51 protein-coding genes and 1 pseudogene (2 of these 52 only partly in view) are annotated in these 56,348 nt (G+C 63.6%); 20 read left to right on the top strand and 32 right to left on the bottom strand.

The genetic code is table 11. The annotated features are described in order from the left end of the window. The 3 genes in view from BM275_RS15780 to BM275_RS15770 are tightly spaced (at most 46 nt apart) and all read right to left on the bottom strand, a layout consistent with a single transcriptional unit that may run on beyond the window. On the bottom strand, positions 1–1,969 hold the 5' portion of the coding sequence (locus BM275_RS15780) for a sensor histidine kinase (RefSeq protein ID WP_014819366.1). The gene continues 47 nt to the left of window position 1, outside the view; the window shows 1,969 of its 2,016 coding nt (coding positions 1–1,969); it begins with the start codon at positions 1,967–1,969; its stop codon lies beyond the left edge, outside the window. A 46-nt stretch (positions 1,970–2,015) separates the two neighbouring features. Then, positions 2,016–2,927: a putative 2-dehydropantoate 2-reductase gene (locus BM275_RS15775; RefSeq protein ID WP_090522252.1), complete on the bottom strand. Its 912-nt coding sequence runs from the start codon at positions 2,925–2,927 to the stop codon at positions 2,016–2,018. A 2-nt stretch (positions 2,928–2,929) separates the two neighbouring features. Then, positions 2,930–3,895: a response regulator gene (locus BM275_RS15770; RefSeq protein WP_003299848.1), complete on the bottom strand. Its 966-nt coding sequence runs from the start codon at positions 3,893–3,895 to the stop codon at positions 2,930–2,932. A 157-nt stretch (positions 3,896–4,052) separates the two neighbouring features. Here BM275_RS15770 and BM275_RS15765 point away from each other — a divergent pair, with 157 nt between their 5' ends. Together BM275_RS15765 and BM275_RS15760 are read left to right on the top strand one after the other, a co-directional pair. Continuing rightward, positions 4,053–4,532, top strand: a complete 480-nt coding sequence (locus BM275_RS15765; RefSeq protein ID WP_003299849.1) for a YajQ family cyclic di-GMP-binding protein — start codon at positions 4,053–4,055, stop codon at positions 4,530–4,532. 89 nt (positions 4,533–4,621) lie between these two features. Then, positions 4,622–5,446 (top strand): mechanosensitive ion channel family protein, encoded by an 825-nt coding sequence (locus tag BM275_RS15760; protein WP_041013118.1) that lies wholly within the window; start codon positions 4,622–4,624, stop codon positions 5,444–5,446. A gap of 60 nt (positions 5,447–5,506) precedes the next feature. Here BM275_RS15760 and BM275_RS15755 read toward each other — a convergent pair whose 3' ends face one another. Then, entirely contained in the window at positions 5,507–7,207 is a 1,701-nt protein-coding gene (locus BM275_RS15755; protein WP_090522251.1) for an AmpG family muropeptide MFS transporter, read from the bottom strand. A gap of 39 nt (positions 7,208–7,246) precedes the next feature. Beyond that, entirely contained in the window at positions 7,247–7,606 is a 360-nt protein-coding gene (locus BM275_RS15750; RefSeq protein ID WP_090522250.1) for an MGMT family protein, read from the bottom strand. A gap of 136 nt (positions 7,607–7,742) precedes the next feature. Between BM275_RS15750 and BM275_RS15745 the strand changes: the two genes are divergently transcribed. After that, positions 7,743–8,747 (top strand): DUF481 domain-containing protein, encoded by a 1,005-nt coding sequence (locus tag BM275_RS15745; protein WP_090522249.1) that lies wholly within the window; start codon positions 7,743–7,745, stop codon positions 8,745–8,747. Between the two features lie 76 nt (positions 8,748–8,823). Here the strand turns inward: BM275_RS15745 and BM275_RS15740 are convergent, their stop codons facing one another. Further along, on the bottom strand, positions 8,824–9,582 hold the full coding sequence (locus BM275_RS15740; protein ID WP_090522248.1) for an SDR family oxidoreductase: 759 nt from the start codon (positions 9,580–9,582) through the stop codon (positions 8,824–8,826). Positions 9,583–9,682: 100 nt separating this feature from the next. Between BM275_RS15740 and BM275_RS15735 the strand changes: the two genes are divergently transcribed. The 5 genes from BM275_RS15735 (at position 9,683) to BM275_RS15715 (ending at position 13,608) form a co-directional block, all read left to right on the top strand. Further along, complete coding sequence (locus BM275_RS15735) at positions 9,683–10,390, top strand: HugZ family pyridoxamine 5'-phosphate oxidase (RefSeq protein WP_090522247.1); 708 nt, start codon at positions 9,683–9,685, stop codon at positions 10,388–10,390. Positions 10,391–10,520: 130 nt separating this feature from the next. Continuing rightward, positions 10,521–10,979: an FxsA family protein gene (locus BM275_RS15730; RefSeq protein ID WP_014819374.1), complete on the top strand. Its 459-nt coding sequence runs from the start codon at positions 10,521–10,523 to the stop codon at positions 10,977–10,979. Positions 10,980–11,226: 247 nt separating this feature from the next. Continuing rightward, positions 11,227–11,520, top strand: a complete 294-nt coding sequence (locus tag BM275_RS15725; protein ID WP_003294630.1) for a co-chaperone GroES — start codon at positions 11,227–11,229, stop codon at positions 11,518–11,520. A 49-nt stretch (positions 11,521–11,569) separates the two neighbouring features. Further along, the gene (gene groL, locus BM275_RS15720) at positions 11,570–13,219 is read left to right on the top strand and encodes a chaperonin GroEL (RefSeq protein WP_003299861.1); all 1,650 of its coding nucleotides are present in this window, start codon (positions 11,570–11,572) and stop codon (positions 13,217–13,219) included. Positions 13,220–13,386: 167 nt separating this feature from the next. Further along, entirely contained in the window at positions 13,387–13,608 is a 222-nt protein-coding gene (locus tag BM275_RS15715; protein ID WP_090522246.1) for a hypothetical protein, read from the top strand. 32 nt (positions 13,609–13,640) lie between these two features. Here the strand turns inward: BM275_RS15715 and BM275_RS15710 are convergent, their stop codons facing one another. From BM275_RS15710 to BM275_RS15680, 7 genes are all read right to left on the bottom strand, one after another. Then, a complete protein-coding gene (locus BM275_RS15710; protein WP_090522245.1) occupies positions 13,641–16,697 on the bottom strand; it encodes a multidrug efflux RND transporter permease subunit in 3,057 nt (1,018 codons plus the stop codon). 68 nt (positions 16,698–16,765) lie between these two features. Further along, positions 16,766–17,902: an efflux RND transporter periplasmic adaptor subunit gene (locus tag BM275_RS15705; RefSeq protein ID WP_090522244.1), complete on the bottom strand. Its 1,137-nt coding sequence runs from the start codon at positions 17,900–17,902 to the stop codon at positions 16,766–16,768. Positions 17,903–18,124: 222 nt separating this feature from the next. Continuing rightward, complete coding sequence (locus BM275_RS15700; protein WP_090522243.1) at positions 18,125–19,747, bottom strand: methyl-accepting chemotaxis protein; 1,623 nt, start codon at positions 19,745–19,747, stop codon at positions 18,125–18,127. Positions 19,748–19,832: 85 nt separating this feature from the next. Next, positions 19,833–20,927: a DUF1513 domain-containing protein gene (locus BM275_RS15695; RefSeq protein ID WP_090522241.1), complete on the bottom strand. Its 1,095-nt coding sequence runs from the start codon at positions 20,925–20,927 to the stop codon at positions 19,833–19,835. 2 nt (positions 20,928–20,929) lie between these two features. After that, positions 20,930–22,006, bottom strand: coding sequence for an imelysin family protein (locus tag BM275_RS15690; protein ID WP_090522309.1), 1,077 nt, complete (start codon positions 22,004–22,006; stop codon positions 20,930–20,932). Between the two features lie 69 nt (positions 22,007–22,075). After that, positions 22,076–23,494: a di-heme oxidoreductase family protein gene (locus BM275_RS15685; RefSeq protein WP_090522239.1), complete on the bottom strand. Its 1,419-nt coding sequence runs from the start codon at positions 23,492–23,494 to the stop codon at positions 22,076–22,078. Positions 23,495–23,663: 169 nt separating this feature from the next. Continuing rightward, positions 23,664–24,998 carry an imelysin family protein gene (locus BM275_RS15680; RefSeq protein ID WP_090522237.1) on the bottom strand — a complete coding sequence of 445 codons (1,335 nt, stop codon included), beginning with the start codon at positions 24,996–24,998 and terminating at the stop codon, positions 23,664–23,666. Positions 24,999–25,170: 172 nt separating this feature from the next. Between BM275_RS15680 and BM275_RS15675 the strand changes: the two genes are divergently transcribed. Together BM275_RS15675 and BM275_RS15670 are read left to right on the top strand one after the other, a co-directional pair. Beyond that, positions 25,171–25,743, top strand: a complete 573-nt coding sequence (locus BM275_RS15675; protein ID WP_090522235.1) for a LemA family protein — start codon at positions 25,171–25,173, stop codon at positions 25,741–25,743. A 1-nt stretch (position 25,744) separates the two neighbouring features. Further along, positions 25,745–26,638, top strand: coding sequence for a GIDE domain-containing protein (locus tag BM275_RS15670; protein WP_014819383.1), 894 nt, complete (start codon positions 25,745–25,747; stop codon positions 26,636–26,638). Positions 26,639–26,648: 10 nt separating this feature from the next. Here the strand turns inward: BM275_RS15670 and BM275_RS15665 are convergent, their stop codons facing one another. From BM275_RS15665 to BM275_RS15650, 4 genes are all read right to left on the bottom strand, one after another. After that, entirely contained in the window at positions 26,649–27,332 is a 684-nt protein-coding gene (locus BM275_RS15665; protein ID WP_090522233.1) for a spermidine synthase, read from the bottom strand. Positions 27,333–27,463: 131 nt separating this feature from the next. Then, positions 27,464–29,524: a putative bifunctional diguanylate cyclase/phosphodiesterase gene (locus tag BM275_RS15660; protein WP_090522231.1), complete on the bottom strand. Its 2,061-nt coding sequence runs from the start codon at positions 29,522–29,524 to the stop codon at positions 27,464–27,466. Positions 29,525–29,809: 285 nt separating this feature from the next. Beyond that, complete coding sequence (locus tag BM275_RS15655) at positions 29,810–30,391, bottom strand: superoxide dismutase (protein WP_003294652.1); 582 nt, start codon at positions 30,389–30,391, stop codon at positions 29,810–29,812. 395 nt (positions 30,392–30,786) lie between these two features. Beyond that, complete coding sequence (locus BM275_RS15650; RefSeq protein ID WP_090522230.1) at positions 30,787–31,395, bottom strand: LysE/ArgO family amino acid transporter; 609 nt, start codon at positions 31,393–31,395, stop codon at positions 30,787–30,789. 90 nt (positions 31,396–31,485) lie between these two features. Here BM275_RS15650 and BM275_RS15645 point away from each other — a divergent pair, with 90 nt between their 5' ends. Next, the gene (locus BM275_RS15645) at positions 31,486–32,376 is read left to right on the top strand and encodes a LysR family transcriptional regulator ArgP (RefSeq protein ID WP_014819388.1); all 891 of its coding nucleotides are present in this window, start codon (positions 31,486–31,488) and stop codon (positions 32,374–32,376) included. Between the two features lie 4 nt (positions 32,377–32,380). On the opposite strand, the gene BM275_RS15640 is transcribed toward BM275_RS15645, so the two are convergent. Next, positions 32,381–32,647: a hypothetical protein gene (locus tag BM275_RS15640; RefSeq protein ID WP_041013134.1), complete on the bottom strand. Its 267-nt coding sequence runs from the start codon at positions 32,645–32,647 to the stop codon at positions 32,381–32,383. 359 nt (positions 32,648–33,006) lie between these two features. On the opposite strand from BM275_RS15640, the gene BM275_RS15635 reads away from it, so the two are divergent. Beyond that, positions 33,007–33,912, top strand: coding sequence for a hypothetical protein (locus tag BM275_RS15635; protein WP_023444114.1), 906 nt, complete (start codon positions 33,007–33,009; stop codon positions 33,910–33,912). 55 nt (positions 33,913–33,967) lie between these two features. Here the strand turns inward: BM275_RS15635 and BM275_RS15630 are convergent. Next, positions 33,968–35,889 (bottom strand): annotated as a pseudogene (locus tag BM275_RS15630) (autotransporter domain-containing protein). 342 nt (positions 35,890–36,231) lie between these two features. Between BM275_RS15630 and BM275_RS15625 the strand changes: the two are divergent. Next, positions 36,232–37,428 carry a GGDEF domain-containing protein gene (locus tag BM275_RS15625; RefSeq protein ID WP_090522228.1) on the top strand — a complete coding sequence of 399 codons (1,197 nt, stop codon included), beginning with the start codon at positions 36,232–36,234 and terminating at the stop codon, positions 37,426–37,428. A gap of 15 nt (positions 37,429–37,443) precedes the next feature. On the opposite strand, the gene pncB is transcribed toward BM275_RS15625, so the two are convergent. From pncB to hmpA, 4 genes are all read right to left on the bottom strand, one after another. Further along, positions 37,444–38,646, bottom strand: coding sequence for a nicotinate phosphoribosyltransferase (pncB, locus tag BM275_RS15620; protein ID WP_090522226.1), 1,203 nt, complete (start codon positions 38,644–38,646; stop codon positions 37,444–37,446). A gap of 289 nt (positions 38,647–38,935) precedes the next feature. Beyond that, positions 38,936–39,106, bottom strand: coding sequence for a con-10 family general stress protein (locus BM275_RS15615; protein ID WP_003299895.1), 171 nt, complete (start codon positions 39,104–39,106; stop codon positions 38,936–38,938). A gap of 234 nt (positions 39,107–39,340) precedes the next feature. Further along, on the bottom strand, positions 39,341–39,574 hold the full coding sequence (locus BM275_RS15610) for a hypothetical protein (RefSeq protein WP_090522224.1): 234 nt from the start codon (positions 39,572–39,574) through the stop codon (positions 39,341–39,343). A 51-nt stretch (positions 39,575–39,625) separates the two neighbouring features. Further along, positions 39,626–40,804, bottom strand: coding sequence for an NO-inducible flavohemoprotein (gene hmpA / locus BM275_RS15605; protein WP_090522222.1), 1,179 nt, complete (start codon positions 40,802–40,804; stop codon positions 39,626–39,628). Between the two features lie 273 nt (positions 40,805–41,077). Here hmpA and BM275_RS15600 point away from each other — a divergent pair, with 273 nt between their 5' ends. After that, a complete protein-coding gene (locus BM275_RS15600; protein ID WP_090522220.1) occupies positions 41,078–41,302 on the top strand; it encodes a DUF2188 domain-containing protein in 225 nt (74 codons plus the stop codon). A 34-nt stretch (positions 41,303–41,336) separates the two neighbouring features. On the opposite strand, the gene pyk is transcribed toward BM275_RS15600, so the two are convergent. The 5 genes from pyk to gcl all read right to left on the bottom strand — a co-directional run bounded on the left by pyk (position 41,337) and on the right by gcl (position 48,086). Beyond that, positions 41,337–42,752 carry a pyruvate kinase gene (pyk, locus tag BM275_RS15595; RefSeq protein ID WP_090522218.1) on the bottom strand — a complete coding sequence of 472 codons (1,416 nt, stop codon included), beginning with the start codon at positions 42,750–42,752 and terminating at the stop codon, positions 41,337–41,339. Between the two features lie 32 nt (positions 42,753–42,784). Beyond that, positions 42,785–44,056 (bottom strand): glycerate kinase type-2 family protein, encoded by a 1,272-nt coding sequence (locus tag BM275_RS15590; protein ID WP_090522214.1) that lies wholly within the window; start codon positions 44,054–44,056, stop codon positions 42,785–42,787. Positions 44,057–44,382: 326 nt separating this feature from the next. Then, on the bottom strand, positions 44,383–45,273 hold the full coding sequence (locus tag BM275_RS15585; RefSeq protein ID WP_090522212.1) for a 2-hydroxy-3-oxopropionate reductase: 891 nt from the start codon (positions 45,271–45,273) through the stop codon (positions 44,383–44,385). Between the two features lie 32 nt (positions 45,274–45,305). Then, positions 45,306–46,088: a hydroxypyruvate isomerase gene (gene hyi, locus BM275_RS15580; RefSeq protein WP_090522210.1), complete on the bottom strand. Its 783-nt coding sequence runs from the start codon at positions 46,086–46,088 to the stop codon at positions 45,306–45,308. 216 nt (positions 46,089–46,304) lie between these two features. Further along, entirely contained in the window at positions 46,305–48,086 is a 1,782-nt protein-coding gene (gcl, locus tag BM275_RS15575) for a glyoxylate carboligase (protein WP_090522207.1), read from the bottom strand. Positions 48,087–48,195: 109 nt separating this feature from the next. On the opposite strand from gcl, the gene BM275_RS15570 reads away from it, so the two are divergent. Continuing rightward, the gene (locus BM275_RS15570; RefSeq protein WP_090522205.1) at positions 48,196–49,104 is read left to right on the top strand and encodes a LysR family transcriptional regulator; all 909 of its coding nucleotides are present in this window, start codon (positions 48,196–48,198) and stop codon (positions 49,102–49,104) included. A 5-nt stretch (positions 49,105–49,109) separates the two neighbouring features. Here the strand turns inward: BM275_RS15570 and uraH are convergent, their stop codons facing one another. Together uraH and BM275_RS15560 are read right to left on the bottom strand one after the other, a co-directional pair. Further along, positions 49,110–49,520 carry a hydroxyisourate hydrolase gene (gene uraH / locus BM275_RS15565; RefSeq protein WP_090522203.1) on the bottom strand — a complete coding sequence of 137 codons (411 nt, stop codon included), beginning with the start codon at positions 49,518–49,520 and terminating at the stop codon, positions 49,110–49,112. A gap of 16 nt (positions 49,521–49,536) precedes the next feature. After that, positions 49,537–50,040 carry a GlcG/HbpS family heme-binding protein gene (locus tag BM275_RS15560; protein ID WP_090522201.1) on the bottom strand — a complete coding sequence of 168 codons (504 nt, stop codon included), beginning with the start codon at positions 50,038–50,040 and terminating at the stop codon, positions 49,537–49,539. Between the two features lie 285 nt (positions 50,041–50,325). Between BM275_RS15560 and BM275_RS15555 the strand changes: the two genes are divergently transcribed. The 5 genes from BM275_RS15555 (at position 50,326) to BM275_RS15535 (ending at position 55,352) form a co-directional block, all read left to right on the top strand. Further along, the gene (locus BM275_RS15555) at positions 50,326–51,000 is read left to right on the top strand and encodes a heavy metal response regulator transcription factor (RefSeq protein WP_090522199.1); all 675 of its coding nucleotides are present in this window, start codon (positions 50,326–50,328) and stop codon (positions 50,998–51,000) included. After that, positions 50,997–52,355: a heavy metal sensor histidine kinase gene (locus tag BM275_RS15550; protein ID WP_090522197.1), complete on the top strand. Its 1,359-nt coding sequence runs from the start codon at positions 50,997–50,999 to the stop codon at positions 52,353–52,355. Before BM275_RS15555 ends, BM275_RS15550 begins: the two co-directional genes overlap by 4 nt. Positions 52,356–52,438: 83 nt before the next feature. Continuing rightward, positions 52,439–53,284 (top strand): exodeoxyribonuclease III, encoded by an 846-nt coding sequence (gene xth / locus BM275_RS15545; RefSeq protein ID WP_090522195.1) that lies wholly within the window; start codon positions 52,439–52,441, stop codon positions 53,282–53,284. A gap of 208 nt (positions 53,285–53,492) precedes the next feature. Next, on the top strand, positions 53,493–54,761 hold the full coding sequence (locus tag BM275_RS15540; RefSeq protein WP_090522193.1) for a sensor domain-containing phosphodiesterase: 1,269 nt from the start codon (positions 53,493–53,495) through the stop codon (positions 54,759–54,761). 138 nt (positions 54,762–54,899) lie between these two features. Further along, positions 54,900–55,352 carry a PA2169 family four-helix-bundle protein gene (locus BM275_RS15535; RefSeq protein WP_014819409.1) on the top strand — a complete coding sequence of 151 codons (453 nt, stop codon included), beginning with the start codon at positions 54,900–54,902 and terminating at the stop codon, positions 55,350–55,352. Positions 55,353–55,417: 65 nt separating this feature from the next. On the opposite strand, the gene BM275_RS15530 is transcribed toward BM275_RS15535, so the two are convergent. Both BM275_RS15530 and BM275_RS15525 read right to left on the bottom strand, forming a co-directional pair. Then, the gene (locus tag BM275_RS15530) at positions 55,418–56,041 is read right to left on the bottom strand and encodes a TetR/AcrR family transcriptional regulator (protein WP_090522190.1); all 624 of its coding nucleotides are present in this window, start codon (positions 56,039–56,041) and stop codon (positions 55,418–55,420) included. Positions 56,042–56,166: 125 nt separating this feature from the next. Beyond that, positions 56,167–56,348, bottom strand: the final stretch of a protein-coding gene (locus BM275_RS15525) for an outer membrane protein OmpK (protein ID WP_090522188.1). It continues 643 nt past the right edge of the window; 182 of the gene's 825 nt are visible here — the last part of the coding sequence; its start codon lies beyond the right edge, outside the window; its stop codon occupies positions 56,167–56,169.

Genomic DNA, 56,348 nt, shown 5'->3' with positions numbered 1-56,348 from the left:
TGAATGTGGTGCCGTGGCCTGCGTGGCACTGCACCTCCATCTGCCCTTGATGGTTGTTGGTGATGATGAAATACGAGACGGAAAGACCCAGCCCGGTTCCCTGGCCGACTTCCTTGGTGGTGAAGAATGGCTCGAAGATGCGCTTGCGCACATTCTCCGGGATGCCACCACCGTTGTCCTCGACGTGGATTTCCGCCCACGGCGGATTCAGGCGCGTGCGCAGGATGATCTGTCCCGGCTCGTCGCTCTGATGGGTATGAATGGCCTGAGCGGCGTTCTTCAGCAGGTTGAGCAAGACCTGCTCCAGCTCGTTACCTATGCACGGTACGCGGTCTATCCGCGGGTCGAAGTCACGGACGATATCGATGGCCTTGAAATCGAAACCGTCGATCAGTGCGAAGTCGTTGCCGGCGATCTCCAGTGCCTGATCGATCAGAACGGGCAACTGGCAGTCCGCCAGCTGACGGTTGCTCATGCGGCTGAAGCTGAGCATGTGACTGACGATCTTCGCCGCTCGCGAGCCGGCCTGCTGGATACCATCGAGCAGCTGCGGCACTTCGCGGCGCTGCAGGTACTGGTTGACCGCTTCCAGGCGCACGCCGGTTTCCTCTGCGGCCTCGCGATTGCGCTCGAGCTCGGGCGAGATCCGGCGGCGGATGTTCTGTGCGTTGTGCAGGATGGCGCCGAGAGGATTGTTGATCTCGTGGGCCATGCCGGCCGCGAGGCTGCCCACCGAGAGCATTTTCTCCGACTGCACCATCATTTCTTCCATGTTGATGCGCTGGGTGATGTCGTCGATGCGGATCACCACACCGCGGCCACCTGCGCCGGTCAGCGGGTAGCAGGTCAGCGCATAGTGGTGCGGCTCGTCGTTGCGCATCCAGGTGACCCGCTCGATCTTCGCCACCACGTGCTGTTCCGAAGTGCGCCGGATCTGCGCGAGAAACGGCTTGAGCGGCTCGAAAGCGACGAACACCGGCTGGTTGAGGGCGTCATCCAGCGGCGTTCCGGAGAGGGCGCTGGCTTCGTGGTTCCATTGGGTGACGTAGAGCTGTTCGTCGAGTGCGATCAGCGCCGAGGGCATCGAATCGATGATGCTGTTGAGGTACTTCTGAAAGCCGGTCAGCTTCTGCTCGATCTTGCTGCGCACCTGCACTTCCAGCTCTAGCTTGCGGTTGGAGTGGCGGGTTTCCTCGGCCAGGCCCTGGGCATGATCGAATGCCTCCTGGGCATCGTCACGGGCGCGCTTGAGCTGCTGCTCGCGGGCCTCCATGCGCGACAGCATGGTGTTGAAGGCATCGGCCAACCGGCCGATCTCGTCCTGGTTGCCGGGCTTGGCGCGCAGGGAATAGTCCTCCTCGCGGGTGACCTGGCGTGACAATGCTTCGAGTTCGCGAATCGGGCGGGTGATGAGTTGACGGATCTGCCGGGCGACCAACACCCAGAGCAGCAGGCTGGCGACGAGAATGGCCAGGCTGGCGGTCAGCGTACCGGTGTAGAAGGCGCCGGGCAGCTCGCTGCTGGCGACCATCAGCAGATGCCCGGCACTACCATCGGCTTGCGGCAGCCTGACCAGCAGGTTGGCGCGAATCTCGCTGGCACGCCAATGCTCGACATCGCTGAGCTGTTCGGGCAGACGCAATCGGTCGCCTTGCTGGAGTTGCGCGAGGCTGTTGCCGTCGCGGTCGTAGATCATCGCGGCTCGCAGCGGCGCATAGCCGTCCAGGCGTTTGAGCAGCTTGCTGGCGGCTTCTGGCGAAGACAGCGCCCGCGCGCTCAGTTCTTCGGTAGCGAACAGCTCGCCGAGGGTGTGCATGGCCTGCGGCGCAACGCTCTGCCGTGAAATCCAGTAGGCCGCGCTGATGAACGTCAGGTTGGAAACCAGCAGAACGGCGGCAAGCAGGACGAGCAGGGCCAGCAGCAGTTTGCGACCGACCGGAAGGTTTTCGAGGCGCTGACGCAGGATCATTGGCGGGACACGGCATAGCAGAGAGTTTCTGCAGGGTAGCCGCGGCTCAGTCCGTGGGCAATCCGCGCTGGCTCAGGTGTTCACGCAGGTGGCGGTGCAGCTCGTGCAGCCGGGGTAGCGCGAGCCCCAGCGAGTCGGCGCTGCGGCAGGCATGGCCGAGCAGGTAGGCGATCTCGGTGCGCCGGCCCAGTCGAACGTCCTGATACATCGATGAATAGTTGGCCGCGGTGGCGTCGATCACCCGCAGTACCTCGCCTTGCAGATCGCTGGCCGCGGCTGGCTGACCGCTGGCTTCGAGCAGTTCGACGAGTTCTTGGCAAAGCCCGGAGAGCTGCTCGCGATGCTGCAGCAGCTCGCCATTACGGCAATCGTGGAGCACCGTCAGCGGATTGATCGCGCAGTTCAGCGCCAGCTTGCGCCAGAGCCGCGCCAGCATGTCGCTGGACCAGGTTTGCGGGATGCCCGCTCTGTTCAGTTCGTCCAGCCAGGCCGGTGCACTGCCGCCGTTCGAGTCGCCCAGCCAGTTCTGCCCACGGCCGGCGAACACCACATGGAAATCGTCTTCTCGATAGGCTCCTTCGGTACTCGACACGAAGATGCAACGCGCCTGCGGCCAGCGTTCGGCGATCGCCTGCTGGCTGCCGAGGCCGTTCTGCAGCAGGAGTATTTCGCAGCCAGAGGAGAGGCGGGACGCCACCTGAGCGACCGCGCCTTCGGCGTCGTAGGCCTTGCATGCAACCAGCAGGCGCTGGATTGGCGTGCTCGCATCAGGCAGTTCTGCCGGGATGGCGTAGAGCCGAGATAGATCTTCGGCAGTCAGCGTGAGTCCTCCGGCGCGCTGGTAATCGGCGAGGCGCTGGGCAGAGCGCAGGATTATCCGTACTGTTGCGTCCGCTCCAGCCAGGCGGGCCGCCCAGAGGCTGCCGAGTGCGCCTGCGCCGAGGACGTGCCAGCTCACCCTCAGGCCGACTGCTTCAGGCGCAACGGCACGATGCGGCCGGTGCTGTAGGCGCTCGGCAGCAGGGCGGCCGCGCGCTCGATGATGGTTTCAGGCGCGATGGGCAGCGCATCGGTGTCGAGGCTGATCAGACTGATGCCCGCCTTGATGGATACGAAACCCTCGCTGGTCTTCAGCGCCCTGAGGTTCAGGCCTTCATGCAGGCGCTTGAAGCTGCTTGGCGAGCACCCCTTGAGATCGTTGACCAGGGCCAGCAGGCCGAACTGGCTTTCATTGATTCGGCAAACCACATCCAGCGGGCGGACGAGCTGCTGCAGACGCGCGCCGATGGCGCTGAGGATTTCCGCGTAGACCGCATCGCCATAGCGCTCGCGCAGCGCATCGGCGTCGGGCAGGCCGATCTGCAGGTAGTACAGCGCCGTGCCGCGGTTCTCCATCTGGCGCAGGCTGGCCGCCAGGCGCTGGTGCATGTAGCGGGCGTTGCCGAGATGGGTCTGCGGGTCCTGTAGGCTCTGCCCTTCGAGGCTCGCGACATTCTCTGCGAGCTGGTGATTCTCCTGCTTGAGCCGTTGCAGCGAGCCGCACAGACGGTCGGCGGCGAAGATGCGCGGCAACAGCTGCTCGTTCATCGCCGACTTGCTGATGAAGTCGTCAACGCCGTGGTCGAACGCCTGCCCCAGAGCGTTCTCGCTGTCACGGCCGGTGAGCAGGATGATGTAGCTGTAGTGCCCGCTCTGGGCGTCGCGCTGGCGAATCTGGCCGGTCAGCTCCAGGCCGTCCATTTCCGGCATCAGCCAGTCCGCCAGCAGGACATGCGCGGGGCGTTGCGAATGCTGCACCAGTGCGTCGGCGGCGCTGCTGGCGAAGCGGATGTCCTGGTAGCCAGCTTTGCTCAGCGCGCGACCGATCATGACGCTGGAGAATTTGGCGTCATCGACGACGAGAATGCTCAGGAGAGGGTTGGGCATGGCAAGCTCAATCAATTGAAGGGGGACGTCCTGTCACTCCTTGCCGTAGGGCGGGCGCTGACACGTCGAATCGTTATAATGACCGCGCTTTCTTAACCGTCAAGACATACGCGCTCGGCTCATGCGGCCGGTCGCGCTATACAGTGGAGGAATCCCCATGCCCTCGTTCGACGTGGTGTCCGAACTGGACAAGCACGAAGTCACCAACGCGGTCGATAACGCGATCAAGGAACTGGATCGTCGTTACGATCTGCGCGGCAAAGGCAGCTTCGAGCATAAGGATCTGACCGTGCAGCTGACGGCGGACGCCGAGTTCCAATTGGAGCAGATGCTCGAGATCCTCAAGTTGAGCCTGGTCAAACGCAAGATCGATATCCAGTGCCTGGAGATCAAGGACGCCTACGCTTCCGGCAAGAGCACCAAGCAGGAAGTGGTGCTGCGCGAGGGCATCGACAAGGAGCTGGCGAAGAAGATCGTCGCCTACATCAAGGATGCCAAGCTCAAGGTGCAGGCCGCCATCCAGGGTGAGCAGGTACGCGTCACCGGCAAGAAGCGCGACGACCTGCAGGAAGCCATCGCCCTGCTGCGTGGCCACGAATTTGGCATGCCGCTGCAGTTCAACAACTTCCGCGACTGATCCTCCCTCCGCGCCTCGGCGCGTGCATTCATCCCCCGCTTTTCGTCGGTGCTCGCGCTGCGGGCACCGATTTTCACAAGGAGTAATCCATGGACCTGAGCGTCGACTACCTGGTCGATCTTTCCGAATCCTGGCTGCCTGTGGTGCTGCAATACGGTGCCCAGGTGACCCTGGCGATATTGACCCTGCTGTTCGGCTGGTGGTTGATCAACACCCTGACCGGGAAGGTCGCCAGCCTGCTGCAGCGTCGTCATGTGGATCCGACCCTGCACGGTTTCATCGGCAGCCTCGCCAGCATCGTGCTCAAGGTGCTGCTGCTGGTCAGCGTGGCCTCAATGATCGGCGTGGAGACCACCTCGTTCATCGCCGTGATCGGTGCCGCCGGCCTGGCCATCGGTCTGGCGTTGCAGGGCAGCCTGGCGAACTTCGCTGGCGGCGTGCTGATTCTGCTGTTCCGTCCGATTCGGGTCGGCGAGTGGATCGAAGCCCAGGGCGTAGCGGGCACAGTGCATTCCATCCAGATCTTCCATACGGTGCTCAAGTCTGCCGACAACAAGACCATCGTGGTGCCCAACGGCAGTCTGTCCAATGGTCATATCACCAACTACTCCCGCGAACCGCGGCGTCGTGCCGATATCAACGTCGGCATCGATTACGGCGCAGACATCAAGCTGGCGCGGCAGATACTGCTGGAAATCGCGCAGGACGAGCGCGTGTTGCGCGACCCCGAGCCGGTGGTATTCGTCACTGGGCTGGGGGACAGTTCGGTCAATCTGTCGTTGCGGGTCTGGGTCGCGACCGGTGATTTCTGGCCGGTGACCTTCGGTTTCACCGAACTGGTGAAGGAGCGTTTCGACGAGGCGGGCATCGGCATTCCGTTTCCGCAGCGCGTGGTGCACCTGGTTCAGAGCTGAGGTCTTGCCTGAACGAAGCGAAGCCGGCACTTGCCGGCTTCGTCGTTTCTGCTTGTCGCCTCAGGAATGTTCGGAGGCTGTTTCGTGCGGCGTGTCGTCCGGCTGCTGGCGGGTTCTGCGCCACTGCCAGACGATCAGAATCAGCGTCGGCACGCCGAGCAACGCGGTGACCAGGAAGAAGTCGCTGTAGCCGAGGTGTTCCACCATGACCCCGGAGTAGCCACCCAGCAGACGGGGCAGTAACAGCATGAGCGAACTCAGCAGGGCGTATTGGGTGGCCGAGAACTTCAGGTTGGTCAGGCTGGACAGATAGGCGACGAAGGCGGTGGAGGCGAGGCCGCCGCTGAAGTTGTCGCAGGAGATGGTGACGATCAACATGTTCAGATTCGCGCCCATCTCGACTAGCAGCATGAACATCAGGTTGGTCGCTGCCGAGGCGACTCCGCCGATGAACAGGATCGGCAGGATGCTGAAACGCACGATAAGCAAGCCGCCGAAGGCCGCGCCGAGCAGCGTCATCACCAGACCGAACAGCTTGCTGACGCTGGCGATCTCGTCCTTGGAAAAACCCTGATCGATGTAGAACACGTTGGCCATCACGCCCATCACCGTATCCGACATTCGGTAGGTGGCGATCAGCCCCAACAGCAGCAGCGCCTGCCAGCGGTAGCGCAGGATGAAGTCGGTGATCGGCGTCAGCACCGGCCCCATCAGGATGCGCCCAGGTGCCGACAGGCAGCCCCAGCAGATCAGCAGGTACATGGTGCCGCGCGGCCAGTAACCGCCCCAGTAGGACTGGAACATGCCGGTGGTGGATACCATCAGGATGATCAGCACGATCACCGATACCGCCTGGTGGGCGAAGTCGAAGCGCGCCGGTCGCTGGCGTTGCTTGGCTTGGCTGAAGATATGCCGTACCGGCATGAACAGCGCCCGGCCCATCGGCGAAATGCTGCCGAGGATGAATAGTGCATACAGCGTCGCTCGCGGCCAGGCCTGGGCGATCAGTGCGTTGATCATCGCCGGTATCGAGATCAGCAGCACCAGCAGCAGGCCGACTGCAGCGAGCTGGTGATTGAAGCTGTAGCGCGAGGGCTCGTTGGGAAGCGGCGCAGCGGCGTCCGGCTCGCGGATCACCAGGCTGGTGATCAACCCCGGAAGGATCAACAGGGCGAAGGCCAGATAGGTCGTGGTCCAGGCTGCCTGGTTGTAGTCGAGGCTGCTCGAGCCCAGCCATTCGGCGAGGAAGAGCGCGCCGGCGCTGGCGAGCAGCATGGCGATGCGATAGCCGGTCATGTAACTGGCTGCCAGGGTCGCCTGCAACTTGTCCTCGGCGATCTCCAGGCGATACGCATCGATGGCGATGTCCTGGGTAGCCGACGAAAACGCCACGACCACCGCCAGCGCGATGAGCATCGTGAGGTTGTATTGCGGGTTGCACAGGGCCATGCCAACCAGGCCGATGGCGATCAGCGCCTGCGACAGCACCAGCCAGGAGCGTCTGCGCCCGAGCGCGCCGATCCAGGGCAGTCGCCACTGGTCGAGCATCGGCGACCAGACCCATTTGAATGCATACGCCAGGCTGATCCAGCTGGCAAAGCCGATGGTTTCCCGCGAGACGCCCGCTTCGCGCAGCCAGACCGACAGCGTGGAGAACACCAGAACGGCGGGAAGACCCGCAGCGAAACCCAGCAACAGCAGGGCCAGCGTAGCGGGGCTGGCGTAGGCGGCTAGCGCATCGCGCCAGGTTTCACGGGACATACATCGAGGATCTGTGCAGTTTTGGACGAAGCGCGCACTCTAACCGCTGTGCTCCGTCGAATGCCAGCCGTGCCGACGCATGTCCACCCGGTCGTTGATGATGGTCAGCCCTTCGGCCCGCAGGCGCATGCGCTGCTCGTGCCCGGCAGGGGAACCGGCCGGCAGGCTGAGCCGTCCGCCGGCGGCGATCACCCGGTGCCAGGGCAGGCTGGTGCCGTCGGGCAGCTGAGACATCAACCGGCCAACCCAGCGGGCCGCGCGACCGAGTCCGGCCATGGCGGCCAGTTCGCCGTAGCTCACCACCTTACAAGGCGGTATCTGCGACATCACCAGATAGACGGCGGCACGCCGTGCATCGGCGTCGGCAGCGGGTGGCAGCAGTGGTGGAAGGTCGGCCATGACAGGTGCTCCGGTGCAGGCAGGCGTACTGCGCGCCGAACTAGCGCTCCATTCGGCGGTCTTTGCTAGCTGTAGTTAAACGCATAGGGATAATGCCAGCCTTTCAACCGCCTTCGACCAGATTTTCAGCACATATATGTTCTCCAGAACCCTGCTTTGCGTGACCCTTTCCGCCATTGCCCTGCCTTCGTTCGCCGACACCGTGTGGTTGAAGAATGGTGATCGTCTGACCGGCAAGATCAGTGTGCTCGACGGCGGCAAGCTGCTCATCGAAACCGAATACGGCGGCTCGATTCCGCTGAAGTGGAGCAAGATCGCCACGCTGGAAAGCGACCAGAAGCTGCTGATCAAGCAGAACGACGTGACCGGCGAGGTCGCGCAGTCGCTGCAGGCAGCCGACGAGGGCAAGGTTGTCATCGCCAATGGTGCCGCGCCGCGCACGGTGGAATTGGCGAGCATCACGCAGATCATCCATCCCAAGCCGTTGATCCAGGATTTCACCTGGAGTGGCAACGTGGACGTGGCGATGGATTACAAGCGTGCCGAAACCGACACCGATGACTACAACGTTTCCTTCGACACCAAGGCGCGCCATGGGCTCTGGCGCCACAACGGCACCGGTAACTACAACCGTGAGTATCGTGACGGTGTGACGGTCACCGACAACTGGGATGCCGAATATGCGCTGGACCGCTTCCTCGACGAACACTGGTTCTGGCAAGGGCGTCTGAGCTTCAAGCGCGACCAGATCGAAGATGTCCGTCGTCAGCGCACCATCGGTACCGGTCCGGGTTATCAGTTCTGGGACAACGAGCTTGGCGCGTTCTCGTTGGCGGCGCTGATCAACCGTAGCGACTACGAGTTCGCCGACGGCGACAAGGAGGACTTCTACCTGGCGGCGATGAAGTGGGACTACAACCGCTACCTGGTGGGCAAGACCTTCGAACTGTTCAGTACTGGCGAGCTCGGCAAGCCGCTGGAAAATGTCGCCGACTATGCCCTGGATGCCGAGGTTGGCCTGCGTTACAAGGTCACCGACTGGGCGTCGCTGAACATGAAGGCAGAGAAGGACATCATCAGCGGTGCCGACAACGACCTCGACGAGACCCGCTACAGCATCGGGTTCGGTGTGGGCTGGTAAGCGAATTCCGTCCGTTGCGCATATAAAAGAAAGGCAGCCAGATGGCTGCCTTTTCTTTTTGGCGCTGACGACACGCTCAGAGGCGCAGGCCGCCGTCGAGTTCGAGAATGCGTCCGGTGTAATAGTCATTCTCGAAGATGTAGGCCACCGAGTGGGCGATCTCGGCCGGCTTGCCCATGCGCCTGAGCGGGATGCCGGAGGTCATCTTTTCCAGCGCTTCGGGTTTCATGCTGGCAACCATCTCCGTCTCGATGAAGCCCGGCGCCACGCCCGCAACGCGGATGCCGTAACGCGCCAGCTCCTTGGCCCAGACCACGGTGGCCGAGGCCACGCCGGCCTTGGCGGCGGAGTAGTTGGTCTGACCCATGTTGCCGGCGCGGGAGATCGAGGAGATGTTGATGATCGCGCCCTCGCTCTTCAGTTCGACCATCTTCGCCGCGACTTCGCGGGTGCAGAGGAACACCCCGGTCAGGTTGACGTCGATCACCGCCTGCCACTGCGCCAGGCTCATCTTGCTGATCTCGCCGTCCTTGACCTTGAGCAGCAGACCGTCGCGCAGGATGCCGGCATTGTTCACCAGGCCATGCAGGTCGCCGAAGTCCTCGGCCACGCGCGCAACCATATCGCTGACCTGCTCTTCATTGGCGACGTTGCACAGGTAGGCGCGGGCGTCACCGCCAGCGGCCTTGCAGGCCGCGACTGCCTCATCCAGACGCTCCTGATTCAGGTCCACCAGTGCCAGCCGCGCACCCTTGCTCGCCAGGTACTCGCCCATGGCGCGGCCGAGGCCCTGGCCGCCGCCGGTGACGATGATGACTTTGTCTTGAAGCTGCATGCCTATCTCCATGTGGTCGTTCTGCTGGGGGAACGACGCCCGCCGGGGAAACCGTTATGCTGAGCGCCCGTCGATCCGGACCCGTCTCGAGGAGCCTCAGGTGAGCGCCGAAGCCAGCAAGCATGCCCGACAACTCCTGCTCAAGGAATACCGTGGCGTGCTCTCCACCCATTCCCAGGCCATGCCCGGCTTTCCGTTCGGCTCGGTAGTGCCTTACTGCCTGGACGCCAATGGCTGGCCGCTGATCCTGATCAGCCGCATCGCCCAGCACACGCGCAATCTGAAAGCCGATGGGCGGTGCTCGCTGCTGGTCGGCGAACGCGCCGCCGAGGATGTGCAGGCGGCCAGTCGACTCACGCTGCTTGCCGAAGCCCGTCAGCTCGCCGAGCCCGCGGCAATCGAGTCGGGGGCACAGCGCTACTACCGCTACTTTCCCGAGTCGCGCGACTACCATCGTGTGCATGACTTCGATTTCTGGGTGCTGGAGCCGGTGCGCTGGCGCTACATCGGCGGCTTCGGCGCCATTCACTGGCTGGACCACCTCGCGCTGGCCAATCCCTTCGCGGTCGAGAGCGGCGAGGTGGAGCAGAGCATGGTCGAGCACATGAACGATGACCACGCCGCTGCCATCGCCCGCTATGTCGAACAGGCGGGGCTGCCGCAGAGCGCGCCAGCGCAAATGGTCGGGATCGATAGCGAGGGCTTCCATCTGCGTATCGGCCAGGCACTGCATTGGCTGGCGTTTCCGGAGCCATGCGAAACGCCAATGGCCGTGCGCCAGGCGCTGGTTGCCATGGCGCGAGGCTGAGGGATTCAGTTTCGCTTCAGCCGTGTCGCGCATAATCCGGTTACAGGCCGATTGTCACCCGGGTTGAATTAGACCCCTCCTGCCGCCATCTACAGAGGACTGGAAGCTGATCTTCCGTCAAGGACCATCGATGCGAATCTTCTTTGTACTGTTTCTGTTGTTTCCGCTGGCCGAGCTGTATGTGCTGATCAAGGTCGGCGGCTCCATTGGCGCGCTGGCGACCATCCTGCTGCTGGTGCTCAGTGGCATCGCCGGCATTCTGCTGCTGCGCCTGGCGGGTTTCGCCACCGCCTGGCGCGCCCGCGAACGTCTGGCGCGCGGTGAACTGCCCGAGCGCGAGATGCTGCAGGGGCTGATGATGGCCATTGGCGGTGGCTTGCTGTTCCTGCCCGGTTTCATCAGTGATGTGCTGGCGCTGGTTGTGCTTTTCCCACCGACACGCAACTTCCTGTTCCGCCAGATCAATCGGCGGATCGAGGCGCAGGTGCGCCGCCAGCGTGCTTTTGCCGACGATCTGCAGGCGCGCTCCAACCCGCAGCGGCCGAACGTGATCGAAGGCGAGTGGGAGCGCAATGACCGCGACCGCTAAGCTGCTCAGCCGACAATCCGGCATGCCATCAGGCATGCCGGTTTCGTTTGTGGCCATGAAAATTTCATCTGCGCCCCTTGAAATGCACTTGAACGCCCGCATGTAGCGGACACCGCAAGGTCGCTGTCGTGTTCGACAGTCCGTCTTCTGCGGCTCGCATTGCGGGCCGCAACCGGCACCGCCGGATTTGCCCAACCCGCCGATGAAGATCATCGGCATGGAACAACTCTACTAGGAGAGATCGACAATGAAGCTTCGTCCTCTGCATGACCGCGTCGTGATTCGTCGCAGCGAAGAAGAAACCAAGACCGCAGGCGGCATCGTCCTGCCGGGCTCCGCTGCCGAGAAGCCGAACCGTGGCGAAGTCGTTGCTGTGGGTACCGGCCGCGTGCTGGACAACGGCGAAGTACGCGCCCTGGCCGTGAAGGTCGGCGACAAGGTGGTGTTCGGCCCTTATTCGGGTAGCAACACCGTCAAGGTTGACGGCGAAGACCTGCTGGTGATGAGCGAGAACGAAATTCTCGCTGTCGTCGAAGCCTGATCGCCCCGCGAATCTCCGTAAATAATTCACGAATTGAGGATCAATCAACATGGCTGCTAAAGAAGTCAAATTCGGCGACTCCGCACGCAAGAAGATGCTGGTCGGTGTGAACGTCCTGGCTGATGCCGTTAAAGCGACCCTCGGCCCGAAAGGCCGCAACGTCGTGCTGGAGAAGAGCTTCGGTGCTCCGACCATCACCAAGGACGGCGTTTCCGTCGCCAAGGAAATCGAGCTGAAGGACCGCTTCGAGAACATGGGCGCCCAGCTGGTCAAGGACGTTGCGTCCAAGGCCAACGACGAGGCCGGTGACGGCACCACCACCGCTACCGTTCTGGCCCAGGCTATCGTCAATGAAGGCTTGAAGGCTGTCGCTGCCGGCATGAACCCGATGGACCTGAAGCGCGGCATCGACAAGGCCACCATCGCCATCGTCGCCGAGCTGAAGAACCTGGCCAAGCCGTGCACCGACTCCAAGGCCATCGCTCAGGTTGGCACCATCTCCGCCAACTCCGACTCCTCCATCGGTGACATCATCGCCGAAGCCATGGAGCGTGTAGGCAAGGAAGGCGTCATCACCGTCGAGGAAGGTTCGGGTCTGGAGAACGAGCTGTCCGTCGTAGAAGGCATGCAGTTCGATCGCGGCTACCTGTCGCCGTACTTCATCAACAAGCCGGACACCATGGTCGCCGAGCTGGACAGCCCGCTGCTGCTGCTGGTCGACAAGAAGATCTCCAACATCCGCGAACTGCTGCCGGTGCTGGAAGCTGTTGCCAAGGCCGGTCGCCCGCTGCTGATCGTTGCCGAAGACGTCGAAGGCGAAGCCCTGGCGACTCTGGTGGTCAACAACATGCGCGGCATCGTCAAGGTTGCTGCAGTCAAGGCCCCGGGCTTTGGCGATCGCCGCAAGGCCATGCTGCAGGACATCGCCATCCTGACTGGTGGTACCGTGATTTCCGAAGAAGTCGGCCTGAGCCTGGAAACCGCTACCCTGGAGCACCTGGGTAACGCCAAGCGCGTCGTGCTGAACAAGGAAAACACCACCATCATCGACGGTGCTGGTCAGCAGGCCGATATCGAAGCCCGCGTTGCGCAGATCCGCAAGCAGGTTGAAGACACCACCTCCGACTACGACAAAGAGAAGCTGCAAGAGCGTCTGGCCAAGCTGGCCGGCGGTGTTGCCGTGATCAAGGTCGGTGCCGGTACCGAAGTCGAGATGAAAGAGAAGAAGGCCCGCGTTGAAGACGCCCTGCACGCGACCCGTGCTGCCGTCGAAGAAGGCGTGGTTCCTGGCGGTGGCGTTGCCCTGGTGCGCGCTCTGCAGGCCATCTCCGAGCTGAAGGGCGAGAACGAAGACCAGAACGTTGGTATCGCACTGCTGCGTCGCGCTGTCGAAGCACCGCTGCGCCAGATCGTCTCCAACGCCGGCGGCGAGCCAAGCGTAGTGGTCGACAAGGTCAAGCAGGGTGAAGGCAACTACGGCTTCAACGCCGCTTCCGACACCTACGGCGACATGATCGAGATGGGTATTCTCGACCCGGCCAAGGTGACCCGTTCGGCTCTGCAAGCTGCAGCGTCCATCGGCAGCCTGATGATCACCACCGAAGCGATGATCGCCGAAGTGGCTGAAGACAAGGCCGCCGGCGGCATGCCGGACATGGGTGGCATGGGCGGTATGGGTGGCATGGGCGGCATGATGTAAGCCGACCGGCCCTTAGCTACAAAAAGAACCCCGCCTCGTGCGGGGTTTTTTTATGCCTGCTGAACAGTGGCGTCACAGGCCGTACATACCGTTCGTCCAAAATTGCACAGGAATTAAACAACTGAACTACGGTCAGTTAACTACTCGCTTAATCAAGGGCTTACGCCATGAAGCTGGAAATAGCTCGAGGATTGTTCCTGGTTGGCGCTCTGGGAGTGACCTCGCTGTGCGTGGCGGCTTGGAATGAGCCCGGAGCGACGCTGGTGCAGAGCAGCGAAAGCCGCAGCTATTGCCCGGTGCCGCCTGGTGGGCGCCCGCAGCTCGAGGCGATGCGTCCTGATCAGGATCTGCTGTTGCTGCTGTATGGCTTGTCCCAGGGCATGCGCTGAGCTGGAGGCTATCCTCGCAGCCCATGCCGCACTCAGCCGGCGCTCGGTACGGCCATCGCGGACGGGGCATGATCGGGCTTGGCCAACAGGTCATAGACCGCCGGTAGCACGAACAGGGTGAACAGCGTACCCACCGACATGCCGGTGGCAATCACCAGGCCGATGTCGAACCGGCTGACCGCGCCGGCCCCACTGGCGATGATCAGCGGCACCATGCCGAACACCGTCGCCGCTGTGGTCATCAGCACCGGCCGCAGGCGAATCGCCGCCGCTTCTTCCACCGCTTCGCGTCGACTCAGGCCCTGTTCGCGGCGCAGCTGATTGGCGAACTCGACGATCATGATGCCGTGCTTGCTGATCAAGCCGATCAGCGTCACCAGGCCCACCTGGGTATAGATGTTCATGCTCGACAGGCCAAGGAACAGCGGCACCAGCGCGCCGCAGACCGACAGCGGCACGGTGACCAGGATCACCAGAGGATCGCGGAAGCTCTCGAACTGCGCGGCCAGGACCAGGAAGATCACCGCCAATGCCAGCGCGAAGGTCAGGTACAGCGCGTTGCCTTCCTGGACGTACTGGCGCGAGGCGCCGGCGTAATCGAAGCTGAAACCTTCGGGCGCTTCTTCGCGGGCGATGGTCTGCAGCGTTTCGATCGCCTCGCCCATGCTGACGATCGGAAAGCCCTGGATCATCGCGGCGTTGAGTTGCTGGAACTGCTTGAGCTGAGTCGGTCGAGCGCGATCGTGCACCTGGATCAGCGTCGACAGCGGCAGCATCTGGCCTTGCCCATTGCGCACGTAGTAGTTGCTCAGCCAGTCCGGGTTGTCGCGGTAGGCGCGCTCGACCTGGGCGATGACCTTGTAGCTGCGGCCTTCGATGGTGAACCGGTTGATCTCGCCTTCGCCGAGCAGGGTGCTCAGGGTCAGGCCGAGGTCTTCCATGGATACGCCCATCTGCGCGGCCTTCTCGCGGTCGATCTCGACCACGATCTCCGGTTTGTCGAAGGCCAGGTCCACGTCGAGGAAGGCGAACTTGCCGGACTCCTCGGCGCGCTTGCGGATGCGCTCGGTCACCTGCAGCAGCGTCTCGTAGTCGTTGGCGGTGTTGATCACGAACTGGAAGGGCAGGCCTTCGCCGGTGCCCGGCAGAGACGGCAGGTTGAAACCGAAGATCTGCAGGCCCGGCAGGCGATCGAGCTTGGCCTGCACCTCGGGAAGGATCTCCATCTGCGAGCGCTCGCGCTCGTCCCAGGGCTTGAGCAGGAAGCCGCCGATGCCGCTCTGCACGCCGTCGAAACCGTTGATCTGGAACCAGGAGTAGTACTCCGGAAAGCTCTTGAAGATCTCCAGGAACTGGTCGGTGTAGGCGTTCAGGTAGTCCAGGTTGGCGGTCTTCGGTGCGCTGGCCATCATGAAGACGATGCCCTGGTCCTCCTCCGGTGCCAGTTCGCTCTCGGTGAACATCAGCAGCACCGGAATCAGCGCCAGCACGAGCACGGCGAACACCAGTACCACCGGGCGGGTATTGAGGGTGCCACGCAGCGCGTGCTGGTAACGCTGCTTGAGGCGTTCGAACAGTTCGTCCAGGCGATGGGCGAAGCCGCTGGGGTTCTCCTCATGGCGCAGCAGCTTCGAACACATCATCGGTGACAGCGTCAGCGCCACCACGCCGGAGATCAGCACGGCCCCGGCCAGGGTCAGGGCGAACTCCTGGAACAGCGCGCCGGTCAGCCCCTGCAGGAAGCCGATGGGGGCATAGACCGCCGCCAGGGTGATGGTCATGGTCACCACCGGCATGGCGATTTCCCGTGCGCCGTCGATGGCCGCCTGGAACGGTGACTTGCCCTGTTCTATATGCCGGTGGATGTTCTCCACCACGACGATGGCATCGTCCACCACCAGGCCGATCGCCAACACCATGGCCAGCAGCGTCAGCAGGTTGATCGAGTAACCCATCGCCTGCATGAAGAACAGCACGCCGATCATCGACAGCGGAATGGTCACCACCGGAATCAGCACGGTGCGCAGCGAGCCGAGGAAGAGAAACACCACGACGATGACGATCACTGCGGCTTCGGCCAGGGTCTTCACCACCTCGTCGATGGAGGCCTGGATGAACTCGGTGGCGTCGTAGGCGATGGTCGCCTTCAGGCCCGGCGGCAACTGTGCCTCGATCTGCGGCATGATCGCGCGCATTTCCTTGATCACGTCCAGCGGGTTGGCGCTGGGTGTGCCCTTGATGCCGATATAGACCGAGGGGATACCGTCGAACGAGCTGATCGAGTTGTAGCTTTCGGCGCCCATCTCCACCCGCGCCACATCACCCAGCAGAACGCGACTGTCGCCCTGCGTGCGCAGCGGGATGGCGGCGAACGCTTCCGGCGTCTTCAGCTCGGTGTCGGCGTTGATGCTGGTGACCACGTACTGGCCCTTCACTTCGCCGGCCGCCGAGAGGAAGTTGTACTTGCGTACCGCCTCGTTCACGTCGCTGGCGGAAACCCCATAGGCCGCGAGCTTCACCGGGTCCAGCCAGAGGCGCATGGCGAACACCTGGTTGCCGAGGATTTCCGCTTCGGCCATGCCCGGCAGCGTCGCCAGCTTGGGCTGGATGACCCGCGACAGGTAGTCGGTGATCTGCGGGTTGCTCAGCTGGTCGCTGTAGAAGCTGATGTACATCAGCGCGGTGGAGTCGGCTGCCTGCTTGTTCAGCACTGGGTCCTCGGCATCCTGCGGCAGCTGGTTCTTCACCGAGTTGGCCTGGCTCAGCAGCTCGGTGTAGAGGCGATCGGTGTCGGCGCCAATACGCGCATAGACCGAGATCACCGAGGCGTTCTGCTGGCTGACCGAGGTCATGTAGTCGACGCCTTCGGCGCTGGCCAGACTCTGCTGCAACGGCTGGGTGATGTAGCCCTGGATGGTCTCGGCGTTGGCGCCGGGGTAGGCGGTGGTCACCGTGATCAGCGCACTTTCCATCTGCGGGTACTGACGGATGGTCAGGCTGTTGAAGGCCTGGATGCCGAGCAGCACGATCAGCAGGCTAATGACGCTCGCCAGCACGGGGCGGCGGATGAAGGGGTCGGTGAACGCCATGGGAAGTCCCTGGAACCTTGTCTGAGTCTGCTGTGCGTCGGGCCTGCCGCGTGAGGAACAGGCTTTTTCTATTCGGTCGCCGGCTGCTGAGAGCCTTCCAGCTTGAGCGTGCGGCTTTCGGCGATGGCGACATGGGTGTCGCTGTCCAGCTTGAGCTGGCCGGCGGTGATCACCTGTTCGCCGCCCTCCAGGCCGTCGAGGACGACCGTCAGTCCGTCGCGCCGCTCGCCGGTGGTGACGAAGCGGCGCTCGACCACCAGGTAGGGCTCGTCGCTGCTGACGCCTTCCGGCGGCGTGCCCTCGGTCACCAGCAGCACCGAGTTGCCATACAGGGTGTAGGTGATGGCGGTTTCCGGGACCACCACCTGGGCGGTCTCGGTCGGCAGCAGCACCTGCAGGTCGGCAAACATGCCGGGCAGCAGACGTCCGTCCGGATTGCCCAGTTCGGCGCGCACCTGAACGTTGCGGGTAGTGGTTTCCACCTTCGGGTTCAGCGCGCTGATCACGCCTTCGAAGCGTTCGCCGGGATAAGCGGCGACCTTTAGCTGCACTCGCTGGCCGAGCTTCAGCAGCGGCACATGCTGCTCGGCCAGGAAGAAGTCGACGTACAGCGTGGACAGGTCCTGAAGCGTGGCGATCGGCGTGCCGGCGGCGATGTAGTCGCCGACATCCACCTGACGGATGCCGATGGTGCCGGAGAAGGGCGCCAGGATGCGCTTCTTCGACAGACTGGCGCGCAGCTGCGCGACGCTGGCCGCGGCCTTCTGCGATTCGGCATTGAGCCGGTCGTACTCGCTGCGCGAAATGGCCTGGCGATCCAGCAGGCTACGCGCGCGCTGGAACTCCAGGCGCGACAGGTTGAGGTCGGCTTCGGCGCTGGCCAGGCTGGCCTGCTCCATCTCGCTGTCGAGCAGCACGATGGCCTGGCCCTTGCTGACCTTCTCGCCGGACTGGAACTGCACGTCGGTGATCGTTCCGGCGATCTCGACGCTCAGATCGATGCCCTGGGATGCCTTAAGCGTGCCGATGGCCGGTAGGCGGCTTTGCCAGTCCATGCGCCGGGCAATCTCGGTCTCGACATCGATCGCCGGCTTCGGTGCCTGGAATTGCTGAATCTGTTGATAGATCGAGTTGAACTTGAGTGCGGCGAGGAACGCAACGACGACGACCACCGCGCCCAGCATGAACAGCATGCGGCGCAAAATTTTCCGATTTCCTTGGAGATGTGAGCCGGCTGTCTACTGCAGTGATCGAGGCAGCCGTTCGAACGGTCCGGTCGCCAGCTTCGGCGGCCTGCTGGCACCTGACTCAGCAGGACCGGAGAGCGAGGAACTTAGCCCCGAAACGAGGCCAAGTAAAGGGGGAGGGGGGCGGAAAGCAGCGCAGGTGCGGGGCGGGCGACAGACTGTCGGCCCGCCCGCAGATCATCAGCCGGCGAGGCGCTGGGTGACTTCGGTAAGTTGCGCCGACAGCCCATGCAGGTTCTGGCTGGCGGTTTCGGTGCGCTCGACGTTCTGCTGGTTGATGGTGGCGATCGAGGTGATCTCGGTGATGTTGCGCGAAATGTCTTCGGCCACCGCAGTCTGCTCTTCTGCGGCCGTGGCGATCTGGCGGTTCATGTCGCGGATCGCCTCGACCGCTTCGGTGATGCGCTGCAGCATCTGACCGGCCTCGGTCACCTGGCCGAGGCCCTGTTCGCTGCGCGCCTGACCGCTCTCGATGGCGCGTACGGCATTGCTCGCGCCGGTCTGCACGGTGTCGATGATCTGGTGAATCTCGGCGGTGGACTCGGCGGTGCGCTGAGCCAGGGTGCGCACCTCGTCGGCTACCACGGCAAAGCCGCGGCCGGCGTCACCCGCTCGAGCTGCCTCGATGGCGGCATTGAGCGCGAGCAGGTTGGTCTGATCGGCGATCCCGCGGATCACCTCCAAGACCTTGCCGATGCGCCCGCTATCACCCTCCAGGCGGCGGATGACGTCTGCCGTGCTGGCGATCTCGTTGCTCATGTCGGTGATGGTGGCGATGGTGCCGCGCATCACCGCTTCGCCCTGCTGGGCGGAATGGTCGGCGGCGTCGGCGGCCTGCGCGGCTTCGGCGGCATGCCGCGAGACTTCCTGGGCGGTCGCGGACATCTCGTGCATCGCCGTGGCGACCTGATCGGTACGCGAGAACTGCTCGCGGGCGCCGTTGGCCATCAGCCTGGCGATGGCGTTCAGCTCGCCGCTGGCACTGTCCAGATTCGAGGTGCTCTGCTGCAGGCGGGTGAAGGTATCGGCGAGGAAGTCGCGCAGCACGTTGGCGGCGGCGGCGAGGCGGCCCAGTTCGTCGCTGCGGCTGGCATCCACGCGGTCGGCGAACTTGCCCTGGCTGAGGCGCGCGATGTGCTCGATCAGGTTGCGTATCGGTTCGATGATCCGGCGATTGACCAGCCACAGGCTGAACAGCGCCACCACCACACTGGCGAGGATCATGATGATCGGGCCGAAGGATGCGGTGCTCTGTGCGTCGGCACGGATGGTCTCCGAGCGCTGCGCGGCGGCGTCGCCCAGCTGTTTGACCAGCTCGCTCAGCTGAGCGCTGGTGGCCCGGTCGATACCGGCTACCGCGGCGTCCCCGGCGAGCGGGTCGCTGTCGGCAGCGATGAAGGCATCCAGGCCCTTGCGATATGCAACGCCGAGTGTGCGGTGCTCGCTGCGCAGACTTTCGATCTGCTTAGCCACTTCAGGCTCGTCGGCGGTCAGTACCAGCAGGTCGCCCAGAATCTTCTGCACCTTGGCTTCCTGGGCCTCGAACTGGCTCCAGTAGCGGTTGCGTGAGTCGGTCTGTTTGCCACGCAGCAATACGTTCTTCCATTCCTGGACCTGAACCTTGAACTCGAGGTTGGCCTCGTCGATCAGTTGCACTTCGGCCAACGGGCCGTCGAGCAGCGTCTGGAAGTGGTCGATGTTGTTGCTGAGCAGGCGAATGCAGGCGAGGGCGATGAGCAGCGTCAGCAGCAGGCTGCCGCCGATCAGCGCGAGGATCTGCGCGCGCAGGGATTTCTGGAGCATGGGCAAAGTCTCGGCATTTGAGAAAACGTAAATCAGCATCCCTGCCGTTGCCCAGCATCATCGGCCGGGGGACGTTTTTCTTGAGCTAGACGATGCGCAGATGGTTGTCCCAGAGCCCCGCGGGCAGGTCCAGCGGTGTGCTGGCGATACGTTCGCCACGGCAGTCGAACAGGCGGCAGCGGCCCTGCCCGGAGCTGACCACGAAGCCCTCGGTGACTGCCGCGACGCCCGCGCAATCGGGCACATGGGCGGCCTGCCGCAGCTCGGTACTGTCCAGGTCCCAGATGAACACCTTGTTGCCGCGCGGCGCGGTGACGGCCAACAACCGCAGCTCGTCGTGGATGGCGAGGCTGGCGGTGTACTGGTTCATGATCTGCCGCTGTGCCTCGCCCAGCGGAAAGTGCTGGAAGGCCTGCCCGGGCCGCTTGATCGCCAGCAACGGGATACGGTCCATGGCATCGCCCTCGTACTGCTGGCCGCTGACCACGGTGCCGTCGGCGGCCACGGCGAGGTGACGCACACTGTTCATCTGCTCCGGCAGCTGTTCCTTGCTGACTAGCGTGCCGTCGCGGCGCAGCAGCACCAGGCTCGGCTCCATCGCATCGAGATTCATCATCTCGCGGCTGTCGGCTTCGGTGCGGATCCCACCATTGGCGATGACCAGGGTTTCGTTGTCCGGCATCCACAACAGCTGGTGCGGGCCGATGCCATGGGTCGCGTGCTCGCCGACGCGCGCCAGCTGTCGGCCTTCCAGTCGATAGACGCCTAGCACGCCACGGCCGGCATCGGCGGTGTCGTTTTCGGTGGTGTAGAACCACTCGCCGTCCTTGTGAAACACCCCGTGCCCGTAAAAGTGGCGGTCGGCCGGCGAGGCCATGACCTGCAGCAGACGCCCGTCACGCGCATCGACCAGGTAGCTCTCGCGGCTCGGGCGACGGCCGACGAACACCGCCAACGGCAGGTACGGGTGCGGGTAGACGTCATGGCAGCGCTCGGCGACCGGTGTGGCAAATACCTGGCTGCCATCGAGGCGGTAGCCGACGGCGTAGTGTTGCCCGTCGGCGCCATCACGTGCGGAGAGCAAAACCTGTTGCCCGTCGTGACGCGTCAGTGACCAGCCAGCGATGCCGCTGGCGGCAAGCATGGCGCCGGTCAGGCCAAGCAGGGTGCGGCGCTTCATGATCAGTCCCCGTCGTGCGCATTGAAGCCGATCTGTACGCCGAGGGCGCGCGCCAGCTCGAGCTGGTGCAGGCGATGCAGTTGGTCGATCCGCTGGTACAGCGAATCGAGCTGCGCCCGACTTTCCTCGTTGGCGAGCATTTTGCCGAACGGCTCGGGCATGGCTTTCAGTTGCTGCAGCAGGTCGGCGTAACCGGCGTCGATGCGCTTGGCCAGATCAGCCTGCTCAGCGCCGAGCAGCGCGCGCAGACCGTCCTGGTCGGCACCCAGCCAGAGGCTTTCGGCGCCTTTGACGGTGGCAGCGATATTGCTCAGGGTCGTGTCGCTGCGCCAGCCGTCGGCCTGGTACGGCTGCGGATGGCCTTTGGTCTGGCGGCCGAGCGGCGCGCCGAGCTTCTTCTTCAGGCCGTCGAGGGCCGTGACCTGAACCCGCAGCAGTTCGGCGATGGCTTCGCTCGGTTCGGCATAACGCTCGTTGGGAAAGCTGCGCAGCTGATCGGCCATGCCGTCCTTGTCCTGCCATTGCTGCAGGACGCTGGCTGCAAGCTGCTGCTGGTGCTCGCCGATGGCTGTCAGCAAGGGGCAGTAGCGCGTCCTGGTAGTGGGGTCGGCGAGGTCGATGCTGCTGTCGAAAAGGACGTACTCGTAGGCGCTCAGGCCCTGCACCACGACGCTGGCGTTATCCAGATCGGCCTGGGTCAGCTCGGGCTTGGTCTTGAGCAGTGCCGTGACCTGGCGTGCAACGAGGTTCTTCTTGTCCGGCCAGAACTGGACCTGCCAGGCCAGATTGCCTTCGCCCATTGGGCCGATCAGCAGCGGCTGCAGGCCGGCCCAGGCGGTTTGCGCATGCACAAAGGCTGCATGCGCTTCGTCCAGGGTCTGGTTGTCGGCACAGAAGGCGATCGCGCTGGCCGCCAGGCGGCGGTCGGCTTCCGACCACTGTTTATAGGCTGGCAGCAATACACCATCAGCCAGGGTTTTGCTGGTCTCGGCCTGCGGGTCGGCGGGCGTGCAGGCGCTCAGCAACAAGGCGGTGAGCAGAGCGCCGCTGGCGATGCGCAGGGTGTTCGAACGGATCATGGTGTCCTCATCGGCAAGGCCGGTTGCAGCGCTTTCGCGCCGGGAAAGCATGGTGAATAGCATGGGCATTCAGAGCGACTCGAGGAAGCTCAGCAGCGCGGTACGTTCGTTCTGGTCGTAGCCGAGCACGATCTGGCGCGCCTTCTCGGCCTCGCCGCCGTGCCAGAGTATGGCTTCGAGCAAATTGCGAGCGCGGCCGTCGTGCAGGAACTGGGTATGCCCGCTGACCGCCTGGGTCAGGCCAATGCCCCACAGCGGTGGCGTGCGCCATTCCCGGCCGCTGGCCTCGAATTCGGGGCGGTTATCCGCAAGACCTTCGCCCATGTCATGCAGCAGCAGGTCGGTGTAGGGGCGAATCAGCTGATTGGCCAACTCCGGTTCCGCGGCGTCGGCAGCGGTGGTGAACTGTGGCACGTGGCAGCTCTGGCAGCCGGCGCGGTGAAATAGCGTCTTGCCGGCGAGTACCTGTGGGTCGTCGACGTTCCGTCGCGCAGGTACGCCGAGATTGCGGGTGTAGAACAGCACCTGGGCGAGGATGTCGTCGCTGACTTCCGGCTCGCCACCGTCCGGCATCGCGCGACACTCGGTCTGCCGGTCGGTGCAGCTGCTGCCACTGAGCAGACTGGTGGACAGGCCCATATCGTTGAAGAAGGCGTCGGCGTTCTGCTGGTTGAGGCCCGGCTGTCCGGCCTTCCAGCCGAAGCGGCCGATCACGGTCTGCCGGCTGGTCTGGTCGAAGACCCGGTTGGGGCGGCCGGAGATGCCGTCGCCGTTGCGGTCATCGGGGTCGGCATTGGCCAGCAGCGCTTCTTCGGGAATGGCTTCGAGCAGGCCCAGGCCGATCATCGGTGGCGCGATGCGCAGGGACATCCGGGTTTCCGGATGCATGTCACCATAGGCCAGGTCGTTCAGTTCGATTTCCGGCCTACGCAGCTCGACCTCGGTGCCATCGGCGAAGCGCACCTGCTCGGTCGAATGGCGCAGCCGTACCTTGCCTTCCGGGGCGACGCCGGGAATCGCCATGTCCTGGAGCTGGCCGCCGTAGCTTGGCTCCGGTGCGATGCCACGTTCTCGGACGACTTCGGCATGCTCGGGACCGGCCGGAATGGACAGCCGTACCAGCATCGACACGGCGCTGGTCGCATCGGGTGCCGGCGGATGGCCGCGGCCGTCCTTGATATGGCAGTTCTGGCAGGCGTTGGTATTCAGCAGCGGGCCAAGACCATCGCGAGCGGTGGTGGATGCCGGGGCGATGACCCAGGGATTTCGGAAGAAGCTGTTGCCGACGCTGAAGTCGAGTCGACGCATCGGTGCCAGATTGGCCGAAGGCATGGAGTAGGCGTTCTGGTCGAACTTCATCACCGTGGTGCTGCCGCCGGAGAGCGCCTCACCAGGTTCGGGCTGGGAGAAAGTCGGTGTTTCAGCGTTATCGCAGGCGACCAGGGCCAGAGCCAGCAGCGGGAAGAGGCGGCGAAACAGCGGGCGCATCGAAAGTACCTGCGGGGCGGTGAATTAAGCCGCGCAATCTTAGCAGGCTAATCGTAATGGAATAAGAGGGATTTGCATTTGCGCGAGAGGAGCGCGCGCTCTGGGACCAGGCAGGGGTACAGCGAAAAGCCCGACACGGGCGCAACAGCTGCGCCCGTGTCGGCGCCGATCAGAACTCGTGATCGGCGGTGTCAGGGTTGAGGTCGCTGATGCCGAGGGCACCGGCGGCCTGCTCAATCGCGGCGGTCTGCTTGACTAGTGCGCCGATGGCATCGCGTACTTTCTGCTGGCCTTCGGTGTTGTCCGAGGCGATCAGCTGATCGAACGCTTCGCCGTTCTCAGCACTTTCCACCAGAACCTGCAGCATGGCTTCGGTAGTTTCCAGGTCGGTCTTCAGCGTGCTGTCCACCTCCGGGCTGACGCCCTGAACCAGCGAGGCCAGGCTCGGGCCGGTCAGTGTGGTGCCGTCGACGCGCTTGTACTCGCCGAGATAGACGTTACGAACGCCACGGGCATTGAAGAAGTGCGAGTTGTGGGTGTTGTCGCTGAAGCAGTCGTGCTCGTCTTCGGTGGAGTTGGCTTCCAGAGCGACTTTCATGCGCTCGCCAGCCAGTTCGCCGAGGGACAGGCTTCCCATGCCGAAGAACATCTTGCGCAGGCCGTTTTCCGCGGTATCGGCTTCGAGGCTGGCGCGGTAGTTCTCGGCATTCGGCTGCCACTGCTCGACCATTTCCTGCAGGTCGCTGACCAGTAGTTCGGTCGCGACTTTCAGATAGGTGCGGCGGCGGTCGCAATTGTCGCCGGTGCAGCTTTCGCCTTCCACGTAGTCGGTGTAGGGCCGCTCGCCGGCACCTGGGCCTGTGCCATTGAGGTCCTGGCCCCAGAGCAGGAACTCGATCGCGTGGTAGCCAGTGGCGACGTTCGCTTCGGAGCCGGCCAGTTCGTTGAGGCTGGCCAGCAGCTCGGCGTTGATTTCGCTGGTGTTGACCTTGTCTTCGCCAATCTGCAGTTCGCTGTTGGCGATGATATTGGCTGTGGCGCCCGGGTTGCCGAGGGCGTGCTGGTAGTCGCCCTCGATGTAATCGATCAGGCCCTCATCGAGCGGCCAGGCATTGAGCTGACCTTCCCAGTCATCCACCACGGCGTTGCCGAAGCGGAATACCTCGGTCTGCATGTAGGGAACGCGGGCCGCCAGCCAGGCCTGACGCGCGGCCTGCAGGGTCTCTTCGCTGGGGTTGGCGAGGAGGGCGTCGACAGCTTCCTGCAGTTTCACGCCGGTGGCGTGGGCATCGCTGAATACCGCCAGCGCCAGATCGGCGTAGTGGCTGACGACTGCCTTGGCCGCTTTCTCATCGGGCGCCTGCGCCTTTTCGGCTGGCACGCTTTCGGTAGTGCTTTGCGGGGCAGCAGTCTGGTTCGCGGGGGTCTTGTCCTCACCGCAACCGGCGAGTGAGATGGCCACAGCGAGGAGGCTGGCGGTTGCCCAGATGGGGGTGCGTAGCATGTGCGGGTTCCTTTGCGTGCGATTGAACGAAGCCGAGGGCTGCTCGGAAGCCGTCAATAATGCGAAAGATTTTCATTTTGTGCAAAGCCAATGCGTGCACAGGCTCTCTCTTCCGTTTAGGTGCAGCCGGTAGAATGCTGGCGTTCTGACGGCCTTTGTCCCTGGAGATGCTATGAGCCTGAGCGCTGTGGTTGTGCTGGTTGTGCTGTTTCTCGTCGCCGCTTACGCGGTGATTCTCTACAACGGGCTGGTGCGTCTGAAGCATGGCGTCAGCAAGGCCTGGGCCAATATCGACGTGCTGCTGCGTCAGCGCCATGAAGAGTTGCCCAAGCTAGTGGAGACCTGCCGGCAGTACATGCAGCATGAACGCAATACGCTGGAGCAGGTGATCAGTGCGCGCAATGCCGTGTCCAGCGCGCGGGAGCAGGGCGATGTGAGTGCGCTTGGGCAAGCCGAAACCGGTCTGCGTGCCGGCCTCGGGCGGCTGTTCGCGCTGGCCGAGAACTACCCCGAGCTCAAGGCCAACGAGAGTTTCCGCCATCTGCAGCAGCGCATCAGCGGACTGGAAAGCGGAATCGCCGATCGCCGTGAGCTGTACAACGAGGCGGTCAACCTGAACAACGTGCGCATCGAGCAATTCCCCGATGTACTACTGGCGCGGACGTTCGGTTTCAAGGAGGCTGCCCTGCTGCAGTTCAGCGAGGCGGAGAAGGCCGACGTCGATCTCAAGGCGCTGTTCGGCTGAAATGCATCCGGGCCAGGTTTTCACACTCATTCTCGCCGCCGCGCTTTGCGTTGGCGGGGCGTGGATCTGCATCGGTCGCTGGTCGCGTGCCCGTCATTTGCTCGATACCCCGACTTCTCGCATTCGCTCGGCAGCCCAGGGGTATGTCGAGCTGGTTGGTGTGCTACGCGAGCTGATGGTGCCGCAACCGATGGCGCCGCTGACCGGCGAGCGCTGCCTGTGGTGGCGCTACCGTATCGAGGAGTACCGTTCCAACGGCAAGCGCAGCAGCTGGAGTGTGGTCGAACGCGGCGTCAGTGAAGCCTGGCTGCGTCTGGCCGATGCCACCGGCGAATGCCTGATCGACCCGCGTGGCGCGGAGGTCCATCCCGCCTTCCGCAAGGTCTGGACCGGCGATCTGCGCCACCCGCGCGGTGTCGCTCCGAATGGCTGGCTCGGCCTGTTCAGCATCGGCAAGCGCTATCGCTACACCGAGGAACGTCTGCACGAGGGTGAACCGCTTTACGCACTCGGTGATTTCCGCACGAGCGGCGGCGGGCGACAGGGCCTCGACCTGCAATCCGCCAAGCGCGACGTGATCCGTCAGTGGAAGGGGGATTTCGCCGGCCTGCTGCAGCGTTTCGACAGCAACGCCGACGGTCAGCTCGACGAGCAGGAGTGGAGTCGCGTACGCCTGGCGGCGCGCCTCGAGGCGGAAGATCGGCATCGCGAGAGCAGCGCCGCGCCGGCATTGCACCAGCTGGGGCAGCCAGGCGAGGCGCTGCCCTTCGTACTGTCCAGCCACGGCGAAGAAGTGCTCACGCAGCGCTTCTACTGGCAGGCCGCCGGTGGTGCACTAATGTGCCTGGCTGGCGCCGTCTGGCTGGCGTCGCAGTTGGGTGTGACGGCCTGGTAAACCGGCCGGCTCAGCGCTTGCGTTTTTCGGCGATCCAGATCGTATGCCGGGTGCCGCGGTTGCCGTGGGCGAACACCTGCACTTCTTCAGCCTTGAAGCCGGCCTTGGCGAGCTTGTCGGAAAAGGCGCGGTCGGCGCTGGCCGACCAGACCGCGAGGATCCCGGACGGGCGCAGCGCGCGGGCGCAGGCGTTGAGGCCGTCAGCCGAGTACAGCCAACTGTTGCTCTTCTGCGTCAGTCCCTCGGGACCGTTGTCGACGTCCAGCATGATCGCATCGAAGCCCTGGGCTTGTTTCCGCAGTAACTCGGCGACGTCCTGATTCAGCACCCGTGCGCGGGCATCGCGCAGCGGATTGCCGGACTTCTCACCGAGCGCACCGCGGTTCCACTCGATCACCCCTGGCACCAGTTCGGCGACCAGCACCTCGGCGTCCGGCCCGAGATGGCGCAACGCAGAAGCGAGGGTAAAACCCATCCCCAGCCCACCGATCAGCACGCGGGCCTGCGACCGTGCGGCGATCCGTTTGCAGGGAATCTCCGCCAGCGCGTCCTCTGAGCCATGGGTGCGGGTGTTCATCAGCTGATTGCCGTTTCCGCCCTGGATCTTGATGACGAAGTCATCGCCATATTCGAACAGGCACAAGGCGCCGCCAGTGGGAATGGCGGCGGTATCCAGGAGTACGAAGCGTTTCATCGGGGACTCGTTGTAGGCGCGGGCGATAAAAGGCTGGAAGTGTGGCCCATGTGCTCATGACTGGCCAGCGCCAGGGGGCAAGTGCGGGAGGCGATCGAGGCGGCGATGCGCGCCAGCCGCGCGCTGTCGGGCTAGCGCAGCTCGGAATTGACTGCCCGATCGAATGGCGTCGACTGGCGCAGCAGCAGGTCGAGATCGCGGGCGGGCAGCGGCTTGCTGTAATAGTAGCCCTGGCCTTCCTGGCAACCTTCGGCGATCAGATAGGCTTCCTGCTCCGGTGTTTCGACGCCCTCGGCGATCACCGTCATGCCGAGGCTTTTGCCCAGCTGGATGACCGCGCGCACGATGGTCGCGCCCTCGTCCTGGCCGATGTCCTGGACGAAGCTCTTGTCGATCTTGATCTTGTCCAGCGGCAGGCTCTTGAGATAACTCAGCGAGGAGTAACCGGTACCGAAATCGTCGATCGCGATCAGCGCGCCGGAGCGCCGCAGGCTGTGCAGGTTGTGCGCTGCCGCGTCGATGTCTTCTATCAGCCCCGTCTCGGTCACCTCCAGTTCGAGGGTTTCGGCCGGCAACTGGTGCTTCTGCAGCAGCTCGCCGATCATCTGCGGTAGCTGCGGGTGGCGCAGTTGTACGGTGGAAAGATTCACCGCAACGCGCAGACCGGTGTAGCCCTCGGCATGCCACTGCCGCAGCTGGCTGCAGGCCTGATCGAGCACCCATTTGCCGATCTCGATGATGCTGCCGTTCTGCTCCGCCAGCGGGATGAACAGATCCGGTGGGACCAGCTTGCCCTGGGGGTGTTTCCAGCGGATGAGTGCCTCGACGCCGGTGATGCGGTTCTGGCGGTAGTCGACCTGGGGCTGGTAGACCAGATGGAACTCGTTGCGCTTGAGCGCTTCGCTGAGGTCCTTTTCCAGCTCCCGACGGGCGCGCATCTCGCTGTCGATGCTGGCGACATAGAACTGGTAGCGGTTGCGCGAGCGGCTCTTTGCCAGCGTCATGGTCTGCTCGGCCTTTTGCAGCAGCTTCTCGGTATTGTCGCCATCTTCCGGGTACAGCGTGATGCCGATGGTGGCGCGCAACCGAATCGGGTCGCCGTCGAATTCGATGGGGTTTTCCAGATCGTCCAGCAGCGCCTGAGCGAGCTCGGCGGCCTCATAGGGCTGCTCGATGCCGCTGAGTACGAGGACGAACTGATCGCCGCCCAGTCGTGCCAGCGCACCGAGACGGCCAGCGGAGCCGCGCAGGCGGTCTGCCAGAGCCTTGAGCAGGCAGTCGCCGGCCTGATAGCTGTACTGCTCGTTTACACCCTTGAAGTCGTCAAGCCCCAGACAAAGCACTGCGACGCGCCGCTGCATGCGTCGAGCCTCGTCGAGAATGTGGTCGAGCTGACTTTGCAGCTGCTGCCGGTTCGGCAGACCGGTCAGGGAGTCGTACTGGGTCATGCGATACAGGCTGCTTTCAGCCTCCTGACGCAGGTGCATGTTGTGTTCGATGGAGGCGAGCAAGCCGTTGGCCGTTTCCACCCACAGGCCTAGCTCGTTGCGCTCATGCCCACGGATCATCGGCAACTTGTGCTCGCCGGGACGGTCGGGGTTGATCCGCGCCAGATGCTCGATGAGCTTGGTCAACGGACGGGTCAGCAGCCACTGGTAGATCAGGAAGAGCACGAAGCCCAGCGTCAGCGCACGCAGGATGCCGACGATGAAGATCACGATGGAGTCGTTGATGAATTCCTGGCCGTATTTGGCGGTGTCCAGGGTTATGCGCAGCTCGCCGTAATATTCGTTGTAAGGCGGTTTGCCGATCAGCGGAATCGAGAACTGTCGGTCGCGGTGGAGAATCGGATCGGTCAGCCAGCGTGTCGGTAGGTCGATAGGTGGTCTGATCTTCAGCGCCAGCATGCCTTCGTCCGGATGGCCGATGGATGCCATGCGAATCGATTCGTGCTGGAAGAGCCCCTCCATCACCTGGGCGCCCATCTCGCGGTCGAGGCTGTAGATCGCCTGAGTGGATGGGTCGCGGGTCATGCGCAGGATGCGTTGGGCATCGGCTTCGATCAACTGGCGTGTCTTGTAGGCACCGAAGATGATCTGTGCGCAGCTGAGCACCAGCCCTACCGCAAGCGCCGATAGCAGGACTACACGCAGGAGCTTACGCGACAGGCTATTGCGCATTTCCAGCTTCAAATGAAGGTCCTTTTCCGTGCCGACGCTCGGTTGCGGAAGTATTGTTAGTCATTCGGCAATCGTCAAAGGCAATTAAACCAGTAAGTCAGCAAGCTCCGACTGTGCCGGCAGTACGTCTTAGGATGCAAGCCCAAAGGCGTAATCCTAAGGAAACATTGCACGTCGATTACCGATACCGTAAGGCGACTTTTTTCCGGACTGCAAATGTATAGCGGCAGGCGACACCGAACCCTTAAATGAAAATGCCCGCAACAAGTGCGGGCATTTTCGTTAGCGCTGGGTGGCTCAGCCGGCGAAGTTCTTCGCGACGAAGTCCCAGTTGACCAGGTTCCAGAACGCTTCGACGAACTTCGGACGAGCGTTGCGGTAGTCGATGTAGTAGGCGTGTTCCCAGACGTCACAGGTCAGCAGTGGCTTGTCACCTGCAGTCATCGGGTTGCCGGCACCGATGGTGCTTGCCAGGCCGAGGCTGCCGTCCGACTTCTTCACCAGCCAGGCCCAGCCGGAGCCGAAGGTGCCGATGGCGGTCTTGGTGAACTCTTCCTTGAACTTGTCGAACGAGCCGAAGGATGCGTTGATGGCATCGGCCAGCGCGCCAGTCGGCTGACCACCGGCGTTTGGCGCCAGGCAGTTCCAGAAGAAGGTGTGGTTCCAGACCTGAGCGGCATTGTTGAATATGCCACCGGAAGAGGTCTTGATGATGCTTTCCAGATCCTTGCCTTCGAACTCGGTGCCCGGGATCAGGTTGTTCAGATTGGTCACGTAAGCAGCGTGGTGCTTGTCGTGGTGAAACTCGAGCGTCTCGGCGGACATGTGCGGCTCGAGAGCGTTCTTTTCGTACGGCAGCGGCGGCAATTCGAAAGCCATGATGTATCTCCTACTCAGGTGTCGAGGATTGATGCGGCCAGCTGGAAGGAGCGTGCGAGGCGTGCCGGCGATACCGGTGAGCAGGAGCGAATGTGCGTCCCACCCTGACCTCTGTCGTTCCCTTCGCTCGCTACATGCTTGCGCAATCTCTGGCCGTTCACGGTCGGCCGAACAGACAGACTGAAGCCTTCCGCTCCATGTCTGCGAGCCAGCGATCATAGCACCCGACCTGCGGCAAAACCACGCGGCAACTGTATGGAATATAGGTTCCAGAGGGGTTGGCGAGGCGAGGCAGCGGATGCAAACAACTGGCTGCGCCTTGCGTGGACCGCGCCGTCGGGCTGGGCGTTCCTTGCGACCTGCAAAAATGGCGCGGCCGGTCGCGCGCCAGGGCGTCAGCTGGCGAATGCGAGCTGTGCGGCAATCGCGAACATCATGGCAGCGACGCCGAGGTCGATCAGACGCCAGGTCAGCGGGCGGGCCAGCCAGGGCGCAAGCCAGGCGCCACCGAGCGCCAGGGTCATGAACCACAGTGTCGATGCACTGGCAGCGCCCAGTGTGTAGGCGCCTGGCTCGGGCTGCTGTGCGCCGAGTGAGCCGATCAGTACCACTGTATCGAGATAGACGTGCGGATTGAGCAACGTCACCGCCAGCGCGGCCAACAGCACCGCACGCAGCGGTCGCGGCTGCGCATCAGCGCTGCGCAGGCTCTGTGGCTTGAACGCGCGACGCAGCGCCAGGGTACCGTACCAGAGCAGGAAGGCGACGCCGCCCCAGCGGGTGATCTCCAGCAGTAGCGGGTTGTCCGCCAGCACCGCTGCCAGTCCGAATACACCGACGCTGACCAACAGTACGTCACAGACGATGCACAGCGCCGCCACCGGCAGATGGTGCTCCCGGCGCAGGCTTTGCGCGAGCACGAACGCATTCTGCGCGCCGATCGCCATGATCAGCCCCGCCGCGACCAGAAGGCCGTTGATATAGCTTTGCCAGATTGCATTCATGCCGCACGCCTCGTCTGATTTACTGGTGAGTCTGGGCAGCGGGGCGTTATAAGAGAAACAAATTCTCTTCAGGGTGCATTAGGAATACTGATGTTCGATTACAAATTACTCGCGGCGCTTGCGGCGGTTGTCGAGCAGGCGGGTTTCGAACGAGCCGCGCAGGCGTTGGGGCTTTCGCAATCGGCCATATCCCAGCGGATCAAATTACTCGAGGCGCGCGTCGGTCAGCCGGTGCTGCTGCGCGATACGCCGCCCCGGCCGACCGAGCTGGGTCAACGATTGCTCAACCATGTGCAGCAGGTGCGCTTGCTCGAGCGAGACCTGCAAGGGCAGGTCCCGGCGCTGGACGAAAATCGCCTGCCCGAGCGATTGCGTATTGCCCTGAATGCCGACAGCCTGGCGACCTGGTGGGCCGGCGCGGTGGCGTCGTTCTGCGCCGAGCATCGGGTGCTGCTCGATCATGTGGTGGAAGACCAGGCGGTCGGGCTCAAGCGCATGCGCGCTGGCGAGGTCGCAGCCTGCGTGTGCGCGGCGGAACGGCCGCTGGCAGGCGCGCGCAGTCAGTTTCTTGGTGCGATGCGCTATCGCGCGCTGGCCAGTCCGGTCTTTGTCAGTCGGCATTTCCAGCGACCGGCAGCCGCTGCGGATCTGGCTCGGGTGCCTGCCGTGGTCTTCGGCCCGGATGACCAGCTGCAACACCGCTACATGGCAGCAGTCGGCGGGGGAGAGGCGTTCGTCCATCACCTCTGCCCGTCGTCCGAAGGTTTCGTACGCCTGCTGCAGAGCGGGCTTGGCTGGGGGTTGGTGCCGGAGTTACAGGTGCGCGGCGAACTTGCGCGCGGGGAATTGGTCGATGTGCTGTCCGGACCGCCGATCGACGTGCCTTTGTATTGGCATCACTGGCGTAATGGCGGGCAATTGCTCGACGAGCTGACCCGGCATCTGGTGCGTTGCGCCAGCGACTGGTTACTGGTTGATTGAGCGCTCAGGCGAGTACGCGCTGGCCTCGGTAAATGCGTACCGTGGCGCCGCTGCTGGCCGCCCGTGGTGGAGGTGGTGCCGGCAACCGATCACTGAACACGGCGAGCTGGCGTCCGAGTTCGCGGGTCAGCTCATCGTTGGAGTTCATGCACCCGGCAAGCATTGCCGTAACCGCATCCGGTTGGTCGAGATGGATGTCGAGTTGCTGCTCATCGCGAAGTCTGCGTCGCAGGCTGCGCATGCAGTCGATAACCGCCTTGTTCAGCTCCATGCTGTGTTCCTCGTGAATTGCCCTAAGGCCCAACATCCCTGTCGGAAGTGTCTATCCGCTGGCAAGTGAGACAGAGCAAGTGGCGTACCAATTTCCGGCGTTGCTGCGCGGTTTTTGCATCTGGCAGGCGAAGCGCCCGGCTGGCGAGGCCTGCAGACTGCCCGTAGGCGATGGTCACCGCTGTGGTGCCTGTTCGCGGGGCTGCCGAGTGCGCCATTCGATGCACCGTGATGCGTATCACAAGCGGCGCACTGCTCTACCACGGTGCATCTGCTCCACCGGCGCGCCGTCACTGATGGGCACGCCCTGAATCGTTATACTGCGCGCTGTATTTCGCACCGCGCCATTGAAGGTACCCCATGCGCAACGATGCTCACGACGAACTGGACAACATTCCCAGCCTGACCGCAGGCCGTGACCGCGTGGAGCCCTATCCGGCGCCGGATCTCGAGCCGATCCGCAGAACCGCCGATGAGCCTGTGGATGACGGGCGCTCCCGCCAGAAACGTCGCCCTGCAAGCACTGCTGGCAAGGTGAGCACGGCGCCGCTGTGGGTCATGGTGCTGGCCTTGCTCCTCAGCCTTGGTGCTCTCGGCTGGTGGAGTTATCAGAAGATCGCCATGCTGGAAATGCAGCTGGTCGCCACCCAGGAAAGCTTCGCGCGTATCAGTGAGGATGCCGCGGGACGACTGCAGGACATCAGCGGGAAAGTCGTTGCGACCGAGTCCAATGTGACTACGGAAAGCGAGGCGGTGAAACTGCGCATCAAGCAGCTTGAGCAACAGGCCATCGATCTTGACCGCAAGCAGCAGGCCTTTGCTACCGAACAGCAGAGCCTGACTGGCAAACAGGGCAATCAGGATCGGCGCATGGACGAGCAGGGCAAGCGCCTCGAGCAGCTGGGTGCCGACCTGCAGGCTCAGCAGGGGAGTACTGCGACACTGGCAGAGAGCGTCAAGGCGTTGGGCAGCGAGCAGGCTTCACTCAAAACGACCCTAGACGAGCAGGGCAAGCTGGCCGGACGGGTCGACAGCCTGAGCAAGGACATCGCGGCGCTGAAGCAGGGCGGTAACCAGAGTCAGGCGATCAGCCGGCTGGAGCAGGACATCCTGGTGCTGCGCAGCGAGCTGGACAATCGGCCGGCGCCCGCGCCAAACGCGATCAACACCGCCGAGTTCGACTCCTTCCGGGCTCAGGTCACCCGCACCATCAATTCCATGCAGGGGCAGATCGCCAATCTGCAAGGTCAGCTCGACGGACGTTAACCGCGTAAGAGCCGCCGCGCGTATTCGCGACGGCGGCCTTTGCGTCCTTCGAGCTTTACAGGTCCCAGGCCAGTGACAACCCCACTCCGTGGTCGCGGTTATCGTTGCCGCGGTAATGGTAGTTGGCGCGCAGCGCCAGACCGGGCGTCAGGCGGTGCGTCAGGCCTACGCTGAAGCGCGTCTGGTCGCCGGTCGGTACCGCGCCCGGCAGCTCGAAGCTGTTGCCCGACACACTGTTCAGCGACATGCGCAGGTCACGCCGATCCTCGTCCTCGCGCTCCACCTCCCGCGCCACCTCGCCGAATAGCCGCGTGCGTTCGCTCAGCGCATAGTCGCCGAACAGGCCGAGTGAGAGGCGCAGCGAATCCAGTTCCTGATCGTCATAGCTCAATGCAGTGGAGCGCTCGCCCTGCTCGCTGTAACCGTCGACTTCGACCTTCTGATAGCTGGCACCGACGAATGGGCCGAACTGGAGTTGATCGCCTGGCTGCATCAGGTTGAAGCCAGCCTTCGCCGCCGCGCCCCATAGCGTGCCTTCGGTGTCACCCTTTTCCGTGCGCTCGCTGATGCCAAGGGCGAACGTACGCTTGAGGTCGTGGTAGTCCAGATACCCGGCGCTGAGGCTGAAGTCGGCGAACAGACGCTGGTGTTCGTAACGGGCGAAGGCCGTGGCCAGGTAGCTGCGCATGTCGTACTCGGAGTCGTTTCTGCCCAGTTCCAGCGAGTTTTCCGCCAGGCCCAGGCTGACGCCGGCCAGCCACGTCTCACTCAAACGCTGGGTAACACCAAGCGACAGGCTCAGGCCGCTACCGTCACCGCCACCGTAACCGTCGTACTCAGGCCGGTTGTAACCACCCTGGACGAAGGTGCGCCAGGCGCCGACCGCCTGCCAGTCGCCGCGCCGCGCAGACAGTTCGTTGTCCAGTTGCTGCAGGTGAGCGCGCAGTGCCGAGCGGCCCATTTCCGGTAGCAGGGATACTTCCCAGGGCGCGGAAATGATCGAGTACAGGTAGTCGGCGCTGATCTGATGAACAGCGGTGGTTGGATGGACGGCGTCGTTGAACAGCAGGCGGTTAGGATCAGGTGCTGTGCCGCCGAGGCTGTAGGTCGGGTCCGGCAGGCAAGGCGACGTTGACGATGACGGGTCGAAGCATACTGCCGTCTGCGCCACGTTCGGGTCGAAGCCAAAGGCGGCCAGGTCTGCACGTACCTCGGCCAGCAATAGCCGGTTGTTGACCAGCACATAGTTGCCACCCTGGGCTTGCAGCTGTTCTGCCAGCGCCGCGTTGAACTGGTCGCTTAGAAAGTTGAGTGTGGCAGCTCCGCCCGGACCAGCGGTGGCACCTAGTGGCGTGATGCCGACGTCCGGCAGATCGGAGACGATGATGTAGCGCGCGCCCGCGGCCTGTAGTGCAGCGACGCCAGCCACCAGATTACCGGCGGCGTCAGCCATCGTGACCGGGTTGGTGCCGAGCTGGAAGATGTCGTTACCGCCGCCGTTCAGGTAGTAGAGAGCATTGCTGTCGACGCGCGGGTTCTCGACCAGATAGCCGGGCCGGGTCCGGGTAGAGCCGCCCGCGGAAACGGTCGAGTCGAGGGTGATCGAATCGAGAATCTGGTCGGTGCGGTAACCGCCGACGGCATAGTTGGTGCCGTCCGGATTGCCTGTGAGGACTGCCGGTAACAGCGGCGTGGAGGGTAACGATTGAAGGCCCAGCATGCTCGCCAGGCGTTGCGTACCGACCTCGCCAATATATTCGCCGGCGCCGTAAGTGGGGCCGGTTCGGTTGGTGAAGCGCAAGCCTCCGGTAGGGTTGCCCCCGAGGGTCGGGCTTTGCAGGTCGGGAAAGTGCCAGCATCGCTCAGCGAGTCGCCGAACACGACGAACTGACTGAACGGGCCGTCATTGGCGATGGCCGCGTCTGTCGCGCAGGTGAGTAGAACGGCTGCCGCAAGCGGTTTGAGGGCGCTCTGCACGGGTAACTCCTTATTGTTCTTTTTGTCTGGATGCATCGCTCGCACATGCGCGGGCGATCCGCTCACGCTAGTGGGAGCCGGCAGCGGGCATAAGCGCCCGAAAGGGCGATTTTCCCGAACGGGCAGATCGTTCTTAGGAGGTACTCAAAGCGTGAATTCATTGTCCTGGCTCAAAGGTTGTAGGTGGCCAACTGATACCATTCGCCGCGCTTGCGCTTCTGTGGACGTCCGTTGCACCGCCGAACGGTGATCTGCTTTAAGACGGATATTGAAAAGCAGCGAGCGGCAACCGGAGCCGCCCGCTGTGTAAAGAACCTTCCCTGCCTGGGAGCACAATAATAAATGCCATCGATTCTCGACCTGCTGCGCAGTCGCCTGAGCTCGTTGCTACCCAGCGAACTCAAGCCCAACGAGCTTCGTCATCTGCTGAGCCCGCGACGCCATCCGCTGCTGCTCTGCCAGCGCCGCGCGACCCTGATCGTCAACCGCGTTCGCCTGTTCGCCTTTCTGTTCGCAGTGCTGACCCCGCTGTGGAGCCTGATCGATCTGATGGTGTTCGAGCCCAGGCTGTGGGCGGCGCTGGCCGGTTTTCGGATGATGGCGTGCCTGGCGTTCACCTGCCTGCTGCTGTTCTACCGTCCGAGCGGCAATCTGCTGGACGCCTATCGAGCGATCGCGATCCTGTTCGCCATCCCGACCATCTTCTACATCGCCTCGCATACCTTGCTCGGCAGCTATCAGCTGGCGCAGTTTTCCGCGGTGGTCGGCGCCGGCTACGCCTTTCTGCCGTTCGTACTGATGGCCGGGCTGACCATTTTTCCGCTGACCCTGGTGGAGAATCTCGTGCTCTCCAGCCTGCTGCTGCTGGCGCAGGCACTGGCTGGCTATCTCAGCTGGGCGACGCTGAACTGGCCGTCGTTCGCCGGTGCCTTCTGGCTGTTGATCCTGATCGCCGGCGTCGCCAGCCTGGCCAGCATGAGCCAGCTGGCGTTCATGTTCGCGTTGGTGCGCCAGGCCATCCGCGACCCGCTCACCGGGGTTTTCTCCCGCGGCAGCGGCGAGGAAATTCTTCGGCTGCAGTGGGACAGCGCACAGCGCAAGGATGGTCCGCTGGCGCTGGCATTCATCGACCTCGACCACTTCAAGTCGATCAACGACAACCATGGCCATGAGTCCGGCGATCAGGTCCTGCGCGAGGCGGCCAGGCGTCTGGTGGCGACGCTGCGAGGCTCGGACAGCCTGCTGCGCTGGGGCGGCGAAGAGTTCCTGCTGATCATGCCGGAGACCGACATGCAGCAGGCGCACATGGCGCTTGAGCGCATCGTTGGCCAGGGGCTCGGCGTGCGGCCGGACGGTGCACCGCTGACGGCGAGCATCGGGCTGGCCGAACGCCGTTGCGATCGGATCGCAGACTGCCGGGACCTGCTGGAGCTGGCGGATAAGCGCATGTATTACGCCAAGATGAGCGGGCGTAATCGCCTCTGCGCCACGGATCCGGAGGCTGTGCAACCGCCGCAGGCATTCGTCATGCGCGACTAGTCGCGCGTCGCTCCGTCAGCCATTGCCCAGGCCGAAGACGTACCGCATGTAGCTGACGAACGCCTCGTCGCGGCACATGGTCTTGCCCGGCGAGTCGGAGATCTTCGCCACCGGCTGACCATTGCAGGCGGTCATCTTGATGACCATGTTGGTCGGCTCCACGCCTGGAATGTCGCAGGTGAGTCCGGTGCCGATGCCAAAGCTGGGGTTGCTGCGCCCGATGAGCGCGCGGTGGATTTCCAGTGCTCTGGCCAGGTCGAGGCCATCGGAAAAGATCAGCTGGCGGGTTTTCGGATCGATACCCAGGCGCTGGTAATGCGCGATGGCTTTCTCCGCCCACAGTAGAGGGTCGCCCGAGTCATGGCGCAGGCCGTCGAACAGCTTGGCGAAGTAGAGATCGAAGTCGCGCAGGAAGGCATCCATGGTGATGCAGTCGGTCAGCGCGATGCCCAGCGCCCCACGATATTCGCGAACCCAGCAGTCCAGCGCCGCGACCTGGCTGTCGATGAGTCGCGGGCCGAGCTGCTGGTGCGCCATGATCCACTCGTGGGCCATGGTGCCCATCGGCTTCACATTCCGTGTGCGAGCCAGATGCACGTTGCTGGTGCCAGCGAAACAACCGGGAAAATCGCATTGCAGTCGGTCCACCACCATCGCCTGTACGGCAAAGGAGAAGCGACGGCGTGTGCCGAAATCAGCCAGGGTAAAGCTGGCCAGTTCGTCACGGCTGGCCTGGCTGCGTAGCCAGTTCAGCTTCTCATCCAGCCGGTCGCGCGCCTGGGCCAGCGTCACCGTGGGATAGCGCGCGCGGTTGCGCACCTCGCTGACGATGGCCAGCAGCGGCACTTCGAACAGGATCACGTGGAGCCAGGGGCCGCGCAGGTGCATCACCAGCTCGCCGTCCTCGATGTTCACCTGCAGATAACGCAGGTCGAAACGGAACAAGCCGAGGAAACGGATGAAGTCGGGTTGCATGTAGGGGATGCGCTCGAGGTAGGCCAGCTCCTCGGTCGTCATCTGCAGCTCGGCAAGCGCCTCGATCTGCTGGCGGATCTCGTCGAGGTAGGGGGTCAGGTCTTCACCGGAGCGGCTGCGGAATGCCCACTCCACCTCCGCATTCGGATAGTGATGCAGCACCGCCTGCATCATGGTGAGCTTGTAGAAATCGGTATCCAGCAGGCTCTGGACGATTCGTTCGGAAAAGGCGCTGCTGTTCATCGACCGCTCCAGCTTGAAATGCCTGTCGATGATATCGACAAACGGCGAGGGATGCTGGTCATCGTTATAAGTGAGGGAAATCAAATAACGGCAGATATCAGCTTCCGCCGGCTGTCGCTTTGCGCAAACGGCTTATAAAAGCGGTGCTGCCCGTTATATATCGATCAGATAGCGATATAGCATTATTTTTGCGATTGTTCTTCAGCGCATTCGCTTAAAAGGATTGAATTAAATAAATGAAGAAGGGCAGGGCCGTTATGGCGCCTGCCCTTCTTCATGTCGTCAGCTTTTAGCTGCTGCGGCCACCGCCGTGGCTGTTCTGGCCACCCTTGCGGCCGGCCTCGGAAGCCTTCTCGCGGTCGTTGGCGAAGTTTCCGCCGCTGTTGTGACCACCCTTGCGGCCGGCCTCGGAAGCTTTCTCTCGATCATTGGCGAAGTTGCCAGGATTACTATTTGCCATGTGTTTTTCTCCTCAATTGGATAGACACTTTCACAAACGGCTGAAAGAGAGAGATCAATCAGCCTCACTGTGTCAGAGGGAAGTACAAGGCTAGAGTTTCGGTGAGTTAGAAAGTGTAGACGAATGGTTTTCCCCATGTTGCGTATGACTATGGCGGACTGAAATTACAGGCGAAGCGGTAAAGCTGCAGAAATGAATTGCGAGTATCCGAGAACGGGCTTATCCAGCCGCGCTTCAAGCCGCGAGTTTTGTCTTGCGCTCGGCCAGAAGGCGCATCACGTAGCCGATCTTCAGCGCCGTGGGGCCGAGGATGACCAGCGCATGGGCAGCGATGATGCTGCCCATCGCCAGATGTCGTTCGAACAGATAGGCGCCGCTGATGCCCAGCAGCAGAAGCAGTACGCCTGCGACCATCAGTGCATTAGCGGCGCTCATCAGACGTTGCGGGGAAGCGCGGTGATAAAGCATGACCGAATCTCCTTAAAGGAGAGGCTCGCGCCGGGCGAGCCTCCAGATGGGTCAATCGAGTGCTGAAGCGGGGCCGAAGAACTCGTAGCGGGTTTGCTGCTCCGGTACGCCAAGCGATTTCAGCTGACGGCGAACTGCGGCCATGAAGGGTTTGGGCCCAAGGAAATAGGCATCCACGTTGCGGTCTTCCGGTAGCCATTCGCCAAGCTGTTGCTCGGTCAGGCGGCCGACGGCATCCGGCGCGGCATCGGCGCCGTCGTGATGCTCATAGCAGTAGAAACGCTTGAGCTGTACATGACGCTCGGCCAACGCGTCCACGCTGCGGCGGAACGCGTGCACGCCGGCATTGCGCGCGCAGTGGATGAAGTGCACCGGTCGTGCGCTGGCCAGAGCCTGTTCCAGCATCGCCAGGGTAGGCGTGATACCGACGCCGCCGCTGATCAGCACCAGGGGCTTGTCGCCCGGTTCGAGGGTGAACTCGCCAGCCGGCGCGAACAGCTCCAGCACGGCACCTTCGGGCATGGCATGCAGCGCGTTCGAGGCGACGCCGCCGGGCTCGCGCTTGACGCTGATGCGGTATTCGCTGCCATTGCTGGCGGCGGACAGCGAGTAGTTGCGGCGCACCTCCTGGCCGTCGACCTCCAGGCGCAGGCCGATGTACTGGCCGGGCAGAAAGTCCATCAACGCGCCGCCATCTTCCGGCTGCAGGTGAAAGGAGGTGATCTCTGCGCTTTCGACGGTCTTGCGCGCAATGCGAAAACGCCGCGCCCCCCGCCAGCCACCATCCGCGTCGGCCTTGATCTGGTAGAGATTCTCCTCCTGACCGATAAGGATGTTGGCGAGTTGCTGGTAGGCGGCGCCCCAGGCGTCGATCACGGCGTCGGTAGCGATCTCGTCGCCGAGCACTTCGCGGATCGCCCGCAGCAGGCAGGAGCCAACCAGCGGGTAATGCTCGGGCAGCACCTGCAGCGCGACATGCTTATTGATGATCTGAGCGACCAGCGGACCGAGGGCGTCGAGCCGGTCGATGTGTTTGGCATACATCAGCACGCCGTTGGCCAGTGCACGCGGCTGTTCACCGCTGGCCTGGTGGGCCTGATTGAACAGCGGGCGCACTTCGGGATGTTCACTGAGCAGCAGGTTGTAGAAATGGGTGGTCAAGGCCTCGCCGCCGCTTTCCAGCAGCGGCACGGTGGCTTTGATAAGGGCAGTCTGTTCAGCGCAAAGCATTGCTAACTCCTCTGATGGGAAAGTCGTCCTGTATTCGCGGGGCGAACACGAAACGTTCTGCCATAGAGGCTTTCAACAATCGTTCCAGGTCGAAAATTGACTTGAATCAAGGTTTGCAGGGTGTGCGAGGTAAAAAGAACCTCGGCTTTACATGGTGATATGGACCTTAAAGGGTCTAAATTACCTTGGTGGTGACGATCGAACCTCGCCCGCTGGCAGCTTTCTTACCAGGGGCAATCCGCGATATTTCATTCAACAGCAGGAGAGAAGGCCATGGAGATCTACCACATCACCCACGAAGATGACCGCTGGGTGCTACGCGAAGAAGGCGATCAGCGCGCGTTGCTCGAAGCCGGGAATCGACAGGACATTCTCGATGAGACGCGCGACTACATGAAGCTGCGTACTGCGCTGGTGAACGTCCACGGCGGCGACGGCAGCATCGAGGAGGAGCATCGCTACCCTCAGGAGCAGAATCCGCTGGAGACCAGGGGCTGACCGCTTGGCCATTGTGCGCTGGGTGGGCTGCAACCTAGTCGAGGACTTCGATACGTAGCGTGTTGGTGGTGCCAGGTTGGCCGAGCGGCACGCCAGCGGTGATCAGCACCGTGTCACCACTGCCGGCCATGCCTTGGGCGCGCGCCAGCTCGAGGGCGTGGCTGCTGACCTGCTCCATATCGCGCATCGGTGCATCCACCACCGAATACACGCCCCAGGCCACCGTGAGCTTGCGCGCGGTGGCGGTGCTCGGCGTCAGGCTTAGGATCGGCGTGGCCGGGCGCTCGCGCGAGGCTCGTAGGCTGGAGCGGCCTGATTCGGTGTAATTGACCAGCACGGCAGTCGGCAGGATGCCACTGATGCGGCGGATCGCGCAGCTGATGGCATCCGGCAGCGTTGCCTCGGCATTCGGTCGGTGCACATCGAGCTGGGCCTGGAAATCCGGGCCGCCTTCGACCTGGCGGATGATCTTGCTCATCATGCTCACCGCTTCCAGCGGGTAGTCGCCTGAAGCGGTTTCCGCCGACAGCATCACCGCGTCTGCACCCTCGGCGACCGCGTTGGCCACGTCGGTGACCTCGGCGCGGGTCGGCGCCGGGGCGAAGCGCATGGATTCGAGCATCTGCGTCGCCACCACCACCGGGCGGCCGAGCTGGCGGCAGATGCGCACGATGTTCTTCTGAATGCGTGGCACATTCTCCGGAGGCACCTCCACGCCGAGGTCGCCACGCGCGACCATGATCGCGTCGGACAGCCGCGCGATCTCGCGCAGGTGCTGCACCGCCGAAGGTTTCTCGATCTTCGCCATGAGGAAGGCGCGCTCACCGATCAGCTTGCGCGCTTCGTGGATGTCCTGTGGGCGCTGGACGAAGGACAGGGCCACCCAATCCACGCCCAGTTCAAGGCCGAAAGCCAGGTCGCGGCGATCCTTCTCCGTGAGCGGGCTAAGCTCCAGCACTGCTTCCGGCACGTTGACGCCCTTGCGGTCGGACAGCTCGCCGCCGGCGACCACGCGGGTGTCGATGGCATCGCTGTGGCGCGCGGTGACCGTCAGACGCAGGCGGCCATCGTCGATCAGCAGCTGCATGCCCGGCTCCAGCGCGGCGATGATCTCCGGATGCGGCAGATTCACGCGGCGGCTGTCGCCCGGTGTCGGGTCCAGATCCAGGCGAAAGGCCTGGTCGCGCTCCAGGCGGACCTTGCCTTCGGCAAAGCGGCCGACCCTGAGTTTGGGCCCCTGCAGGTCCATGAGGATGCCGATCGGCTGGTTCAGCTCGCGTTCGACCTGGCGAATCCAGGCGAAGCGCTCGGCGTGGTCGGCGTGCTCGCCATGGCTGAAGTTCAGGCGGAACAGGTTGACCCCTGCCGCGACCAGCGCCCGTACATCATCGATGCTGCGGGTGGTGGGGCCGAGGGTGGCAAGTATCTTGACCTTCTTGTCGGGTTTCATGGCGGGCTCGCTGGCAGGTGAGCGTCCTCGGTCTAGGTCGAGGGCGGCAGAATCAGGATGGCGCGGAAATCGTTGACGTTGGTACGCGTCGGGCCTGTAACGATCAGGCTGTCCAGCGCGGCGAAGTAGCCATAGCCGTCGTTGTTGGCCAGCGCATCGGCGGCACGCCGGCCCTGTGCTTCGGCGCGGGCGAAGCTGTCTGGGGTCATCAGTGCGCCGGCGTTGTCCTCGGAACCGTCGATGCCATCGGTGTCGCCGGCCAGCGCGTAGACGCCGGGCAGGCCTTGCAGGCTTTCGGTGAGGGCAAGCAGGAATTCGGCGTTGCGTCCGCCACGGCCGTTGCCGCGCAAGGTCACCGTGGTCTCGCCGCCGGAGAGGAGCACGCAGGGCGCGGCGATCGGCTGGCCGTGCAGCACCACCTGGCGGGCAATGCCGGCATGCACCTTGGCCACCTGACGCGCTTCGCCTTCCAGGTCGCCGAGGATCAGCGGGGTGATACCGGCGGAACGGGCCACCTCGGCAGCGGCGTCGAGCGACTGCTGCGGCGTGGCGATGAGCTGAAAGTGGCTGCGCGAGAGCATCGGGTCGCCCGGCTTGAGGGTTTCCGAGCGCGGGTCTTCGAGCCAGGCGCGCACGTTGGCCGGCACCTCGATGTGGTAGCGCTCGAGGATCTCCAGTGCCTGCGCCGATGTGGTCGGATCGGCGACGGTCGGGCCGGAGGCGATCACCGTGGCTTCGTCGCCGGGCACGTCGGAAATCGCATAGGTGTATACGCTCGCCGGCCAGCAGGCCCTGGCCAGGCGGCCGCCCTTGATCGCCGAGAGATGCTTGCGCACGCAGTTCATCTCGCCGATGTGCGCGCCGGAACGCAGCAGCGCCTTGTTGATCGCCTGTTTGTCGGCCAGAGAGATGCCCTCGGCTGGCAGTGCCAACAGCGAGGAACCGCCGCCGGAAAGCAGGAAGATCACCCGGTCGCTTTCCTCGAGGTTGCTGACCAGCTCCAGTACGCGGCGTGCGACGCGCTCGCCGGCATCGTCCGGCACCGGGTGCGCTGCCTCCACCACCTCGATGCGGCGGCAGTCGGCGTGATGTTCATAGCGGGTCACCACCAGGCCGGACAGCTCGCCTTCCCAGACCTGCTCAATGGCTTCGGCCATGGCCGCAGCCGCCTTGCCGGCGCCGATGACGATGGCTCGGCCGCTGCGGTCTTCAGGCAGATGGTCGGCGAGCACGTGGCGCGGATGGGCGGCCTCGATGGCGCTATCGAACAGCTGGCGCAGCAGGGCTTGGGGATCGATGGGCATCTCTGGCTCCTTGGGTCTTTTTGCAGAGGCCGATTGCAGACCTTAGGGCTCGGCAATGCAAGCGCTAAGGGTTGAAATCGACCCGCCCGGCAGTCGGGCCGTGACTCCTTGTGCCGGGCGAATCGAAAAGGTGCCGTCCGCAGACGGCGGTTGGTGTGCAGGCGCGCGGGGCCCTGGTCGTGGGGGAGACGCGATGATTCCGACCTCGCGTATCTGCACACCAACCCTTTGAGCATCACTGGTGCCGAGCGTTGCGCTGATCCCACCACCTGGTCTGTCTGTCCCTGAAGGTGGGGCGCAGGCCCGACTCAGTGCGCTCGAAGGCTTTACTCCTTGCGGATCGAGAAATTGGCCATGTGCTCCAGGCCCTTGATCAGTGCCGAGTGGTCCCAGCCGCTGCCGCCGATGGCTGCGCAGGTGCTGAACACCTGCTGGGCGTTGGCGGTGTTGGGCAGGTTGAGGCCCAGCTCGCGGGCGCCGGCCAGGGCGAGATTGAGGTCCTTCTGGTGCAGGCTGATGCGGAAGCCCGGATCGAAGGTGCCCTTGATCATGCGCTCGCCGTGCACTTCGAGGATCTTCGAACCGGCGAAGCCACCCATCAGTGCCTCGCGCACCTTGGCCGGGTCGGCGCCGTTCTTCGCGGCGAACAGCAGGGCCTCAGCGACCGCCTGGATGTTCAGCGCGACGATGATCTGGTTGGCCACCTTGGCGGTCTGGCCGTCGCCGTTTTCGCCGACGCGGGTGATGTTTTTGCCCATCGCCTGGAACAGCGGCAGGGCGCGCTCGAAGGCCGCTTCGCTGCCGCCGACCATGATCGACAGGCTGCCGGCCTTGGCGCCGACTTCACCACCGGATACCGGCGCGTCGAGGTACTCGGCGCCGCTCGCCTTGATCTTCTCAGCGAACTGCTTGGTGGCGCTGGGGGAGATCGAACTCATGTCGATCACCACCTTGCCCGGGCCGACACCGGCGGCGACGCCCTGGTCGCGGAACAGCACGTCCTCGACCTGCGGCGTATCCGGCACCATGACGATGATGAACTCGGCTTCCTGCGCGACTTCCCGCGGCGTGGCCAGGGCGATGGCGCCGGCCTGCACCAGGTCGGCGGGTGCCTTGTCATGATGTTCGGAAAGGAACAGTTGGTGGCCTGCGTTCTGCAGGTTGCTTGCCATGGGTTTGCCCATGATTCCGGTGCCGATAAATCCGATCTTAGCCATGAGTAATCTCCTTCAATTCGATTCAGTTCGGGTCAGATGGGGTTGTGGCTTTTCAGCCAGCCAAGGCCTGCTTCGGTGGTGGTGGCCGGCTTGTACTCGCAGCCGACCCAGCCCTGGTAGCCGATGCGATCCAGATGCTCGAAGAGGAAGCGATAGTTGATCTCGCCGGTGCCCGGCTCGTTGCGGCCAGGGTTGTCCGCCAGCTGGATATGGTTGATGGCCGTCAGGTTGTTCTCGATGGTGCGCGCCAGGTCTCCCTCCATGATCTGCATGTGGTAGATGTCGTACTGCAGGAACAGGTTGGCGTGACCGACCTTGCCGCGGATCTCCTGCGCCTGGGAGGTGTTGTTGAGGAAAAAGCGCGGGATGTCGCGAGTGTTGATCATCTCTATCACCAGGCGAATGCCGGCTTCCTCGAGCTTCTGCGCGGCGTAGCGCAGGTTTTCGATAAAGGTGATTTCCAGCTGGCCGAGGTCGGCGCCACGCGGGGCAATGCCGGCCAGGCAGTTGACCTGGGTGTTGCCCAGCACCTTGGCGTAGGCGATGGCCTTGTCCACGCCGGCGCGGAATTCCTTGACCCGCTCCGGCAGGATGGCGATACCGCGCTCGCCATCAGTCCAGTCGCCGGCCGGCAGGTTGAACAGCACCTGGGTCAGCTGGTTGGCGTCCAGCCGGGCCTTGATCTCCTCGGCCGGGTAGTCGTAGGGGAACAGGTATTCGACGCCGGTAAAGCCGGCTTCGGCAGCGGCGGCAAAGCGGTCAAGGAAATCGACCTCGGTGAACAGCATGGACAGATTGGCGGCAAAGCGGGGCATGGTTCTCTCTCCTGATCTGTAGGGATCAAATTCGGTTCTGCATTGCGGTGGTGTGGTGACCACCCTGGGTATTTCGTTGCGGTGGATATGCTTCGCGATATCCACCCTACGGTTGCTTCGGTGCCCGTCGCTGATAACTGCGGCGGCCGGTAGGACGGGTGGCCGCCCCGTGGAAGAGCGCGAAGCGTCTTCCACGCGGTTGTGGTTACGGGCGAATCAGTCCAACAGCCCGACCGCCGTCGGCGCATCTTCCCGGCCTTCGGCCAGCGCCTCGAACTCGTTGATGGCATCGATCTCGGTGCCCATGGCGATGTTGGTCACCCGCTCGAGGATCACCTCGATCACCACCGGCACCTGATGCTCGGCCATCCAGGCCTGGGCCTGTTCGATGGCCGGGCGCAGGTCTTCCTGCTTGAACACGCGCAGTGCTTTGCAGCCCAGCCCCTCGACCACCGCGACGTGATCGACGCCGTAGCCTTCCATGCCGCTCTGGTCGGCATTGATGTTCTCGAAACCGAGCTGCACGCAGTAATCCATCTCGAAACCGCGCTGCGACTGGCGGATCAGCCCGAGGTAGGCGTTGTTCACCAGGATGTGGATGTAGGGCAGCTTGAACTGCGCGCCCACGGCCAGTTCCTCGATCATGAACTGGAAGTCATAGTCACCCGAAAGCGCCACTACTTTGCGCGCCGGGTCCGCGGCAACCACGCCGAGCGCTGCCGGAATGGTCCAGCCGAGCGGGCCGGCCTGGCCGCAATTGATCCAGTGGCGCGGCTGGTAAACGTGCAGGAACTGCGCGGCGGCGATCTGCGACAGGCCGATGGTGCTGACGTAGCAGGTGTCCTTGCCGAATGCGTTGTTCATGCACTGGTACACGCGCTGCGGCTTCATCGGCACGCTGTCGAAGTTGGTCTTGCGCAACATTGTGCGTTTGCGTTCCAGGCAGTCGGCGGCCCAGGCGCGGCGATCCGGCAGACGACCTTCGGCCTTGCGCTGCCTCGCAACCTCGACAAACAACTCGAGCGCGGCACGGGCGTCGGAGACGATTCCGTAGTCCGGCGCGAATACCCGGCCGATCTGGGTCGGCTCGATGTCGACGTGAACGAAGGTGCGGCCCTTGGTATAGGTCTCCACCGAGCCGGTGTGGCGGTTGGCCCAGCGGTTGCCGATGCCGAGTACGAAGTCGGATTCCAGCATGGTCGCGTTGCCGTAGCGGTGGCTGGTCTGCAGTCCGCACATGCCAGCCATCAGCGGATGGTCGTCGGGGATCGAGCCCCAGCCCATCAGGGTCGGGATCACCGGCACGCCCACGGTCTCGGCGAACTCCACCAGCAAGGCCTCGGCCGCGGCGTTGTAGATGCCTCCACCGGCGACGATCAGCGGGCGCTCGGCGGAGCAGAGCATGTCGATGGCCTTCTCGATCTGCTTGCGGGTCGCCGCCGGCTTGTACACGGCGAGCGGCTCGTAGGTGTCGATGTCGAATTCGATCTCGCCCATCTGCACATCGAACGGCAGGTCGATCAGCACCGGTCCGGGACGCCCCGAGCGCATCACATGGAAGGCCTGCTGGAACACGCGCGGCACCAGCGCCGGTTCGCGAACGGTAACCGCCCATTTGGTCACCGGCTTGGCAATGGATTCGATATCGACGGCCTGGAAATCTTCCTTGTGCAGCTTGGCACGCGGCGCCTGACCGGTGATGCAGAGGATCGGGATTGAGTCGGCCGAGGCGGAATACAGGCCGGTGATCATGTCGGTGCCGGCCGGGCCAGAGGTGCCGATGCACACGCCGATGTTGCCCGGCTTGGCACGGGTATAGCCCTCTGCCATGTGCGAGGCACCCTCTACGTGGCGGGCGAGGATGTGGCGGATGCTGCCGTCGGCCCGCAGGGCGGAATACAGCGGGTTGATCGCGGCACCGGGGATGCCGAAGGCGGTGTCGATGCCTTCCTTGCGCAATACCGCGACGGCGGCGTCGATTGCTCTCATGCGGGCCATGGATCACACCTCTTATTCGATAGTTTTTCTACGTGGCTCAAGCATGCCGCCCTGGATTAGCTGGCGGAATTGGTCGAGACTTCAGTTCTGTCGATATCAGGAGTATCGAATGGATCGCTATACGACCCTGCGCAGCTTCGTGCTGGTGGCCGACTGCGGCAGCTTCGCTGCGGCTGCGCACAAGGAGAACGTCACCCCGGTGGTGATGGGCCGGCGGCTGGATGCGCTGGAGCGGCATCTGGGTGTGAAGCTGATGCACCGCTCGACGCGCGGGCTGTCATTGACCGATCTGGGTGAGCAGTATCTGGAGCGCGCCCGCGGGCTGCTGAAGGATTTCGATGAGGTGGATGCCAGCATCAGCCACGACCGCACCTCGGTACGTGGCCATCTGGTGGTGTCGGCGCCGGCGGCATTCGGCCGGCGACATATCGGCCCGCACGCACCGGCGTTCCAGGCGCGCTATCCGGACCTGCAGCTGTCGTTCAACTTCACCGACAGCGTGGTCGATCTGGTGCGCCACGGTTACGACATGGGCATTCGCATCGGCGAGGTGACCGACCCCAACTATGTGGCGGTGCGGCTGTTTCCGAACAGGCGGGTGGTCTGCGGCTCGCCGGAGTACTTCGCCCGCCATGGCACGCCGACGGCATTGGAAGAGCTGACGCAGCACAACTGCCTGGCCTTCAACCTGCAGGGCGGGCAGCAGCGGGGCTGGACCTTCCTGCGTGACGGCAGGCAGGTGGCGATCCGCGTGGCCGGCAATCTGGACTGCAATGACGGCGAGCTGCTGTTCGACTGGGTCAAGCAGGGCCTGGGCATAGGCTGGCGCTCGACCTGGGAGATCCAGGTCGAGCTCAAGCGCGGCGAGCTGGTCACGGTACTCGACGAGTACGCGCTGCCGGCCTACGACATCCAGGCGGTGTATCCGCAGCAGCGCTACCTGCCGGCCAAGGTGCGTTTCTTCATCGACTACCTGAAGGACATCTACAACGCACCGGGCTATTGGGAAGTGCGCTGAGCGGCTCAATTGCCGCGGTAGGTGGAGAAGCCATAGGGGCTCAGCAGCAGCGGGATGTGGTAGTGCTCGACGCTGCCATCGGCTTCGAAGATCACCGGAACTTCGGGGAAAAAGGTGCTGGCCTTGTGCGCGGCGAACCAGTCGCCGGTCATGAAGGTGACGCGGTAGGTGCCCTTTTCCAGCGCCTTGCCTTCGGGGTACAGCGCGGTGATGCGGCCTTGGGCGTTGGTCTCGCCGCTGTTGAGTGATTTCCAGGCATCACCCTGACGTTGTTCGAGGGTGACGCGCACATCCGGCGAAGGCAGGCCGTCTTGCAGATTCAGCACATGCACGCTGAGGGGGTTGCCAGCGGCCAGGGACAGACCGGACAGGCCGCTGAGCATCAAGCCGGCGGCGATTGAACGTAGTGCTTTCATGGGGTTTTCCTTTTCTTCAGTGGGAGGAGGGCAGCAGTTTTTCGATGGCGGCCATGGCGCAGGCCTCGTCGTTCTTGGCACCGCCGGCACCGGCCACGCCGATGGCACCAATCACCTCGTCGCCGACCTTCAGCGGCACGCCACCGCCGAGCAGCAACAGCTCATCCAGCGTGTTGAGGTTGGCGGCGTCCGGCGTAGCGGCGGCGCGCTCGGCGAACAGACGGGTCGGGGTCTTGCTCGACAGCGCGGTGTAGGCCTTGCGCTGGGCGGCGAGGGTGTTGTGCGGGCCGACGTTGTCGTCCCGGCGCAGGGCAACCAGATTGCCGCCGCGATCGACCACAGCGACCACCGCCGTGCGGTTTTCCGCGTGGCACTGGTCCAGCGTGGCCTGGATCAGGCCATCGGCCAGGGCCAGCGAGACGTTCTGTTGAGTGATCGGTGCCGGCGTGGCGGCGTTGGCGCTTAGGGCCGGGGTAAGTAATGCCAGCGTCAGCAATGACAGTGTGGCTGCGGTACGCATATCGGTTTCCTTGGGTGGCTGAGCTTCGGGGTGCATGGTGCCGATGCCTGCCCGTCAGAACCGTTGCCTGCGCATTACGCTTTTGTAATGGCTCGCAGTGCGGCGGCGCCATAACCTAGCAGGCAGTTGAAGAACTACCTGCGTTGCCATCGCTGCGTTGAAAACAGGCTCAAAATGCTCATTTACCACTTGTAAACTGCGCTTTTTCGCCTGTTTTCGCCTTGCGCTGGCTGCCTCGCTGACGTTCTTCAACGACCTGCGGCGCACATTCAGCGAGGTGATCCGATGCGAATTCTGGTGGTGGAGGACGAGGCCAAGACGGCCGATTACCTCAAGCGTGGTTTGGAGGAGTCCGGCTACCGTGTGGAGGTCGCGCGCAACGGCGTCGATGGCAAATACCTGATCGAGGAGGAGACCTTCGACCTGGTGATCCTCGACGTCATGCTGCCGGGGCTCGACGGCTGGGAGCTGGTACAGGTGGTGCGCAGGCGCTCGGCGCATACGCCGGTGCTGTTCCTCACCGCGCGCGATGCGGTGGAAGACCGTGTGCGCGGGTTGGAGCTGGGCGCAGACGACTATCTGGTCAAGCCGTTCTCCTACGCCGAGCTGCTGGCGCGGGTACGCACCCTGCTGCGGCGCGGGCCGCCGCGGGAAGTCGAGCGCTTTCAGGTTGCTGATCTTGAGCTGGACCTGTTGCGCCGTCGCGTCAGTCGCCAGGGCGAACGCATCAGCCTGACCAACAAGGAGTTCGCCTTGCTGCACCTGTTGCTGCTGCGCCAAGGCGAGGTGCTCTCGCGTGCGCAGATCGCCTCGCAGGTCTGGCAGATGAACTTCGACAGCGACACCAATGTGGTCGACGTGGCGATCCGCCGCCTGCGCGCCAAGGTCGACGATCCCTATACGCTCAAGCTCATCCACACCGTGCGCGGCATGGGCTATGTGCTGGAAGCCGCCACGTGAGCCTGTTGCCGCGTTCAATCAGCCTGCGCCTGGCGCTGGCCTTCGCCCTGGTGGCGAGCGTGCTGCTGGGCAGCATCGGCCTGTATCTGTACCGCTCGCTGGAGCGGGAAATAGGTTGGCGTGACGATCAGGCACTGCTCGGTCGACTGGAGCGCATGCAGGCGCTGCTGGACGACAGCGCCAGCATCGAGGCGCTACGGCAACGTCCGCAGCTGTACGAGAACATGCTGGGTAATCGCGACAGCCTGCTCTGGCTGCTCGATGCTCAGGGGCGCGCGCTGATCGAGATCAACCCGGCGCGGCTGTCCATTCCGACATTGCCGGCCAGCGCCGCAGCGGAGCTGATAGATACAGATGGCGCGCGGCTGGCCTGGCGGCGCCTGCCGGGCGAGGCGGGCCTGACCCTGGTCGCCGGGCGCATGCTCGCTGAGCGTGAGCAGATGCTCGCCGCTTATCGCGTAAAACTGTGGTGGGCGTTGAGCCTCGGCGCGCTGCTGGCGTCAGTGCTTGGCTGGCTGATCAGTCGGCGCGCCTTGCGTCCGGTGCGTCACCTGACCCGACAGGCCTTGGCGATCGACGTGCAGCACCTGCACCTGCGCCTGGACGAATCGGCGATGCCGAGCGAACTGGAGCCGCTGCGTGGGGCGCTGAACCAGATGCTCAATCGCTTGGAACAGGGCTTCGCGCGGCTGTCACGCTTCAGCGAAGACCTTGCCCACGAGATGCGTACGCCGCTCGGCAATCTCATGGGGCAGACCCAGCAACTGTTGCACAAGGACCGCGATGCCGAGGCCTATCACGCACTGCTGGTGTCCAACCAGGAAGAGTACGAGCGTCTGGCGCGGATGATCGACAGCATGCTGTTCCTCGCCCGTGCCGAGCAGCCGGCTGCGGCCATCGAGCGGCAGCGCTTTGCATTGCCGGCACTGGTCGAGCAGCTGTGCGACTACTTCGAAGGCGTCGCCGAAGAGCGCGGCATTCAGCTGCTCGACGAAACCGAGGGTGAGCTGGTCGGTGACCCTGAGATGATCCGCCGGGCGCTGGCGAACCTGCTGGCCAATGCGTTGCGCTACGGCGCCAGTGACAGCCCGGTGCGCATCGTCAGTGGCTCAGGAGTAGGTTGGCGGTCGGTCAGCGTGATCAATCTGGGACCTCCGATCCCGCCCGAGCATCTGCCGCGGCTGTTCGATCGCTTCTACCGCTGCGATCCATCGCGCGCCGAGCCGGGCGATACCGGCGGCCTGGGGTTGGCCATCGTGCGCTCGATCATGCAGCTGCATGGCGGCGAGGTGAGTGTTCGCAGCGACGCCGGGGTGACCGAATTCACCCTGCGTTTTGCCGAAACGCCGGCCTGATTCCGATCATTGGCACCGGATCGGGAAGCCGCACCGCGCTGTCACAGCTAATGTGGATACAACCGCCTGTGAGAGACGCGCTTGTGGATAGTCTGAAAATCGCTACCTACAACATCAATGGCATCCGTGCTCGCCGGGGCAATCTGCTCGAATGGCTGGCGCGCGAGCAGCCCGATGTGGTCTGCCTGCAGGAACTCAAGGCACAGGACGCTGATTTTCCCATCGATGACATCCGCGCGGCCGGCTATGGCGCCATCTGGCATGGGCAGAAATCCTGGAACGGGGTGGCGATTCTGGCCCGCGATTGCGAGCCGCTGGAGATCCGCCGTGGTCTGCCGGGCGATCGGGATGACAGCCACAGCCGCTACCTGGAAGCAGCCGTGCAGGGTGTGATCGTTGCCTGCCTCTACCTGCCCAACGGCAACCCGCAGCCGGGGCCGAAATTCGATTACAAGCTGAGCTGGTTCGAGCGCTTCATCGAGCATGCTGCCGGCTTGCTCGCCAGCGGGCACCCGGTGGTGCTGGCCGGCGACTACAACGTGGTGCCCACCGACGAGGACATCTACAACCCGCGCTCCTGGAAGAAGGACGCGCTGCTGCAGCCGGAAAGCCGCGAATGTTTCGAGCGCCTGCTGGCGCAGGGCTGGACCGACGCGTTGCGCGCCAGGTACCCCGACGAGCGCATCTACACCTTCTGGGACTACTTTCGCCAGCACTGGCAGAAGAACTCCGGGCTGCGCATCGACCATCTGCTGCTTAGCCCGGACCTTGCGCCGCGGCTGCAGGATGCCGGCGTCGATCGCTGGGTACGCGACCAGGAACATGCCAGTGACCATGCGCCTACCTGGATAACCCTGAAAGGTGACGCGGGCGCGGCGGCTGAGCCGGCGAAGTCGAACAAGCGTGGCAAGACGGGGGCGAGGAGCTAGAGGCAGGCGGTGCTCGAACGATGCGGCAACGTGCGACGCGGCCGGTTCTACAAGGCCTTGTGCCAATCGTCGCTGAGGCATCAGCAGATCGACGGTCGCGACTAGTATCCGGGCAACTGGTCGGCAAACGACATCGCGGGCTCCAGCGGCTCGCTGTCGACGGTATTCATACGGCAGCAATGGCAGCCAGCAAACGGGGAGGGACTCCATGTCTGATGACATACAGCAGGATCAGGTCGATCGATTCGGGATGGCCGATGATCCGCTCTCCATCCTGCGTCGCCTGGAGAGCGCCAACCTTTCATTGAGCGAGATGCTCGTCGAAACCCTGCATGCCGTGCGCACGCATCTGGGGATGGATGTCGCGTTTATCAGCGAGTTTCGCGGCGGCAGCCGGATTTTTCGCTACCTGGACGGCAATTTCGTACCCCTGCAGCTCGAGGTCGGGGCGTGCGATCCTCTGGACGACAGTTACTGTCAACGCGTGCTCGACGGGCGCTTGCCCGAGCTGATTCAGGACGCGGCGACTCTACCGGAGGCGTTGGCCATGCCGGTGACCAAAGCCTTGCCGGTCGGCGCGCACCTCAGTGTTCCGCTGCGCTTCAGCGATGGCCGGCTCTACGGCACCTTCTGTTGCTTCAGCACCACGCCGGACAACAGCCTCAACGAGCGAGATCTGAATACGCTGCGGCTGTTCGCCGACTTCGCCGGCAGATTGCTGGAACGCCATGCGCTCAATGAGATCCGCTATGCCGAGACGCTCACGCGCATTCGCTCGGTGCTCGAGCAACGCGCGTATTCGGTGGTGTACCAACCCATCGTGCATCTGGTGGAAAACCGCATCGTTGGCCACGAGGCGCTGGCTCGATTCAGCGCGCAGCCGCAGCGAACCCCGGACAAGTGGTTCGCCGAGGCCGGGCTGGTCGGCTTGCAGCAGGAGCTGGAGGTCGCCCTGATCGAGGCGGCCCTGCACGACTTCGATCAGCTGCCGGCAGACAGCTACCTGTCGCTCAATGTTTCGCCGGAAACCATCCTCGCCGGCGCGCTTGACACGGTGCTCGCCGATCAACCGCTGGCGCGGCTGATGCTCGAGGTGACCGAACACGCATCGGTACAGGACTACTCGCAGCTGGCCGAGGCACTCGAACCACTGCGCAGCAAGGGGCTACGGCTGGCGGTTGACGATGCCGGCGCCGGTTACGCGAGTTTCCGCCATATCCTCAAACTCAAGCCGGACGTGATCAAGCTCGACAGCAGCCTGATCCGCAATGTCGACAGCGACACCGGCTGCCGCGCGCTGGCCGCCGCGTTGATCCGCTTCGCCGAGGAAACCGGCTGCAAGGTCGTCGCCGAAGGGGTTGAGACCCAGGAGGAACTGGCCATGTTGCGGCGGCTTGAAGTGAACAAGGCACAGGGCTACCTGCTCGGTCGGCCGATGCCATTGCATCACGGGCTCGCCATGAGCCGACAGGCATAGCCGGCGTAGCCGGGTGATGAGCCAAGAGAGTGCCTTCGGGCGGTTTCGCTGAACCTTTGTGGTGCGTGGGCAGTCGACTTTATAACGCGGGCGGCAGCGATGTGGCCCTTTCCGAGTCGACTTGTCAGGAGGTACAAGATGGATACGAAAGACACGATTTCAGTGCTCAACGACCTGATTGAAACCAGCAAGGATGGCGAAAAGGGCTTCCTCGAATGCGCCGAAGACCTGCGCGATCCGCAGCTCAAGAGCACCATGAATCAGCGTTCGCGCGACTGCGCCACGGCCGCCGCTGAGCTGCAGCAACTGGTTCGCTCCATGGGCGGCGATCCGGAGACCAGCACCAGTGTGGCTGCCGACATGCACCGTCGCTGGGTCGACCTCAAGTCGATGATCACCGGCAAGGACGACGAGGCCATTCTCAACGAGTGTGAGCGTGGTGAGGATGTCGCGGTTAAGAGCTACCGCAAGGCGCTGGAAAAAGACCTGCCAGCCGAAGTGCGGATCGTGGTCGAACGTCAGTACCAGGGCGTACAACGCAACCATGATCAGGTGAAGGCTTTACGCGACGCGGCTCGCGCCCGGAGCTGATGCTTCGCCAGCCGGTCAGGGTTTGAAGAACGCCAGCGCATGCTGGCGTTTTTCGTTTCCGCCGGTCAGTCAACCTGAGCCGGTTCGGCGATTTCGCAACCCTTGAGTACCAGGCGAATGATGGTGTCCGCCGCCGCATCGTAGTCGGCTTCGTCGAGGCGGTTCTTGCCGGTGACGGTGCTGATCTGCCAGTCGAAATCGGCGTAGGTCTGGGTCGCCGCCCAGATGCTGAACAGCAGGTGATTGGCATCGACCTTCGCCATCAGGCCGTCGTCGATCCAGCGCTGGATGCAGGCGATGTTGTGTGCCGCCTGGGCGTTGAGTTGTGCAGTGCGTTCCGGTGACAGGTGCGGAGCGCCGTGCATGATCTCGTTGGCGAACACCTTCGAGGCGCAGGCGTGGTCGCGGGAAATCCTGATCTTGGTGCGGATATAGGCGCGCAGGACCTCGGCCGGATGGCCTGGCTGGTTGAACGGCGCCGAGGCTTCGAGCAAGGGTTCGACGATGCTCTCCAGCACCTCGCGGTAGAGATTTTCCTTGGACTTGAAGTAGTAGTAGACGTTGGGCTTGGGCAGCCCGGCGCGGGCGGCGATGTCACTGGTCTTGGTCGCGGCGAAGCCCTTTTCGGCGAATTCTTCGCTGGCGGCTTTGAGGATCAGCTCTTTGTTGCGCTCACGGATACTGGACATGGGGGCCTTTCGCTGGCTGCCGGCGATACGAACAAGCGCCCGCATGCTAGCACCCTGGTCGCAAGCCCCTCAACCGAAGCGCCGGAGGAGAGGCGAAGGGGCCCGGAGCCCCTTCGCGATAGCACTCAGAAGTGCGCTTTGACGATAGCGCTGAAGGTGTTCTGGTCGGTTTTGCCAACGAAGTTTTCGCTGACGAAGCCGCCGTCTTCGATGCCGTACTTGTTGGACCAATAGTCGTACTCGATACCGACGTACAGCTTGCCTGGGGTGTAGTCCAACGCCTTGCCGAGGTCGTACTTGATCTGCG

The organism is Stutzerimonas kunmingensis, from assembly GCF_900114065.1.
GTDB classification, from domain to species: domain Bacteria; phylum Pseudomonadota; class Gammaproteobacteria; order Pseudomonadales; family Pseudomonadaceae; genus Stutzerimonas; species Stutzerimonas kunmingensis.
This window is presented reverse-complemented; position numbering and strand designations above follow the sequence as displayed.

Excerpts from the sequence above, each read along its gene's own strand:
- BM275_RS15725 (WP_003294630.1), top strand. The coding sequence starts at position 11,227 with ATGAAGCTTCGTCCTCTGCATGACCGCGTCGTGATTCGTCGCAGCGAA.
- BM275_RS15600 (WP_090522220.1), top strand. The coding sequence starts at position 41,078 with ATGGAGATCTACCACATCACCCACGAAGATGACCGCTGGGTGCTACGC.
- BM275_RS15535 (WP_014819409.1), top strand. The coding sequence starts at position 54,900 with ATGGATACGAAAGACACGATTTCAGTGCTCAACGACCTGATTGAAACC.
- hyi (WP_090522210.1), bottom strand. The coding sequence starts at position 46,088 with ATGCCCCGCTTTGCCGCCAATCTGTCCATGCTGTTCACCGAGGTCGAT.
- BM275_RS15625 (WP_090522228.1), top strand. The coding sequence starts at position 36,232 with ATGCCATCGATTCTCGACCTGCTGCGCAGTCGCCTGAGCTCGTTGCTA.
- BM275_RS15570 (WP_090522205.1), top strand. The coding sequence starts at position 48,196 with ATGGATCGCTATACGACCCTGCGCAGCTTCGTGCTGGTGGCCGACTGC.
- BM275_RS15615 (WP_003299895.1), bottom strand. The coding sequence starts at position 39,106 with ATGGCAAATAGTAATCCTGGCAACTTCGCCAATGATCGAGAGAAAGCT.
- pyk (WP_090522218.1), bottom strand. The coding sequence starts at position 42,752 with ATGAAACCCGACAAGAAGGTCAAGATACTTGCCACCCTCGGCCCCACC.
- BM275_RS15560 (WP_090522201.1), bottom strand. The coding sequence starts at position 50,040 with ATGCGTACCGCAGCCACACTGTCATTGCTGACGCTGGCATTACTTACC.
- BM275_RS15750 (WP_090522250.1), bottom strand. The coding sequence starts at position 7,606 with ATGGCCGACCTTCCACCACTGCTGCCACCCGCTGCCGACGCCGATGCA.
- BM275_RS15755 (WP_090522251.1), bottom strand. The coding sequence starts at position 7,207 with ATGTCCCGTGAAACCTGGCGCGATGCGCTAGCCGCCTACGCCAGCCCC.
- BM275_RS15540 (WP_090522193.1), top strand. The coding sequence starts at position 53,493 with ATGTCTGATGACATACAGCAGGATCAGGTCGATCGATTCGGGATGGCC.
- BM275_RS15690 (WP_090522309.1), bottom strand. The coding sequence starts at position 22,006 with ATGATCCGTTCGAACACCCTGCGCATCGCCAGCGGCGCTCTGCTCACC.
- BM275_RS15590 (WP_090522214.1), bottom strand. The coding sequence starts at position 44,056 with ATGCCCATCGATCCCCAAGCCCTGCTGCGCCAGCTGTTCGATAGCGCC.
- BM275_RS15730 (WP_014819374.1), top strand. The coding sequence starts at position 10,521 with ATGCGAATCTTCTTTGTACTGTTTCTGTTGTTTCCGCTGGCCGAGCTG.
- BM275_RS15610 (WP_090522224.1), bottom strand. The coding sequence starts at position 39,574 with ATGCTTTATCACCGCGCTTCCCCGCAACGTCTGATGAGCGCCGCTAAT.
- BM275_RS15680 (WP_090522237.1), bottom strand. The coding sequence starts at position 24,998 with ATGCTACGCACCCCCATCTGGGCAACCGCCAGCCTCCTCGCTGTGGCC.
- BM275_RS15585 (WP_090522212.1), bottom strand. The coding sequence starts at position 45,273 with ATGGCTAAGATCGGATTTATCGGCACCGGAATCATGGGCAAACCCATG.
- BM275_RS15645 (WP_014819388.1), top strand. The coding sequence starts at position 31,486 with ATGTTCGATTACAAATTACTCGCGGCGCTTGCGGCGGTTGTCGAGCAG.
- BM275_RS15760 (WP_041013118.1), top strand. The coding sequence starts at position 4,622 with ATGGACCTGAGCGTCGACTACCTGGTCGATCTTTCCGAATCCTGGCTG.
- BM275_RS15695 (WP_090522241.1), bottom strand. The coding sequence starts at position 20,927 with ATGAAGCGCCGCACCCTGCTTGGCCTGACCGGCGCCATGCTTGCCGCC.
- BM275_RS15555 (WP_090522199.1), top strand. The coding sequence starts at position 50,326 with ATGCGAATTCTGGTGGTGGAGGACGAGGCCAAGACGGCCGATTACCTC.
- gcl (WP_090522207.1), bottom strand. The coding sequence starts at position 48,086 with ATGGCCCGCATGAGAGCAATCGACGCCGCCGTCGCGGTATTGCGCAAG.
- BM275_RS15530 (WP_090522190.1), bottom strand. The coding sequence starts at position 56,041 with ATGTCCAGTATCCGTGAGCGCAACAAAGAGCTGATCCTCAAAGCCGCC.
- BM275_RS15715 (WP_090522246.1), top strand. The coding sequence starts at position 13,387 with ATGAAGCTGGAAATAGCTCGAGGATTGTTCCTGGTTGGCGCTCTGGGA.
- BM275_RS15710 (WP_090522245.1), bottom strand. The coding sequence starts at position 16,697 with ATGGCGTTCACCGACCCCTTCATCCGCCGCCCCGTGCTGGCGAGCGTC.
- BM275_RS15655 (WP_003294652.1), bottom strand. The coding sequence starts at position 30,391 with ATGGCTTTCGAATTGCCGCCGCTGCCGTACGAAAAGAACGCTCTCGAG.
- pncB (WP_090522226.1), bottom strand. The coding sequence starts at position 38,646 with ATGAACAGCAGCGCCTTTTCCGAACGAATCGTCCAGAGCCTGCTGGAT.
- hmpA (WP_090522222.1), bottom strand. The coding sequence starts at position 40,804 with ATGCTTTGCGCTGAACAGACTGCCCTTATCAAAGCCACCGTGCCGCTG.
- groL (WP_003299861.1), top strand. The coding sequence starts at position 11,570 with ATGGCTGCTAAAGAAGTCAAATTCGGCGACTCCGCACGCAAGAAGATG.
- uraH (WP_090522203.1), bottom strand. The coding sequence starts at position 49,520 with ATGAAAGCACTACGTTCAATCGCCGCCGGCTTGATGCTCAGCGGCCTG.
- BM275_RS15685 (WP_090522239.1), bottom strand. The coding sequence starts at position 23,494 with ATGCGCCCGCTGTTTCGCCGCCTCTTCCCGCTGCTGGCTCTGGCCCTG.
- BM275_RS15745 (WP_090522249.1), top strand. The coding sequence starts at position 7,743 with ATGTTCTCCAGAACCCTGCTTTGCGTGACCCTTTCCGCCATTGCCCTG.
- BM275_RS15670 (WP_014819383.1), top strand. The coding sequence starts at position 25,745 with ATGCATCCGGGCCAGGTTTTCACACTCATTCTCGCCGCCGCGCTTTGC.
- BM275_RS15675 (WP_090522235.1), top strand. The coding sequence starts at position 25,171 with ATGAGCCTGAGCGCTGTGGTTGTGCTGGTTGTGCTGTTTCTCGTCGCC.
- BM275_RS15640 (WP_041013134.1), bottom strand. The coding sequence starts at position 32,647 with ATGGAGCTGAACAAGGCGGTTATCGACTGCATGCGCAGCCTGCGACGC.
- BM275_RS15740 (WP_090522248.1), bottom strand. The coding sequence starts at position 9,582 with ATGCAGCTTCAAGACAAAGTCATCATCGTCACCGGCGGCGGCCAGGGC.
- BM275_RS15765 (WP_003299849.1), top strand. The coding sequence starts at position 4,053 with ATGCCCTCGTTCGACGTGGTGTCCGAACTGGACAAGCACGAAGTCACC.
- BM275_RS15700 (WP_090522243.1), bottom strand. The coding sequence starts at position 19,747 with ATGCTCCAGAAATCCCTGCGCGCGCAGATCCTCGCGCTGATCGGCGGC.
- BM275_RS15770 (WP_003299848.1), bottom strand. The coding sequence starts at position 3,895 with ATGCCCAACCCTCTCCTGAGCATTCTCGTCGTCGATGACGCCAAATTC.
- BM275_RS15635 (WP_023444114.1), top strand. The coding sequence starts at position 33,007 with ATGCGCAACGATGCTCACGACGAACTGGACAACATTCCCAGCCTGACC.
- BM275_RS15650 (WP_090522230.1), bottom strand. The coding sequence starts at position 31,395 with ATGAATGCAATCTGGCAAAGCTATATCAACGGCCTTCTGGTCGCGGCG.
- BM275_RS15665 (WP_090522233.1), bottom strand. The coding sequence starts at position 27,332 with ATGAAACGCTTCGTACTCCTGGATACCGCCGCCATTCCCACTGGCGGC.